General features: G+C 32.8%; 43 protein-coding genes (1 of these 43 only partly in view). 29 read left to right on the top strand and 14 right to left on the bottom strand.

All coding sequences use genetic code 11. The features are described from left to right. Positions 1 to 2,767 carry the 5' portion of a VPS10 domain-containing protein gene (locus ACFWV9_RS11730; RefSeq protein ID WP_411895409.1) on the bottom strand. Its footprint begins 227 nt before the window's first position, so the window shows 2,767 of its 2,994 coding nt (coding positions 1–2,767); the start codon lies at positions 2,765 to 2,767; the stop codon falls past the left edge of the window. A gap of 74 nt (positions 2,768 to 2,841) precedes the next feature. On the opposite strand from ACFWV9_RS11730, the gene ACFWV9_RS11735 reads away from it, so the two are divergent. Together ACFWV9_RS11735 and ACFWV9_RS11740 are read left to right on the top strand one after the other, a co-directional pair. Further along, positions 2,842 to 4,308, top strand: coding sequence for a sodium:solute symporter (locus ACFWV9_RS11735; RefSeq protein ID WP_411895410.1), 1,467 nt, complete (start codon positions 2,842 to 2,844; stop codon positions 4,306 to 4,308). Between the two features lie 78 nt (positions 4,309 to 4,386). Continuing rightward, complete coding sequence (locus ACFWV9_RS11740) at positions 4,387 to 7,635, top strand: VCBS repeat-containing protein (protein ID WP_411895411.1); 3,249 nt, start codon at positions 4,387 to 4,389, stop codon at positions 7,633 to 7,635. 4 nt (positions 7,636 to 7,639) lie between these two features. On the opposite strand, the gene ACFWV9_RS11745 is transcribed toward ACFWV9_RS11740, so the two are convergent. Next, entirely contained in the window at positions 7,640 to 8,002 is a 363-nt protein-coding gene (locus tag ACFWV9_RS11745) for a CoA-binding protein (protein ID WP_411895412.1), read from the bottom strand. Positions 8,003 to 8,104: 102 nt separating this feature from the next. Here ACFWV9_RS11745 and ACFWV9_RS11750 point away from each other — a divergent pair, with 102 nt between their 5' ends. Next, positions 8,105 to 10,579 (top strand): TonB-dependent receptor domain-containing protein, encoded by a 2,475-nt coding sequence (locus ACFWV9_RS11750; protein ID WP_411895413.1) that lies wholly within the window; start codon positions 8,105 to 8,107, stop codon positions 10,577 to 10,579. 336 nt (positions 10,580 to 10,915) lie between these two features. On the opposite strand, the gene ACFWV9_RS11755 is transcribed toward ACFWV9_RS11750, so the two are convergent. Next, on the bottom strand, positions 10,916 to 11,920 hold the full coding sequence (locus ACFWV9_RS11755) for a 3-oxoacyl-ACP synthase III family protein (RefSeq protein ID WP_411895414.1): 1,005 nt from the start codon (positions 11,918 to 11,920) through the stop codon (positions 10,916 to 10,918). A gap of 182 nt (positions 11,921 to 12,102) precedes the next feature. Between ACFWV9_RS11755 and ACFWV9_RS11760 the strand changes: the two genes are divergently transcribed. From ACFWV9_RS11760 to ACFWV9_RS11810, 11 genes are all read left to right on the top strand, one after another. Continuing rightward, the gene (locus ACFWV9_RS11760; protein WP_411895415.1) at positions 12,103 to 14,547 is read left to right on the top strand and encodes an alpha/beta hydrolase family protein; all 2,445 of its coding nucleotides are present in this window, start codon (positions 12,103 to 12,105) and stop codon (positions 14,545 to 14,547) included. 158 nt (positions 14,548 to 14,705) lie between these two features. Then, the gene (htpG, locus tag ACFWV9_RS11765; RefSeq protein WP_411895416.1) at positions 14,706 to 16,616 is read left to right on the top strand and encodes a molecular chaperone HtpG; all 1,911 of its coding nucleotides are present in this window, start codon (positions 14,706 to 14,708) and stop codon (positions 16,614 to 16,616) included. 329 nt (positions 16,617 to 16,945) lie between these two features. Beyond that, positions 16,946 to 17,470 (top strand): hypothetical protein, encoded by a 525-nt coding sequence (locus ACFWV9_RS11770; RefSeq protein ID WP_411895417.1) that lies wholly within the window; start codon positions 16,946 to 16,948, stop codon positions 17,468 to 17,470. Positions 17,471 to 17,708: 238 nt separating this feature from the next. Continuing rightward, positions 17,709 to 18,293, top strand: a complete 585-nt coding sequence (locus tag ACFWV9_RS11775) for a Crp/Fnr family transcriptional regulator (RefSeq protein ID WP_411895418.1) — start codon at positions 17,709 to 17,711, stop codon at positions 18,291 to 18,293. 158 nt (positions 18,294 to 18,451) lie between these two features. Then, on the top strand, positions 18,452 to 19,621 hold the full coding sequence (locus tag ACFWV9_RS11780; protein ID WP_411895419.1) for an NAD-dependent epimerase/dehydratase family protein: 1,170 nt from the start codon (positions 18,452 to 18,454) through the stop codon (positions 19,619 to 19,621). A gap of 21 nt (positions 19,622 to 19,642) precedes the next feature. Further along, positions 19,643 to 20,287: an MOSC domain-containing protein gene (locus ACFWV9_RS11785; protein WP_411895420.1), complete on the top strand. Its 645-nt coding sequence runs from the start codon at positions 19,643 to 19,645 to the stop codon at positions 20,285 to 20,287. Positions 20,288 to 20,470: 183 nt separating this feature from the next. Next, positions 20,471 to 21,427, top strand: coding sequence for a 23S rRNA (adenine(1618)-N(6))-methyltransferase RlmF (rlmF, locus tag ACFWV9_RS11790; protein ID WP_411895421.1), 957 nt, complete (start codon positions 20,471 to 20,473; stop codon positions 21,425 to 21,427). A gap of 34 nt (positions 21,428 to 21,461) precedes the next feature. Further along, positions 21,462 to 22,697, top strand: a complete 1,236-nt coding sequence (locus ACFWV9_RS11795; protein ID WP_411895422.1) for a DEAD/DEAH box helicase — start codon at positions 21,462 to 21,464, stop codon at positions 22,695 to 22,697. A gap of 226 nt (positions 22,698 to 22,923) precedes the next feature. Further along, positions 22,924 to 23,811 carry an ABC transporter ATP-binding protein gene (locus ACFWV9_RS11800; protein WP_411895423.1) on the top strand — a complete coding sequence of 296 codons (888 nt, stop codon included), beginning with the start codon at positions 22,924 to 22,926 and terminating at the stop codon, positions 23,809 to 23,811. Between the two features lie 32 nt (positions 23,812 to 23,843). Then, on the top strand, positions 23,844 to 27,488 hold the full coding sequence (locus tag ACFWV9_RS11805; RefSeq protein WP_411895424.1) for an ABC transporter permease/M1 family aminopeptidase: 3,645 nt from the start codon (positions 23,844 to 23,846) through the stop codon (positions 27,486 to 27,488). 89 nt (positions 27,489 to 27,577) lie between these two features. After that, positions 27,578 to 27,970 (top strand): hypothetical protein, encoded by a 393-nt coding sequence (locus ACFWV9_RS11810; protein ID WP_411895425.1) that lies wholly within the window; start codon positions 27,578 to 27,580, stop codon positions 27,968 to 27,970. Here ACFWV9_RS11810 and ACFWV9_RS11815 read toward each other — a convergent pair. Next, a complete protein-coding gene (locus tag ACFWV9_RS11815; protein WP_411895426.1) occupies positions 27,967 to 29,025 on the bottom strand; it encodes a hypothetical protein in 1,059 nt (352 codons plus the stop codon). The two genes, ACFWV9_RS11810 and ACFWV9_RS11815, sit on opposite strands and share 4 nt — an antisense overlap. 265 nt (positions 29,026 to 29,290) lie before the next feature. Here ACFWV9_RS11815 and ACFWV9_RS11820 point away from each other — a divergent pair, with 265 nt between their 5' ends. After that, positions 29,291 to 30,607, top strand: a complete 1,317-nt coding sequence (locus ACFWV9_RS11820) for a hypothetical protein (protein ID WP_411895427.1) — start codon at positions 29,291 to 29,293, stop codon at positions 30,605 to 30,607. Here ACFWV9_RS11820 and ACFWV9_RS11825 read toward each other — a convergent pair. Together ACFWV9_RS11825 and ACFWV9_RS11830 are read right to left on the bottom strand one after the other, a co-directional pair. Beyond that, positions 30,604 to 31,008, bottom strand: a complete 405-nt coding sequence (locus ACFWV9_RS11825; protein WP_411895428.1) for a hypothetical protein — start codon at positions 31,006 to 31,008, stop codon at positions 30,604 to 30,606. The two genes, ACFWV9_RS11820 and ACFWV9_RS11825, sit on opposite strands and share 4 nt — an antisense overlap. Beyond that, positions 30,992 to 31,579: an RNA polymerase sigma factor gene (locus ACFWV9_RS11830; protein WP_411895429.1), complete on the bottom strand. Its 588-nt coding sequence runs from the start codon at positions 31,577 to 31,579 to the stop codon at positions 30,992 to 30,994. The genes ACFWV9_RS11825 and ACFWV9_RS11830 overlap by 17 nt, the downstream gene beginning before the upstream one ends. A gap of 140 nt (positions 31,580 to 31,719) precedes the next feature. Here ACFWV9_RS11830 and ACFWV9_RS11835 point away from each other — a divergent pair, with 140 nt between their 5' ends. The 5 genes from ACFWV9_RS11835 to ACFWV9_RS11855 all read left to right on the top strand — a co-directional run bounded on the left by ACFWV9_RS11835 (position 31,720) and on the right by ACFWV9_RS11855 (position 35,223). Next, the gene (locus ACFWV9_RS11835; protein WP_411895430.1) at positions 31,720 to 32,067 is read left to right on the top strand and encodes a DUF6249 domain-containing protein; all 348 of its coding nucleotides are present in this window, start codon (positions 31,720 to 31,722) and stop codon (positions 32,065 to 32,067) included. A 94-nt stretch (positions 32,068 to 32,161) separates the two neighbouring features. Next, positions 32,162 to 33,133, top strand: coding sequence for a hypothetical protein (locus ACFWV9_RS11840; protein ID WP_411895431.1), 972 nt, complete (start codon positions 32,162 to 32,164; stop codon positions 33,131 to 33,133). 72 nt (positions 33,134 to 33,205) lie between these two features. Further along, positions 33,206 to 34,573, top strand: a complete 1,368-nt coding sequence (locus ACFWV9_RS11845; protein ID WP_411895432.1) for a CotH kinase family protein — start codon at positions 33,206 to 33,208, stop codon at positions 34,571 to 34,573. Positions 34,574 to 34,691: 118 nt separating this feature from the next. Continuing rightward, positions 34,692 to 35,048, top strand: a complete 357-nt coding sequence (locus ACFWV9_RS11850; RefSeq protein ID WP_411895433.1) for a hypothetical protein — start codon at positions 34,692 to 34,694, stop codon at positions 35,046 to 35,048. 4 nt (positions 35,049 to 35,052) lie between these two features. After that, the gene (locus ACFWV9_RS11855) at positions 35,053 to 35,223 is read left to right on the top strand and encodes a hypothetical protein (protein WP_411895434.1); all 171 of its coding nucleotides are present in this window, start codon (positions 35,053 to 35,055) and stop codon (positions 35,221 to 35,223) included. Here ACFWV9_RS11855 and ACFWV9_RS11860 read toward each other — a convergent pair whose 3' ends face one another. Beyond that, a complete protein-coding gene (locus ACFWV9_RS11860) occupies positions 35,224 to 35,904 on the bottom strand; it encodes a M15 family metallopeptidase (protein ID WP_411895435.1) in 681 nt (226 codons plus the stop codon). Positions 35,905 to 35,936: 32 nt separating this feature from the next. Between ACFWV9_RS11860 and ACFWV9_RS11865 the strand changes: the two genes are divergently transcribed. The 9 genes from ACFWV9_RS11865 (at position 35,937) to ACFWV9_RS11905 (ending at position 42,160) form a co-directional block, all read left to right on the top strand. Next, positions 35,937 to 36,542: an alpha-ketoglutarate-dependent dioxygenase AlkB family protein gene (locus ACFWV9_RS11865; protein WP_411895436.1), complete on the top strand. Its 606-nt coding sequence runs from the start codon at positions 35,937 to 35,939 to the stop codon at positions 36,540 to 36,542. Between the two features lie 369 nt (positions 36,543 to 36,911). Then, the gene (locus ACFWV9_RS11870) at positions 36,912 to 37,844 is read left to right on the top strand and encodes an alpha/beta hydrolase (protein ID WP_411895437.1); all 933 of its coding nucleotides are present in this window, start codon (positions 36,912 to 36,914) and stop codon (positions 37,842 to 37,844) included. 295 nt (positions 37,845 to 38,139) lie between these two features. Further along, entirely contained in the window at positions 38,140 to 39,000 is an 861-nt protein-coding gene (locus ACFWV9_RS11875) for an SPFH domain-containing protein (protein WP_411895438.1), read from the top strand. Between the two features lie 2 nt (positions 39,001 to 39,002). After that, positions 39,003 to 39,185: a hypothetical protein gene (locus ACFWV9_RS11880; protein WP_411895439.1), complete on the top strand. Its 183-nt coding sequence runs from the start codon at positions 39,003 to 39,005 to the stop codon at positions 39,183 to 39,185. A 2-nt stretch (positions 39,186 to 39,187) separates the two neighbouring features. After that, a complete protein-coding gene (locus ACFWV9_RS11885) occupies positions 39,188 to 39,346 on the top strand; it encodes a DUF4177 domain-containing protein (RefSeq protein ID WP_411895440.1) in 159 nt (52 codons plus the stop codon). Continuing rightward, entirely contained in the window at positions 39,346 to 39,861 is a 516-nt protein-coding gene (locus ACFWV9_RS11890; RefSeq protein WP_411895441.1) for a hypothetical protein, read from the top strand. Before ACFWV9_RS11885 ends, ACFWV9_RS11890 begins: the two co-directional genes overlap by 1 nt. Beyond that, a complete protein-coding gene (locus ACFWV9_RS11895; protein WP_411895442.1) occupies positions 39,854 to 40,033 on the top strand; it encodes an Arc family DNA binding domain-containing protein in 180 nt (59 codons plus the stop codon). Before ACFWV9_RS11890 ends, ACFWV9_RS11895 begins: the two co-directional genes overlap by 8 nt. Positions 40,034 to 40,096: 63 nt before the next feature. Then, positions 40,097 to 41,407, top strand: a complete 1,311-nt coding sequence (locus ACFWV9_RS11900) for a DUF819 domain-containing protein (RefSeq protein WP_411895443.1) — start codon at positions 40,097 to 40,099, stop codon at positions 41,405 to 41,407. 51 nt (positions 41,408 to 41,458) lie between these two features. After that, a complete protein-coding gene (locus ACFWV9_RS11905; protein ID WP_411895444.1) occupies positions 41,459 to 42,160 on the top strand; it encodes a DUF4369 domain-containing protein in 702 nt (233 codons plus the stop codon). 155 nt (positions 42,161 to 42,315) lie between these two features. Here ACFWV9_RS11905 and ACFWV9_RS11910 read toward each other — a convergent pair whose 3' ends face one another. From ACFWV9_RS11910 to ACFWV9_RS11940, 7 genes are all read right to left on the bottom strand, one after another. Beyond that, on the bottom strand, positions 42,316 to 42,585 hold the full coding sequence (locus ACFWV9_RS11910) for a hypothetical protein (protein WP_411895445.1): 270 nt from the start codon (positions 42,583 to 42,585) through the stop codon (positions 42,316 to 42,318). A gap of 69 nt (positions 42,586 to 42,654) precedes the next feature. Continuing rightward, entirely contained in the window at positions 42,655 to 43,626 is a 972-nt protein-coding gene (locus ACFWV9_RS11915) for a type I phosphomannose isomerase catalytic subunit (RefSeq protein ID WP_411895446.1), read from the bottom strand. Positions 43,627 to 43,629: 3 nt separating this feature from the next. After that, positions 43,630 to 44,040 (bottom strand): 6-pyruvoyl trahydropterin synthase family protein, encoded by a 411-nt coding sequence (locus ACFWV9_RS11920; RefSeq protein WP_411895447.1) that lies wholly within the window; start codon positions 44,038 to 44,040, stop codon positions 43,630 to 43,632. Continuing rightward, complete coding sequence (idi, locus tag ACFWV9_RS11925; protein WP_411895448.1) at positions 44,037 to 44,564, bottom strand: isopentenyl-diphosphate Delta-isomerase; 528 nt, start codon at positions 44,562 to 44,564, stop codon at positions 44,037 to 44,039. The genes ACFWV9_RS11920 and idi overlap by 4 nt, the downstream gene beginning before the upstream one ends. A gap of 104 nt (positions 44,565 to 44,668) precedes the next feature. Next, the gene (locus ACFWV9_RS11930; protein WP_411895449.1) at positions 44,669 to 46,645 is read right to left on the bottom strand and encodes an OmpA family protein; all 1,977 of its coding nucleotides are present in this window, start codon (positions 46,643 to 46,645) and stop codon (positions 44,669 to 44,671) included. A 10-nt stretch (positions 46,646 to 46,655) separates the two neighbouring features. Further along, positions 46,656 to 47,582, bottom strand: coding sequence for a type IX secretion system membrane protein PorP/SprF (locus ACFWV9_RS11935; RefSeq protein ID WP_411895450.1), 927 nt, complete (start codon positions 47,580 to 47,582; stop codon positions 46,656 to 46,658). 34 nt (positions 47,583 to 47,616) lie between these two features. Then, the coding region (locus ACFWV9_RS11940; protein WP_411895451.1) for a gliding motility-associated C-terminal domain-containing protein at positions 47,617 to 49,959 on the bottom strand (2,343 nt) is incomplete at its 5' end.

Below are 49,959 nucleotides of genomic sequence, written 5' to 3' on the forward strand. Positions count from 1 at the left end.
TAAAATCTTCTGTACTAAATTCATTAATACTTAATGATGCATCATACACATTAGAACGCCACAAACCTCTACCATAGGTTGCAGCATAAATTTTATTATCCGAAGCGTTAATTTCTAGTTCATTAATTCTCACATTTGGAAGACCATTATTAAATGGTATCCAAGTATTACCTAAAACATTATCCGTGTAATAAATACCATAGTTCATACCAACATAGAGCCCATCTTCACTATTATCTTGCCAGGCAACAGCTTGTGACGAAAAATTTGGCAAATCCCATGGTATTGGAGTAAATGTAAGACCACCATTTGTGCTAATGTAAACTTTATTACTATTAGTTGTTGCAGCGGCAATTTTGTCTGGATCTGAAGGATGAACCGCAATACTGTTAATTCGACCACTTGAAAGATTTAATCCGGAAGGTGACCATGTTAAACCACCATTTGTTGTATACCACAGAGCTCCATCAATTGCTAGGTACATTTTATTGTTATCTGTTGGTGCAATCTTAAGTTCATCAATATCATCACCGAAATTTTGTGAGATTGACGTCCAATTAGATCCACCGTCAACGGATTTATAAACTTGGTCAAAAGCACAATAAATGGTGTTTTGGGTGATTGGGTCTTGTTCAAAAGGTACAACCCAATTCCAATTGTTTTGTCCACCTTTTCCGTCTGGTTGCCCTACACTTATTACACTATTTCCACCGTTAGTTGATTTTACAAAAGAACCAAACTGTGATGTCCCATAAATAATTTGATTGTTATTTTTATCAATAAAGCCTTCCATACCATCTGCACCCCACCAATCGTACCAGTTTCCATCTGCTCTAAGTACAGAAGATCCATTATCTTGTGAACCTCCTGTTACAATAACGGGATCAGTTTGGCTAATTCCAATTCTATAAAATTGTCTAATTCCTAATCCTGGTGTAAGATCAGTATAAAAAGTAGAGTTTACAGTCGTTGGATCATCAGCTTTAAAAATTCCACCATCCGATCCAACAAAGAGTTTAGCATTAGCTCCTGAACCTGCAAATAACATAATATCAACATCTGCATGACAGTAGCCTATATTTTCATTGGATGCACCTCCTGGTGTCCATTGAGAACTAATACTAAATGACACACCACCGTTTGTAGAACGCCATGTATTAATACCAGCTATATGCACATCGTTAACATCATTCGGGTTAACCGTAATGGCCATATCTCTCGGTGCCTGCCCTAGATTATCAAAACCATTTGAATCGTAACCAAAATAATTTTGAAATGGATGACTCAATTGAGTGAAGGTGGCACCGTTATCCATAGATTTGTGTATACCTCCAAAGGTTCCACCATCGGCCTCCACAACATATACGACAGACGGATCATCTGCAGAAACACCTATCATCTTAACTCCTGAAGAGAAATCATTCGATGCGGATTCAAAACCATCTGAAAACACTATGCCTAAATTTGTAGCTTCAACAGACACGTCATCTAAAGTAAGTCCACGACTCCAATTAGCAATTCCTTCAAATGCTATAAAATAATCTGAAGTAACATTAGGCAAATTAAGTGTAATATCTGTCCATTGAGCCGCCTCTGCAGTATAATGCGCTAGTTGTACCCAATTACTTGATACTGAAGTTTTATAATATACTTTTAATTGATCAATATTCCCTACCCAGTTGACTTGAGAATAAGAAAAATTTAACGTTGGATTTGACGCACCTGATAAATCCAAAGCAGGTGAAATTAACCTCGTAGTAGGAAAAGTGTAATTATTAATATTTAAAAATGCCATTGAATCACCAGTTCTTGGAGTTATAGAACCATTTTGATTTGAATCCGACGTCGTCCAACTATTGGTTCCACTGACATATTCTTGCATCCATGCATCCAAACCATCACTTGTATCGAAAGTTGCTCCTCCATCTGTAGAAACATAGAATCTTGTACCTGAGGCATAAACCGTCGCAGGGTCTCCTGGTTTGAATTGAAAATCATATCCAGTGGTCGCACTAGAATTAATTGAAGTCCACGTTGATCCTCCATCTATCGACTTAAACAGACCACCACTTTGTGCACTAGCATACATTTTTGATGAATTAGTTGGATCAATTAAAATTTTATTGACAAAACCTCCTGCAACATTACCATGTAAAGCCCAAGTCGCACCTCCATCAGTTGATTTAAATATTGAACCACCGTTTGAACCCCAATAATATGTGCTACTGTTAAGAGAATCTATTGCCAATGCATATACATCTATGTTTGATAAATTATCCGTAAGGACAGTCCATGTTGTTCCTCCATCAAGGCTTTTCCACACACCACCTGTTGGACTCCCAACTAAAATATGGTCTAAATTAGAATCGTCTATCGCAATTGAGGTAATTCGTCCTACTCCTGGGTTATAACCTGAAGTCGCATTCCAATATGTCGGTCCCAATTGTTCCCATGTTCCAACTGTGGTTCTAGAAAAAGAACCTTCATTGTTTTGAAGTGCGTTATAATTTTGAAGCTCATTGTAATAAAACTCAGGTGATTTTAACATCCCATTTTCATCCATGGCTCGCTCAGCAAAATACTGCCATCTTCTAAATGGTTTATATCCTGTACCTCTATCTCTACCAACCTCATCGAAATGCACCTCTGCTCGTTCAGATATATGTTGTACTGTGTGAGTACCTTCTGCAATTAAATCTAAATATTCTTGTGCTGATAAGTAGGTTGTCAAAAATAAAAATGTAGATAAAAGGGCTATATTTTTCATAATTATTAAAATTTTAAATAGCTTTTTTTTTCAAAAATAGTACTTTTCAAGAATATAATCTTAATTACACCAACATGTCACCAACCTCCATACTGGTTTTAATAATTAGTTATTTTAGTGTTCTTATTATCATTTCCTACTTCACAGGTAAAGACGATAGTAACGCTGTTTTTTTTAAGGCTAACAAACAATCTCCTTGGTATATAGTTGCCTTTGGGATGGTTGGTGCATCGCTTTCTGGTGTTACTTTTATTTCAGTGCCAGGATGGATTGAAGGTTCTCAATTCAGTTATTTTCAAGTTGTACTAGGTTATATGTTTGGGTATTTTGTAGTTGCTTTTGTGCTATTACCACTCTACTATAAACATAACGTAACTTCTATTTATGAGTATTTAATGGTGCGTTTTGGTGTTGTGAGTCATAAAACTGGTGCATTTTTCTTTTTCATTTCACGAGTTATCGGTGCTGCATTTAGATTATTCTTGGTTGCTATTGTATTACAACAATTTGTATTTGATGCTTGGGATATTCCTTTTGAAATCACAGTTATAATTTCAATATTACTCATCTGGGTCTACACAAATAAAGGTGGCATTAAAACAATTATATGGACGGACACACTGCAAACACTTTTTATGTTAACGGCAGTTGTATTATCAATATATTTTATCAATGATAATTTAGGTTGGTCATTTAGTGAATTTTTGGCCTCAGAAGAACTTAAAAATTATGACAAAATATTTGTTACAGATAGTTTCTTAGAACGTAGTCATTTTGTAAAGTCCTTTTTAGGCGGCATGTTTATCACCATATGTATGACAGGTCTTGATCAAGATATGATGCAAAAGAATTTGACTTGTAAGTCTCTAAAGGATGCCCAAAAAAATATGATTTCATTTAGTATCGTTTTAGTCATTGCAACATTTCTATTTATGCTTTTGGGAGCACTGTTATACATCTATGCTAATAAAAATAATATTGCAATACCATTAATGGATGGTAAACCAAGAACCGATTTATTATTTCCGGAAATTGCCTTGAACAGTGGTTTGGGTCTTACACTAGCGGTTACTTTTATGTTAGGCTTAATTGCAGCTGCTTACAGTAGTGCAGATAGTGCTTTAACGTCACTGACAACATCATTTTGTGTGGATTTTCTAGACATAGAAAAAAAATCAGAAAACGTTCAAAAAAGCCTCAGGAAAAAGATTCATATTGCAATGAGCATATTATTGGTTGTTGTAATTATCATTTTTAAATATGTATTGACAAGCAACGTCATTGACAGTTTATTAACCGTAGCAGGATATACCTACGGACCTCTTTTAGGGTTATTTGCGTTTGGTATTTTTACCAAATACCAAATAAAGGACAGATATGTTTGGATTGTCGCATTAAGTTCTGCCATTATCATCTCAATTATTGGTTCAATACCACCAGAAAATCTTGGCGGTTACACCTTAGGATATGAATTATTACCTATCAATGGTCTCATAACATTTTTAGGGCTATTGCTACTTAGAAAAAAGACTGTAGAATAATACAGTTGTTGGTTATCTGAAAATATAAGTGGCCTAAAATATTAGTATATTTGCTTAATTGATTTTGCTACAATTCCGATGAAAAAATTTTCTATTCTATTATTAGTATTTGTTTTGATTTTCTCTTGTTCTGAAGAAGAAGGAAAAACCTCTGAAACTTCGTCTTATCTGCTCACGGAAGTTGAACCAGAGACATCAGGTGTTGATTTCTCAAACCTAGTAACTGAAGACCCTGGTCATAGTATTATTAACTACATTTATTATTACAACGGAAGTGGTGTAGCTGCTGGTGATATTAATAATGACGGACTCTCAGATTTGTTTTTTGTTTCTAACATGGGAGACAATAAATTATATCTAAACAAGGGTAATTTTAAATTTGAAGATGCTTCAGAAAAAGCAAATATAAATGGTAATTCTAATTGGCAAACTGGAGTTACAATGATAGATATTAATAATGACGGATTATTAGATATTTACGTATGTGCAGTTTCTGGTTTATTAGATTTTAAAGGTCATAATGAACTTTTCATAAATAATGGTGATGGCACCTTTACCGAAAAGGCCAAAGAATACGGACTTGATTTTGAAGGATATTCAACACAAGCTTACTTTTTTGATTATGACAAAGATGATGATCTAGATGTTTACATAGTAAACCATGCCGTTCACACCACACTTTCGCATGGCAATGCTGATCTAAGGAATAAACGTGAACCACTTGTAGGTGACGTTCTGCTTAACAATGACAATGGAAAGTTTAAAGATGTTAGTGACTATGCTAACATTTATGGTGGTGTTAATGGTTATGGGTTAAGCGCTACAGTAGCAGATTTTAATAATGATGGTTGGGATGACATATATGTTTGTAATGATTTTCATGAGGACGATTATTATTACCTCAACAACCATGATGGTACATTTACCGAAAGCCTTGATGAATCTTTTACAACGATTAGTAGATTTTCTATGGGTAGTGATGCTGCAGATATTAATGGTGATGGTTTTCAAGATTTAATGACTTTGGATATGTTACCAAAAGACGAACGTATTTTAAAGGAAACTGAAGGTGACGATGCCATGTTTAATATGCAAGAGCATTTAGAAAATTTGGGATACAAAGATCAATACTCGCGCAACATGCTTCAAATCAATAATGACGGTAAATATTTTCATGAAACCGCCTTATTTAACAAGGTTGCCGACACAGATTGGAGCTGGGCACCGCTTTTTGCAGATTTCAATAATGATGGTCATCAAGACTTGTTTGTTTCTAATGGAATTCTGAGACGTCCTAATGGTTTAGATTTTAAAAAGTATGTCTCTAATGCTTTCAAAGGGCGATCAGAAATTGAAGGACTCCAATGGTTATTTAACTCTATTGGTGAAATGACTTCAGGTGAGGTTACTAATGAAATATTTGAGGGTAATTCTGTTAAACTCACAAGCCAAACGGGGAATTGGATAGAAAATAAACCGAGTCTTTCTAATGGTGCCATATATGTTGATCTAGACTTAGATGGCGACTTAGATATTGTTACAAATAACTTCAATTCGGTAGCAAGTATATACAGAAATACAACGGACAGCAGTAGTAATTTCATCTCTTTAGATGTAATTTATAAAGGAGCCAATAAAGAAGGTGTTGGCACAAAAGCGATAGTACATTCAAATGGTAAGAGCCAAATGAAACAATTGTTTAAATCTAGAGGGTTTTTATCTTCTCTTGAGAGTAAACTTCATTTTGGATTGGGTAATGCTCAGAAAGTAGATTCAATAGAAATTATTTGGCCTAACAATGAATACCAAACTTTTAAGTCTCCTGAAATAAATAAAGCTATATCAGTTGAATATACTGCCGTGAATAGCAACTATGTTTATGATAACTCAAAAAACAAAAGTTCATATTTTAAAGATAGTAATAGTATTTCATACGAGCATTCTGAAGATAATTACACTGATTTTTTGGAGGAAAAGTTAATACCATATAAAGTTTCTACTTTTGGCCCTGCGTTTGCCAAAGGTGATATAGATGGAAACGGATTTGAAGATGTATATATCGGAAGTGCTTCTGGTAAAGTCAGTGAATTATACCTCAATTCTGGTTCTGGATTTAATCTATCAAAACAAAAAGCATTTGAAAACGACATAGGTTTTGAAGACAACGATGCTTCATTCTTTGACGCAGATAATGATGGAGATCTAGATCTTTACGTAGCTTCCGGTCTTACCCAGTTTAAGGTTGAAAACTTAGTTAAGGATAGGCTTTACATAAATGACGATGGTAATTTTATTAATGCATCAGACCGTATTCCATCAAATACCAATATCTCATCTGCTGTAGAAGCTTATGATTACGATAATGATGGAGACACAGATCTATTTATTGGTAATCATTCTGTTCCGAACGATTATGGAAAAAAGGTGAATTCTTACCTATTGAAAAATGACGGCAAAGGTAATTTTACAAAAAGTGAATCCTTAGATGTTACCAAGGTAACATCTGCGAAATGGACAGATATTAATGATGATAATTTAAAGGACCTATTAGTATCATCAGAATGGGATACACCTAAAATTTATATTAATAATAATGGAAGTTTAGAATTGCAGGACATACCTGAAAATATAAATGGCTTGTGGCAAACTATCAGTACATATGATATTGATGGTGATGATGACGAAGATATTCTACTTGGTAATTGGGGACTAAACACAAAGTTCAATCTTTATTTTGATGGCCCATTACTCATGTACTATTCAGACTTTGATAAAAATGGAATTAATGAAACCTTAATAGCCTATAATAGAGATGGTAAATATTACCCATTGAATTCAAAAGATGAAATGGCCAGTCAAATGAATATTATTAATAAAATTTATCTAGATCACAAAAGTGTTGCAGGTAAAACCATTGAGGAGGTAATTAAAAAAGGTAGCATTAATAAGGCTGAAAAATCTGAAGCGCATACACTTGCTTCGGGTTACTTAAGAAATGACAACGGAAAATATTCTGAATTTGTTCATTTTGAAGATGCTTTGCAACTTGCACCTATTACATCATTTTCAGAAATAGAAGCAGGTAATAAGACTAAATTATTAGTTGGTGGAAACTCCTACAAAGTCAATACTTATCATGGCTCCTACTCCTCTTTAAAAGGGTTATTATTAGATAACGAGTCTAATTATGAACCAGTTTCAAAATTGGGTATGGCTCCATTTAATGATCAAATAAAGCAGATTGAAACTGTAAAGATGAAGGATAAAGACATCATTTTTGTCTTATCTAACAATGCCAAATTGAAATTATACACATATTCAGAATAGATATTTAGTATTGGTTTGTAGTAAGTAATACGAGAGTACAAGCAACTTCAGTTTCAATAGCGTTTTCCTCTAACAACTTATAGAATTCAGGGTTTTCTGTACCAGGATTAAATATTACTCGTTTAGGATTTAGGCTAATTATATAATCATAGTAAGATTTTTGACGATTCGGGTTTAGATATAATGTAACTGTATCTATGTCTTTGTAAGATATCAACTCTGTATCAATTGTTACATCACCAACACTTCCTCGTTTTAAACCAAAGGCCTTAACCTGGTAGCCCTTATCTCTTAATCTGTTGATTGCAATATTAGAATAACGTTCTGGTTTTATTGAGGCGCCCAACACTAAAGTGGTTTCTTTCATATGTTAAAAAGTTGTTAAGTAGTGTTAAATGTGGTAACACGGTGTAAAAATAGTCGTCTTAACACTAAGAAACTATCAAATCAATCAAAAAACAATCAAAAAATGAAGCATTTCTTCTTAATGCTTTTAATGGTCTCATCAGCCATTTTAAGCGCCCAACCCAATTCTAATTCAGATATTAAAAGCGGTTCAATCTCAGGTCGTGTTATAGACGCCGACCTCAACGAACCACTCCCTTATGTCAATGTTATTATAAAAGATCTTAACGATAAAATTATTACGGGAAGCATTACCCAAGCCGATGGTACTTTTAAAGTCGATAAAATTCCTGCAGGTCTTATAAAAATTGAGATCAAGTTTATTGGCTATAAATCCATTAAAAAAGAGGTGAACATTGGTAAAAACGGCTTTAAAATTAATGTTGGAGACATCTTTTTAAGTGAAGATGCCGAAAATCTTGAAGAGGTTACAGTAATTGCAGAAACCTCTACTATACAACAAAAAATAGACCGCAAGGTTGTAAATGTTGGCAAAGATCTTACCACATCTGGACCAACAGCATCAGACATTATGAATAATATTCCTTCTGTTAATGTAGACCAACAAACTGGTGCTATTGCTTTACGTGGCAATCAAAATGTACAGGTAATGGTAGACGGAAAATTATCAAATATTCCTACAGCTCAACTACTAAGGCAAATACCTTCAACTTCTATTAAACAAATAGAGTTAATCACAAATCCATCAGCTAAATACAATCCTGATGGTATGAGTGGCATCATTAATATCATATTACATAAAAATGTAAATGTGGGATTTAATGGAAATGTACATTTAGGACTTGGATATCAGCTGGCCCCTAAGTTTAATAGTTCTTTAGACATGAACTATAGAAATGGTAAATTAAACTTTTACGGAAGCTATGGGAATAACTTTTCAGATAACATCAATACAGGTGTTTTAACCCAAACCGATTCTGATCTTACTCAGCTTTTTGACATAACAGACGAAAGAAATTCACATCTATTTAAAGTAGGGGTTGACTATTATATAAACGATAAGAATACTGTTTCTTTTTTTACAAATCAAAACATTTTTGATGGTGGAGCTATAGGTGAAACAGAATTACTATTTGGTGATATGACCAATGAAAATCAATTACAGATTTTTGATAATAACAATGAGAATAACAGTCAGCAATACAATGCCAATTACAAATTAGATTTTGATGATAAAGGCCATAATATTGAGCTTGAAATTGATCATAATATTTTTGAAAATGACATTTTCACTGATAATAATTTTAGTGGCTTGGGTAGTAGACCAAACTTCGACGAATTTACAAATACAGATAGAGTTAGAACCGAAATTAATTTAGATTATGTGAATCCCTTATCTGAAACTTCTAAATTAGAAGTCGGTTTACAAGCAAGGTTATTTGAGAATACAATTGATTATTCTTCTGATGGTCGTGTAATCAATGAAATGGGTAATTACATACCAACATCAACTAATTTTGACTACGAACGAAATATCTATTCTGCCTATGCGAGTTATAATTTTCAAAAAGATAAATGGTCATATCAATTAGGATTAAGAGCAGAAACAGTTAATGTTGATGCCTTAGCCATTGATACGGATTTGACCACAGATACAACAACAGATTTTCCATTTGAAAACGATTATGTACAAGTATATCCATCTGCTTTCGTTACCTATGAAGCTTCAGAAAAAAATTCTTATCAATTTAGCTTTAGCAGACGTGTAGATAGACCTGGTGTAGGGCAAGTTAATCCTATTCCAGAATTTAATACACCTTTAATTTCACAATTTGGAAATCCTGAATTAGAGCCACAATTTACTAACTCATTAGAGGTAAACTATTCAAGAAACTTTGAAAAAGGGAGTCTCACAGCAGGTGTTTTTTACAGGCTTATTGAAGATGAAATTAATCAAGGTTTATTTGTTGACCGTTCTACATTAGGTTCAGGGCGTGTAATTTTAAGAATTGACAACTTTGACAATACATCTGCATTTGGATTTGAGGTATCAAGCAATTACAGACCAACAAAATGGTGGAGTTTCAATGCTAGTTTCGATTTATATGGCCGTACTCAACGCGGCTTTGCAGAAACACTTGATCCAACTATACCTAATCCCACAGAAAGTGACATAGAGTTTAATGAAGTAGAAGTTGACAACCTTATTTACAACTTTAGAATGTTCAACAATTTTAAAGTGACCAAAAAATTATCATTATCTGCGTTTGCAATGTACAGAGGAAAGGATACTGGTTTAAATTTTGAAATGGAACCAATGTACTTTGTAAATCTTGGTTTACGATACAATTTCCTTGAAGAAAATAGAGCAACTTTTAGTTTAAACTTTAATAATGTTTTTGATACTCAAGAGATAAACATTACTAGTGAACGACCATTTAGACAAGAAGTAAGTTTTGTTCCAGAATTCAAAACCATTTTTGCAGGTTTGTCTTATCGTTTTGGTGGCGGTAAATACAGAGCAAAATCTCGTAAGCGAAGAGATAACGACGAAAAATCAGGAGGAGGATTCCTGTAACATAAAGTGTCACATTATTGACTTTTACTAGACTTTAATGTATGTAAGACAAAATATATTTAATAGTTTACATAAATAGTTGATGGTTAGTGTTAGTGTATGGCTATTAAATAAGAAAACCCGGAACAACTTGTTTCGGGTTTTTGTTAAAATTCGCTTAAATATGTTAAAGTTTGAAATAAAACCGAATCGTTTACGTCTATATTATTGGAGATAAGTTTTAAGTAATAACAATTATAAAATTTATGTTTTATAATGTAGTGTTAGTTAAAGTTGGTTAATAGCTGAAAAAGCCCAGACAAATTATCTGGGCTTTTTTTTGTCATTTACATTAATTTACCACTTTATAATAGCACTTCCCCAAGTAAAGCCACTACCAAATGCGGCTAAAACCACATTATCTCCATCTTTTATTTTTCCTTCTTCCCAGGCTTCGGTTAAAGCAATAACTACGGATGCTGCAGTTGTATTTCCGTATTTCATTATGTTGTTATAAACCTGATCATCACGCAAACTAAACTTCTTTTGAATAAATTGAGCAATTCTTAAATTGGCTTGATGCGGAATTAACATGTCTATATCTTCGCGCTGTAAACCATTTTTATCTAAGCCCTCCATAATGACTTCACTAAAACGTACAACAGCATTTTTAAATACAAAGGTGCCATCCATATAAGGAAAGTATGATAAATCTTCTTCTCCAGCTTCTATAATTTCTGGTACCCAATGTGCAATGCTTGGTGAAGCTACAATAAGCTTATCCGCATATTTACCTTCACTATGTAAATGGGTTGATAGTATCCCTTTTGTTGTATCTTCTTCTCTGCTTAAAACCGCTGCTCCTGCTCCATCTCCAAAAATAACAGTTACACCACGACCTCTGGTACTTTTATCTAATCCGTTACTATGATATTCTGCTCCTATAACTAAAACATTTTTATACATTCCAGTTTTTATAAATTGGTCGGCTACAGAAATAGCATAAATAAATCCAGAACATTGATTTCGCACATCTAAGGCACCTACGGTAGGCATATCTAACATATCTTGAATCTGAACGCCACAACCTGGGAAATAATAATCCGGACTTAACGTCGCAAACACAATAAAATCTATATCATCTTTGGTTAAACCAGCACGTTCAATTGCTATTCTTGCAGCTTTTGCTCCCATTACAGCAGATGTATCTTCAGTACCTTCTTTTATCCAACGTCTTTCTTTTATTCCTGTTCGTTCTTGTATCCACTCATCACTAGTATCCATCCATTCTTTAAGATCATTGTTTGTCACCACATTATCCGGAAGATACTTTCCTAAACCTGTTATTCTTGAATTGTACATTAGTTGTTATCTATAGTTAGAACAACAAATTTAACCCATTTGAGCCTAATCTTAAATCTATTCGTTATGCATGCATAATAAATTTAAAGCATTTAAATTTTGACCTAATTTTAACATGCTAGTCACGTATTACAGATATATTTTTCAGTAAATTCATGCCACTAATCCATAATCAAAAAACAATGAAACAAATACTAAGAATCTTCGCTTTTTTTATTCTTTTAAACGGTTATGCCCAACAAAATTTAACCTATCAACAACCATCTGAAGAGATCCTAGAACTTGCTGATGTAGAATTGGCTCCAGGAGTTCAAATTGACAGTAAAGGTGAGCAGATGGTTTTACTCTTCCGCAATCAGTATAAATCAATAGCAGAATTATCAGAGACCGAATTAAGATTAGCAGGTCTAAGAATAAATCCTGTTACCAATATTGGAAGTAGAACTAATTATTATACCAATATTAAAGTAAAAGGTGTAAAAGATAAAGACGCTAAACAAGTTTCTGGCTTACCCGAAAATGCAAGACTTTCAGGTTTTAGATGGTCACCAGATGAAAGTATGATCGCTTGCTTAAATACAACGTCAACAGGGGTTGAAGTTTGGGTATTAGATATTGGCAACGCTAAGGTCTCAAAACTAACAGATGCCAAAGTTAATGCCAATATGGGAAGCACTCTAAATTGGTTTAAAGACAACCAAAATCTTTTGGTTAAAATGTTACCTAACGACAGACAACCTTTAATAAACACCGCAGTTGCCGTGCCAACAGGACCGACTGTTTCGGTTAGCGATGGTGCCAAGGCACAAAACAGAACTTACCAAGATTTATTAAAAACACCTAATGATGAGTTTAATTTTGAACAACTCGCACGTTCTGAAATTAAAAAAGTGTCTGTTAATGGTAATGTAGAAGATTTCCTAGGAGCAGACATGTACCGAGGTATTAGCTTTTCACCTGATGGTAACTATATAATGATTACAAAAATTAAAAGACCATTTTCTTACCTAGTTACTTATGGAAGATTTCCTAGTGAAAGCATAATGTATAGTATAAACGGAAACAAAGTTACCGAAGTGAATGAAGTACCATTAGATGAAGTAAGACCTAAAGGGTTTATGTCTACTAGACTTGGTAAACGCAATATGACATGGCGAGGAGACAAACCTTCAACCTTGGTATGGGCAGAAGCACTAGATAATGGAGATCCAGCTGTGGAAGTAGACTATAGAGATGCTGTTTATGAACAAAATGCACCTTTCAATGGCACTCCAAAATTGATTCTAAAAACAAAGCAACGTTTTTCAGGTATTTCTTGGGGAAGTGACAATACAGCAATAGCATATGATTATTGGTGGAATACCCGAAATACAAAAACATATATGTTTAGTCCTTCTACTGCAGAAGCCAAAGTTATTTCGGATAGAAATTATCAAGATGTGTATAGTGATCCCGGTAATTTTGTGAGTTCCAAAAATGAATTTGGACGATATACCCTAAATATGAACGGTGAGAAACTTTACCTCATGGGAGATGGTTATTCAAAAGATGGTCAGTTTCCATTCATTGATGAATACAATATAAAAACTGGTAAAACAAAACGACTATACCAATCTGAGTATACAGACAAATTAGAAAGTCTGAACAGTGCATTAGATATGAAGAAAGGTAAAATTCTTGTTCGTATTGAGTCAAAAACAGAATATCCAAATTATTATATAAGAAATATTAATAGAAAAAATGATCTTACAGCTATAACGGCATTTGAAAATCCGTTTAAAAGTTTAGAAAGTGTAAACAAACGTGTCATTAGCTATAAGAGAGATGATGGCCTAGACTTGGAGGGTACACTTTATCTACCATTAGATTATAAAGAAGATGAAAAATATCCAATGATTTTATGGGCTTACCCTCGTGAATATAAAGATAAAGCTAGTGCATCTCAAAGTACAGCAAACCCGAACGAATTTGTTTATCCATATTGGGGCTCACCAATTTATTGGGTCACAAAAGGCTATGTTGTATTAGACGATGCTGCATTTCCAATAGTTGGCGAAGGTGATGAAGAACCAAATGATTCATTCAGAACACAATTAGTGGCAAATGGCAAAGCAGCCATTGATGCTGTTGACAATTTAGGCTTTATAGACAGGGATAAAGTTGCCGTTGGTGGACATAGTTATGGAGCATTTATGACAGCTAATTTATTATCACATTCAAATCTTTTTGCTGCAGGTATTGCAAGAAGCGGTGCTTATAATAGAACATTGACACCTTTTGGGTTTCAAAGTGAAGAACGTAGTTATTGGGAAGCACCAGAAATATATTACAACATGTCACCATTTATGCACGCAGATAAAATGAAGACTCCTCTCCTACTGATTCATGGTGTGGCAGATAACAATTCTGGGACATATCCATTACAAAGTGAACGCTATTTTAATGCCTTAAAGGGATTAGGTGCTCCTGTAAGATTAGTAATGTTACCTAAAGAAAGTCACGGTTACAGAGCAAAAGAATCTATAATGCATATGCTTTGGGAACAAGATCAGTGGTTAGATAAACATGTTAAGAATAAGAAGGAAATAGAAGAAAAAATTGAAAATAAAGAAACTATAAAAAATTAAGTTTCATACACTTCGCAAAAGGCCACTCTAACTAGAGTGGCTTTTTTTATGTCATCTTGTCACAGTTTGCGTCTTGGTACTTTATTTGAATAACAGTTTATCGAAATAATTAATAAATATAAAACCTGTTCATAACAGGAATAAAAAAACAACATATCATGGCAAAAGGAAATATTAATGTATCGGTAGAAAACATTTTCCCGTTAATTAAAAAATTCTTGTACAGTGATCACGAAATATTTTTACGTGAGTTAATTAGTAATGCGACAGATGCAACACTTAAATTAAAACATCTTACCAGTATTGGCGAATCTAAATCTGAGTATGGTGAACCTAAGATTGAAATTAAAATCGATAAGGAAGGTAAAAAGCTTCATATCATAGACCGAGGTATTGGTATGACAGCAGATGAAGTAGAGAAATACATCAACCAGATTGCATTTTCAGGTGCAGAAGAATTTCTAGACAAATACAAAGATGCAGGTAAAGATGCTGGGATTATTGGGCACTTCGGTTTAGGGTTCTACTCTTCATTTATGGTGGCGGATAAAGTAGAGATTATAACAAAATCTCATACTGATGCTCCTGCGGCACATTGGACATGTGATGGCTCACCTGAATTTACTTTAGAAGAAGCAGATAAAAATGATAGAGGCACAGAAATTATTCTTCATATTTCAGAAGACGAGCAAGAGTTTCTTGAAGAAGCAAGAATAAGAGAATTATTGGTTAAGTATAATAAGTTTATGCCTATTCCTATCAAATTTGGAACTAAGGAAATTAACGATCCAGATTTTACCCCAAAAACCACAAAAGATAAAGAGGGTAAAGAAACAACTGAGCCTCACAAGCAAATCACTGTAGACAATATCATCAACAACCCTAATCCAGCTTGGACAAAACAACCTGCAGACTTAAAGGAAGACGATTATAAGAGCTTCTATAGAGAGTTATATCCAATGCAGTTTGAGGAACCATTATTCAACATTCATTTAAATGTTGATTATCCATTTAACCTTACGGGAATCTTGTATTTCCCAAAAATGACAAACGACCTAAACATTCAAAAAGATAGAATTCAATTATATCAAAACCAGGTTTTTGTAACAGATAATGTAGAAGGTATAGTTCCTGAGTTTTTAACCATGTTGCGTGGTGTAATTGATTCTCCAGATATTCCTTTGAATGTATCTCGTAGTTACTTGCAGGCAGATGGAAATGTGAAGAAAATTTCATCTTACATCACTAGAAAAGTAGCAGATAAATTAAAATCATTATTCAATAATAATCGTGAAGATTTCGAGAAAAAATGGGATGACATCAAAATTGTTATCGAATATGGTATGCTATCTGAAGAAAAATTCTTTGAAAAGGCAGATGCCTTTGCATTATACCCATCAGTAGATGGTAAATTTTACACTTTTGAAGAATTGACAAATGCTATAAAAGCAAAGCAGACTGATAAGGATGATAAAATGGTAATTCTTTATGCTTCAAATAAAGATGAGCAACATGCGTACATTGAGGCTGCAAAAGACAAGGACTATGAGGTGTTGTTACTAGACTCTCCAATAGTTAGTCATTTAATGCAAAAGCTTGAGACGTCTAAAGAAAATATCTCATTTGCACGAGTAGATGCAGACCACATTGATAACTTAATTAAGAAAGATGATACAACAATTTCTAAGTTAAGTGAAGATGAAAAGACAAAGTTAGATGAGTTATTAAAAGAAGTTGTTCCATCAGAAAAATTCATGGTACAATTGGAAGCTATGGATAGTAGTGCATCACCATTCATTATAACACAACCAGAGTTTATGCGTCGCATGAAAGAGATGCAACAAACAGGTGGAGGTGGCATGTTTGGTATGGGTAATATGCCAGAGATGTACAACTTGGTAGTGAATACTAATCACGATTTGGTAAATGAAATACTCAATACCAAAACACGTAAAAAGCAAGAACGCTTAATAAACCAAAGTTTAGATTTAGCACGTTTATCACAAGGCCTACTAAAAGGTGAAGAATTAACAAACTTCATTAAACGCAGTTATGATATGATTAAATAATTTGGAGCTAAATTATTACGGAATGCCTATTAAACCACCTTTTTCCAAAGGTGGTTTTTTCTGCTTATAAACGAATAAAAATGCTTTCAATCTATTAATTACTTTGAAGAGTTCAATAATTAAAAAATATTCTTAGATTTACGCTCTAATCTCCTAATCATTAATTATATAGCATGACTCAGTTTAATTTAATTTGACAGTTATTAATGAAATTAATTAATCGATTTATTCAAAGCTTCTCAAAAAAAATATTTTCAATAATCGTAATAGGATTAACTCTCTTTCTATTCTGGTTTATATACTACATTTCAGAAAGTTATAATATAAGATTGAAGTTATTTACAGGTGATCCACTTTCAACTTTTGATGCCAATCCATTAACCGGTGTTATTTCAAATCTTGGGATTTTATTATGGTGTACCACAGGATCAATTCTTTTATTTACCTTTTTTTTGGTTATTGGAAAAGTTGAGAATAAAAAGACCTCATTCTTGCTTTATAGTGGACTTTTAACGCTAGTCTTACTTTTTGATGACTTATTTATGTTTCATGAGCATATTTTAAAATCAATTGGAATTGAGGAAATTGTAATGTATGGAATATATGTCATTCTATTTGGCATTCTATTCTTAGCATATTATCGTATTCTTTTATCGGCTCAATTCAGATATTTTCTAATTATCACTTTCATATCTTTTGGAAGTTCAGTGATTATAGACCTTCTATTTGAACATGAAAAATTCAGAATTCTTTTTGAGGATGGTTTTAAATTTCTAGGAATAGTTTGCTGGTTTATGTTTTTCACATTTTATTGTCTAGATATTACTAAAAATATCAATTTAAAAAATCAATAATCCAGTTTCATTAATAAATAGCTCTCCACTAGCCTTAGCATCGATTAGCATAAACGGTTTAGTTTTGTCTGAATATCTGAAGAATCTACTAATTACATTTAGAACATGACCTTGACTGAATTAAAAAATCATCTTAAGTTTAAAACACTGCTTTATACTTAAAATCGTTAATTAACAATTGTAATTTGCTCATTTAAAACATTTTATATATTATAAATAGGGCATAATTTGAACTAAAATGCGTTCCGATAATTCTAAAATAAAGGAAATTTTTAAAGACCTTATTTTCACCTCTAGTGAGATAGAGATTATCACGTCAGTTTTTCATAAAATCGAAGTAAAAAAAGGAAGTATACTGCTAAAACCTGGTGATTACGTAACTGAACATTACTATATATTAGATGGCTGTTTGCGAGCATTTCATGTTGATGCTCAAGGCAAAGAACATACTGTTCAGTTTAGAATTAAAGATTGGTGGATAAGTAATTACACCGCATTTTTTACTGGTACTAAATCAATAATGACCATTGAAGTTATTCAAAATGCAATTCTGTATAGTATAAATGAAAAGGACAAAGAGTATTTATATTCAGCAATCCCAAAAATTGAACATTTCTTTAGGGTTAAGCTTGAAAGAGCTTTTGCTGCTTTTCAGAGTAGAATACTTCGCAATTTGTCTCAAAACGCAAAGGAGCGTTATCTAAGTTTTATTCAAAATTATCCGAATATAGAAAAGAGCGTGAAAAATTACCATATTGCATCCTACCTTGGTATTACTACAGAGAGTTTAAGCAGGATTCGTAGAGAATTAACCAATATATAATTTATTAACATAAGTCAATTTATAATTTAAAGATTTACTCTAATTTTGCTTAACTAAATAGACTAACTCAAGTAATTCTCTGAGAATTAATAGCTGAAAAAGCACAAGTGTTTTACTTGTGCTTTTTTTATACCTTTAAAGAAATAAGCTAATTAAAAATGTCTAAATCAAACTCAAGAAGAACATTCATTAAAAAAAGTGCTATTGCCGGAATTGGCATACCATTAATGGGCAGCATACTTTTAAATTGCAACTCCGGTTCTAAAAAAGAAGTTACAACCTCTACTAATAAAAAACTTAAAATTCTAATACTTGGTGGTACAAGTTTTCTAGGACCTCATCAAATTGCGTATGCTTTATCAAGAGGGCATTCTGTATCTACCTTCACAAGAGGTAAAACTATTCCAAAAATACATACGGAATTATTTAAGGATGTTGAGCAACTTATTGGTGATAGAGAAGAAAATCTTAAGGCCCTAGAAAATAGAAAATGGGACGTTGTCATTGATAATTCTGGACGAAAAGTTGAATGGACAAAAGCCACTGCCAATCTACTAAAGGATAACGTTGGTATGTACATGTATACTTCTTCAACCGGTGTGTACTACCCTTATCTAACTGATAATATTAAGACAGACACTAAGTTAATTTTAGAAATGCCAGAAGGACTTACTGAAGATGAGAAATACGAAATGGAATACGGTGTTATGAAAGCCAATTCTGAGCTAGAAGCCATTAAGGCATTTGGCGAAGACAGAACAGTTGTAATTAGGCCAACATATATGTTGGGACCAGGAGATAGAACAGATCGATTTATACACTGGCCAATGAGACTAGCGGAAGGTGGAGAAATTGCTATTCCAGGTAAAATAGAAGACCTTGTGCAATATATAGATGTTAGAGATATGGCAAATTGGTTTATAAGATTAGCTGAAACCAAAACTGCCGGTATCTTTAATGGGGCCGGACCAAAAGAAAAACAAACAATGCCTCAATTTATTAAAGAGGCATCAAAAACGTTTAATGTTAAGCATAGCTTTGTACAAATTGATGATTATAATTTTTTAAAAGAAAATGGAGTCTATTATTCCATACCTTGGATTATGGCTGATAAAGCACATTTTGGTTCTGCCAAAACAAATAATACTAAATCTATTGAAGCAGGATTAACATTTAGACCTTTGCAAACAACGATATTGGACACCTATAACTGGTGGAATTCTGATAAAGTAGATCCTGATCGTAAAACTAAATTCAATGCAAATTTAGAAACTATGCTTATAAAAGAAAAAGATATGCTTTTAGTATGGAAAGAACATAAATCGTAAATATTCTAGGATTTGTTGTACATGAAAGTCATATCCACCAATATAGCACAACCCACAACAATTGTTTGGAAAGGTAAAAAAGTCACAACTGGTATTTATAAAAAACCTACCGACGCACCAATCTTTTTAGATAAAGAAAACGTTAGAGGCGATGAAGTATCTGATAGACGTGTTCATGGAGGTGAGTATAAAGCCTGCTATTTATTTTCGGCCAATCATTATCCCTATTGGAGAAGTATGTACCCAAATTTAGATTGGACATATGGAATGTTGGGCGAAAACTTGACTGTAGAAGGTTTGGATGAAAAACAGTTAAATATTGGTGACATTTATAAACTTGGAAAAGCTTTGGTGCAAATTACCATACCAAGAGAACCATGTTTTAAGTTTGCTCATAAATTTGGAACTGATGCCGTTTTACAACAATTCATAGATTATGGCTATTCTGGCACATATGTTAGAGTTCTAGAGCGAGGTGAAGTTAAAACTGGTGATAGTTTTGAATTAATTGAGCAAAAAAAAGACACAATAAGTATTTTTCATTTATTTGAATTACTTTTTATTAAAAATAAAAGTAAAGAGCATTTAAGCTTAATTATAGATAATGACGCTCTACCAAAAAGGTTAAAAAAACGTTTGAAGTTTTTTCTAAAATCTAAGAGTTAATCAATGTCGTTCATATCAAATCAATTTGGTCTCAACTATAATCTAACGCGCAAAGAGTATCCGTTTTTTATGACAAAACAGTTATTAAAACATCATTGGTAACTATCTAAATATTATTGCTGGGAAACAGAAGCTTAATCCTATATGTTTAAACTACCTTTACCACGCCAATAACTTATAAATTTGCAAAAGAAAAAAGAACATCCAAAAGTTAAGTCACAACTTCATCCTAGAAGCCAACATAGACAACGTTATAATTTTGATGCACTAATAAAAAGTGCACCTGAACTTGCAACTTTTGTTGCACCAAATAAATATGGCGATGAGTCTATAGACTTTTTTAACCCTAAAGCTGTATTGGCTTTAAATAAGGCGCTATTAAAACATCACTATGGTGTTGAGTTTTGGGAGATACCAGAACACTATTTATGCCCACCAATTCCTGGACGTGCAGATTACATTCACAATATTGCGGATTTACTTAAAGGAAATGGATCTGAAATTCCTAAAGGCAATCATATTAAGGGCTTAGATATTGGTGTTGGTGCTAGTTGTATTTATCCCATTATTGGCAATTATGAATATGGTTGGTCATTTATTGGAAGTGATACCAATGAAACTGCAATTGCATCAGCAAAAGCTATTGAACAGGGCAACTCAAAACTAAAATCGAGTATTGAGATTAGACGTCAAGAGCAATCCAATGCGTTTTTTAAAGGTATCTTAAAACCTGAAGAAAAAATTGATTTCACTATGTGTAATCCTCCGTTTCATGGTTCTTTAGAGGATGCTCAAAAAGCAAGTCTTAAGAAAATAAAAAACCTTAAGGGAAGACGACCGAGTAAAGCAGTTCTCAATTTTGGAGGACAACAAAACGAACTATGGACAAAAGGTGGTGAAGTACGCTTTGTAAAGGACATGATTTATGAAAGTCGACATTTTAGTGAACAATGTTTCTGGTTTACAAGTTTAATTTCAAAAGAAACAACCTTAAAACCAACTTATAAGATTTTAGAGAAAGTAAAAGCAAAGGAGGTAAAAACAATTACAATGGGACAAGGACAAAAAATTAGTCGGTTTATAGCTTGGACATTTTTGTCCGAACAAGAACAAAAAGCCTGGATATCTCAGCGTTGGTAAATTATTATTCTACCTTTATTTCAAATTCATTTAGATGTCATTTAAAGATTTAAAACTTATAAAGCCATTACTTAAAGCCGTTGAAACTTCAGGTTATACTGAACCTACTTTAGTACAGCAAAAGTCTATTCCATTAATTTTAGATCAAAAAGATGTCATTGTTTCAGCACAAACAGGTACTGGCAAAACAGCAGCATTTGCTTTACCAATTCTCCAAAAGTTATTTGATAAACAAGATGTACCTAAACGCGGTAAAAAAATTAGAGCTTTAGTTGTTAGTCCTACACGTGAGTTAGCGGTTCAGATTCAGCAGGATTTTAAAGATTATGCCAAATATTCTAATATAAGATCTTTAGTAATTTTTGGCGGTACATCTATTGAGCCACAGATTGACGTTTTAAAGAAGGGTATTGATATACTAGTTGCTACTCCTGGTCGCCTACTCGATTTACACAAACAAGATTATATCAATTTAGATTTTATTGAGACTTTAGTCTTAGATGAAGCAGATTTAATGCTAGCAATGGGTTTTATTGATGATGTAAAAAAAATAAATCACCTGTGTCCAGAAAATAAACAGACACTTCTGTTTTCTGCTACTATCCCTTATAAAATTGAACAATTAGCTAATAGTATTCTAAAAGAGCCTGAACGTGTAGATGTTACTCCGACGCACTCTATTGCAAAAGATGTGAGTCAGGTGTTGTATTATGTACCTAAACGCAATAAAATTGAGCTATGTTTACACTTACTTAGAAACACTATAAAAGGCAATGTTCTCATTTTTAGACGCACCAAATTTGGTGTGAATAAATTAGAGCAAACACTGATTAATAATGGCTATGAGGTTGACAGTATTCATGGAGATAAAAACCAAAGCGATAGACAAACAGCCCTTAATAAATTTAAAAACGGCTATGTAAAAATTCTTATTGCTACAGACGTTGCAGCACGTGGTATTGATATCAATGCACTCGATAACGTCTTTAATTTTGATATGCCTAATCAAGCCGAAACCTATGTTCATAGAATAGGAAGAACTGGTAGAGCTGGTAATATAGGAAAAGCTTATGCCATGTGTTCTGCTGATGAAAAAAGCTATATAAAAACTATTGAGCAATATATTAATGTTCAAATACCAATTGAAACCGAACACCCTTATCCTTTAGATCCAAAAGCAAAGCCAGTAGTCCACAAAAAAAAAGGAAGTAAGTATAAAAAAGGACGTAAAAGTACTGCCTCTAAGAAAAAGAAAAAACGCTGGTATTAATATAAGTGACAAAAAAATAATGAGACAATATTTGGTTTAGGTTAACTACTTATCTAATTAAATATGCTTGTAAATTACTATAAGAATTGAGTCTACAATAAATTAATTTACAATGTTGATAATTAACTACATGGACACTTTATTCCCTTAGACTAACTATCTATCAAAACATTTCAATTTTTTATTACCTTTAAAGAATACCAAACAAAAAAATCAATACTAAATCATGGAATTAAAAATCAAGAATTTAAGCAAGACCTATTCTAATGGTGTTCAAGCTTTAAAAAATGTTTCTCTAGACATACCTCAAGGAATGTTTGGGCTTCTAGGACCAAATGGTGCTGGGAAATCATCTTTAATGAGAACCCTAGCCACGTTACAGCAGGCAGATTCCGGTTCTGCAATATTAGATGATATTGATATTTTAAATGAAAAATCAAAAGTTCGTAAAATTCTTGGTTACCTACCACAGGAGTTTGGGGTTTACCCAAAAATCAGTTCTTATAATATGCTTAATCACATTGCTTCATTAAAGGGTGTTTCAAACAACGGTGAACGCAAAGATCTAGTGGAATCTTTATTAACTAAAACCAATCTTTGGCATGTAAGAAATAAGAGTCTAGGCACCTATTCTGGCGGTATGAAACAACGTTTTGGAATTGCTCAGGCATTAATTGGTGATCCAAGACTTATCATTGTAGATGAACCAACAGCAGGTTTAGACCCAGCAGAGCGTGTTAGATTTCATAACCTATTAAGTGAAATTGGCGAAAATACAATTGTTATACTTTCAACGCATATCGTAGATGATATCTCAAATCTATGCAACAATATGGCAATAATATGTTTAGGAGAAGTTGTTGCCAAAGGAAATCCTAATGACTTAACTGATGGTGTTAAAGGTCGTATTTGGAAAAAAACCATTCCAAAAGTAGAATTAGAAAACTACAAAGATGAAATGCAAGTGATCTCTACGCATTTAAAAGCTGGACAAACCATAATCCATGTATTAAGCGATAATCAGCCAGATGCTACATTTGAAGCTAGTGCCGCGGATTTAGAAGATGTATATTTTGCTGAAATCACCTCTCGAATGGAGACGGTTTCTGCATAATTGATTATTAATTAACTCAAAATCATTCAATTATGTTTAAAGAAATCTTTCTTTTCGAAATTAAATATAGATTTAAAAGACCAGCCACTTGGGCGTATTTTGGTATTCTTTTATTATTTGGACTTATTGTTTCTATTGGTGGTAATGGACCAGCTTCAGAAAAAGTATTTGTTAATTCTCCTGTTGCCATAGCAACCATGCTTACAACCATAAGCATATTTGGAATAATGCTATCTAGTGCTATTATGGGAGTACCTGTGTATAGAGATATTGAACACAAAACAGAGAATTATTATTTTTCATATCCTGTCACTGAGAAAGGATATTTACTTGGCAGATTTGCAGGCTCAATGTTTGTACTTTTCTTGGTAAGTTTAGGTTTGCACTTAGGATTAATTATTGGTTTTGCCATTGGTCCTTTTGCGGGTTACGTAGAACCTGATAGATTTACCGATTTTAATTTTTGGCATTATTTACAGCCTACTTTAGTTCTTTATTGGACCAATTTTTTCTTTGCAGGCTGTATATTTTTTGCACTTGTAAGCTTAACTAAAAAAGTGATGCTTGCTTATGCTGGTGGTGCTATTTTATTTATTACGTATCTCATTACACTTACTTTAACTCAAGATATTGAAAACAAAAATTTAGTAAGTCTACTAGATCCATTTGGACTCGGACCATATAATAACATAATAAGATATTGGACGCCTGAGGAACAGAACACCTTAACAGTTCCATTTAGTGGCGTGCTCGTATGGAATAGACTTATTTGGGTTGGGTTGGGATTATTGGCCTTTCTTTATACTTTATTTAGGTTTGATTTTATAAAATTCCTAAACAAGAATTATAACATTAAAAAGAAAGATGAAAGTCCTGATCAAAAAAGCACAGTTGCTGCACTTACACAAATACCAAGTGTTTCTAAGGTTTTTACAAAAGGATTGAATCTAAAACTACTTTTTAGATTGGCCTTTATGGAGTTTAAAAACATCATAAAAGATAACTTCTTTAGAGCCATTCTAATAGCTGCGGTATTATTCTTATTCTTTGATGCATGGTTTGGATTCCCTATTTATGGAACGCCATCCTTGCCTCTTACCTATTATATGTTAGAGGTGAAAGATTTTACGTATATCATATTGATATTTATACTCATAGTGTTTATGACCGGAGAAGTACTTCATAGGGAACGTAGTGTTAATTACGATCAAATATTTGGTTCACTTCCAATACCAAATCGTATTGTTTATGGATCTAAGTTTTTAGCGCTTGTAATGGTGAGCTTTATATTAGTAAATATGATATTAGTTAGTGGTTTGTTAAATCAAATAACTAAAGGCTATTTTAATTTTGAATTCGATAAGTATTTCACGGATTTATACCTTATAGAATTTCCGAAATACATCATTTTTATAATGCTAGCTTTCTTTGTTCACTCATTGGTGACCAAAAAATTTATGGGTCATGTAATTGCTATTGCAATTTGGGTTCTGCTATTTGGACTAAACAGTTTAGCTGATGTAAACAACAATCTCTATCTGTATGGTTATGCACCAGGTTATACAGTATCAGATATGAATGGTTTTGGACACTTTGGTGAATCCTTATTCTGGTTCAGAACCTATTGGTTAGCCTGTGGTGGTGTACTTGCAGTTATAGGCTATTTATTCTGGAAACGAGGTACTGACTCTGGACGCAAGGCACGATGGACTTTAGCCAAAGAACGATTGAATATTAGAACCATTTCGACAATAGCGATTCTGCTTGTAATTTTTGTCGGAACCGGAGCATTTATTAATTACAATACCAAATCAATAAATAACTATCAGACCGTTGAAGCTGGGACAGTAGGGTCTGCTGATTATGAAAAGCAATTAAGCAAATATGATAAAATTGCGCAACCAAAAGTAATTGATGTTAAAGTGAATGCAGATTTAGTTCCTGAAGAGCGTTCTGCAACCATTAAAGCAGATTATATAATGGTAAATAAATCTGACGAAGTTATTGATTCACTGCATCTAAATTGGGGGCCAGAAGGCTTACTCAAAAAGAAAGTCAAATTATTTAATCTCAATGGTAAAGAACCAAAACTAGGAAAAAAGTATGAGGATTATGGATATGAAATTTATGCTTTTAACCCACCTTTACAACCTGGTGATACTATTTCCTTAACTTTAAATGTTGAGGCCAATTACAAGGGCTTTCCTAATGAAGGATCAGGTTCAACAATAGTATATAATGGTACCTTTTTAAATAATAATTTCTTTCCATCATTTGGATATAGCTCACAAGGTGAACTTACAAGTGATCAAGACCGTAAAAAATATGAGTTACCAATAAAGGACTATCAGTTACCTGTACAAACCGATCCTTGGGGCACAAGTAATTTGTTATTTAATGATGATGCTGATTATGTAACATTTGAAGGAATTGTTAGTACTGCACCAGGCCAAATTGCTGTGATGCCAGGGTATTTGCAAAAGGAATGGGAAGAAAATGGACGCAAATATTACCAATATAAAATGGAAGGCGAACTCGATTTCTTCTATAATATTTCCTCAGCTGAATATGCTGTACATAAAGATGTTTGGACAGGTAAAAATGGAGACAAGGTTAATATTGAAATTTTCCATCATCCTTCACATACCTATAATCTCGATCGTTTTGTTAAAGGGGTTAAACATTCTATTGATTATTTCTCTGAAAATTATGGTCCTTACCAATATCGCCAAATGCGAATTTTAGAATTCCCGAGGTATTCAACATTTGCACAATCTTTTCCTAATACAGTGCCATTTGCAGAAAGTTTTGGTTGGGTTGGAGATTTTAGTGATCCTAATGATTTAGACTACGTTTATACCGTTACAGCACATGAGGTTGCCCACCAATGGTGGGGACACCAAATAACACCTTCTGCAACTAGAGGTGCAAATCAAATTTCAGAATCTATGGCAGAATATTCTTCGCTGATGGTTATGAAAAAAGAATATGGCGTAGATGCAATGCAACGTTTTCTAAAGGAAGAATTAGATCGCTATTTAAGAAGTAGAGCTAATGAAAGTAAATTTGAAAAAACGCTTTTAGATAACGATAATCAAGCTTATGTTTGGTATCGTAAGGGTGGTTTAATTCTATATGCGCTTCAGGATTTAATCGGTGAGGATAATCTTAACCGAGGATTTAAGGCTTATACGGAAGCTGCTAAATTTAGACCAAAAGCACCTTTTACTACAACAACTGAATGGTACGATTATATGAAATCAGTTACACCAGATTCCTTAAAATACTATTTAGAAGATAGTTTTGAAAAAATAACTTTGTACTCTAATAAAGTGAATGAAGCTTCATATAAGAAAATAGCTGATGATAAATATGAAGTGACATTAGACATACAGAGTTCTAAAAATTATTTTGATGGAAATGGCAAATTATTAGGTGAAGGTGACAATCCTAATTTATTAGAAATAGGAATTTTTGATAATGATACAATTAATGATCAAGGAATTACAACTAAGGCACCATTAATTCTGGAGCGTTTATGGGTAAAACCAGGGCAGACTAAATATACATTTATCACGGATAAATTACCTGTAAGGGCAGGTGTTGATCCTTATAACAAAATGATAGATCGTATACCAGATGATAATCTTGTCTCAGTAGAAGAAGATTCAGAATAAATTGAATTTTCACAAATAAGTCAAAAACCACCTCACGAAATTGAGGTGGTTTTATTATCTTTATAGAAGGAACTTTAAATTCTATGAGTATGCAAACTTATAACAACCTCAATACCTTTAGAGTTCTTTTTTTGATAAAAGGAATTCTCACACTTTGTTTCTCTTTATTCTTTATGTTCTATGCTGGATTAGGGTTTTTTGTAACTAGTGCAATTGAATTAGATCAATCAAATGATGTTCCTTTTAATCCTGGTATTATCATTATTATCATTGGTGTTATTGGTATTATTATATCAGTAGCAATAGGTATTCTTACAATCCTAGCATCAAATTATTTAAAGGCAGTAAAAAATTATAATTTTATTTTTGCCATGGCAATTGTGAGTTGTTTAACCGGAATTCTAGGAATATTATTAGGTGTATTTACATTAATTGAACTTAGCAAACCAGAAGTAAAACAATTGTTTGAAAACAACAATTAATCCATTTTAAGTGCTATATCATAAGTACGCCTTTTAAAAGTAGATTTGTCTTCTAATATTCTAAAGAAGCTGTGAATATAAGATTTAGCAGTATCATAACTTTTTTGGCTATCAAAATAGCTTTTGTGATTATCAATTACAGCTAATATTTCTTTTTTGCTATTGAGAAACTCTAATCTTGTTTTTTCAAATAATTGAATGTCACGCCTGTATCCCATATAGTATCTTTCAGTAACATTTTCTATAGGTAATTCTGTTCTTCTAGTTTGTGACACTAAAGAATAGCTTGTGTTTACAAAACCAGACATGTCAAAATCGTAAGAAATAGGCACAAACTTTTTGTCTACATAAACTACCTTTGAGTTATGACTATAAGTTGCTGAAAAGTCCGTGTTACCTACCATAAATTGGAACATTGCATTTCTTACTGCAAACAAGTCGTCATAACCTTGAGGGTAAAAAGTACGTTTTACCGCTCTTCCATTTAATCGTTTAGCAACTTTGTCATAATCCTCAATTAAGAATCCCCTTAACTGATAAGTTCTTACTTTTTTATTTTTTACATCATCAAATTCAACATCTATTAATCGAGTTTTAAAATGATAAGGCATTACAACTTCATACATCTTATAAACGATATATTCTTTAAGAACAAAATCATGTTTAGCATACTCATTTAAACACGGGAATACTACTTTGAGTTTTCGGTTATCCTCAAATAATGTTCCTTTTGCATTAGCCTTGCTCACCTTTAATTTAATAGGTGTAAAAAAACATGTTTTACGTCTAAAATTACCTCTTGCCCTTATTTTAACCTCCAATGAATCCCATACACCACCTTTAGCTTCATACGCGAATATAGATTTCATATAAGTAGAATCATTTGTCTCTTTCTTTAACTGCTTTTTAGAATATTTGAACTTTAAGGGTAAAAAATCATTTTCGTCAAATAAACTAACTTGTTCTTTGGCTACAAGCTCTTCAGATTGGCCAACTAAAATGAATGGTAGGCAAAGAAATAATAAGGTTAGAAATCTAAATTGTTGATTGGTCATAATAATTAATAGCTGACTCAAATATAACTAATAATTTGAATGTCATTAGGGTGAGATGTGACACATTGATTAACATATGCTAATTTTTTATTGCCTTTATCTTACTAAGTTTATAGTCTAAATAGTTTAGTAAACTTGTCCTAGTGTAGTTAATAGTTAATGGACAGTGTATAAAAGACATGGCCAAGGCGATGTCTTTTGTCTTTTTAAAAGGGTAATTTAATCTATTATTATTAATTTTAGTGTGAACCAATTTAATTTATAAATGAGTCAAGATTACAATAATCCTGCATTTAAAAAGCTACTCAAAAAGTTGCAAGAAGAAAGTTGGCAATTAGAATTGTTAATTTCTGGTTTTGCCATTTTTGGCTTGTTCTCTGCTTATACCCCTTTAAAGTTATTATATATAGAAGCAAATGCAGATGGTAACAGACTTATTGCATTTATTTACGTTATTGCGCTAATATCCTGCGTTATCCTAACATTTAATTTACTCCTTCATGTTGTTTTAAGAGGCTTATGGATTGGTGCACTTGGATTGCGATATGTTTCTGGCGAAATTGATTATGAAAGTCTAAATTACAGTGAGAAGTTCACAAATTATTTAAGAAAAAGGGTTGGCTCCTTTGATAGATATATTGCTCGACTAGAAAACTATTGCAGTGTGATTTTCGCAATTTCATTTTTACTCATATTCTATGTTTTTGCATTCGTTTTCACAATTGGTGCAATAAGCCTGATAGCAAACTTTCTTATTGGCAACGATGAACTTGATCCATATGGGAAAATTATTGGTATTCCACTTGTGATTTTTATGGTGATTGGCATGTTACTAGCATTTATAGACTTTGCAACACAAGGTTGGTTAAAAAAGAAAAAATGGCTTAGTAAAATTTATTTTCCATTCTATTGGATTTTTAGTTTTATCACACTATCATTTTTGTATAGACCTTTAGTTTATAATTTTTTAGACAACAAATTTGGGAGACGGTTAAGTTTTCTACTTTTGCCAATATATATTATCCTTATCGTAGGATCCTCCTACCAAAACAAAACTTCGAATTATTTTAATAGAAGTCTAAATTCTAGTGAGATTATTGGAGATGCCAGTAATTATGAAGACCTGCTCACTGATGATACTGATTTTATTGAAAAAGTAACAATCCCTTCGAAGGTAATTTCCACCAATTACTTGAAGGTATTTATGCTTTTTAATGATATCGTTGAAGATGATGTTTTTGATTACAATCCTAGCTTAAAACCAGAAGAAGATATAAGAGGTTTTAGTTCTGATATGATTATTATCAACGAATTGTCTTGGAAAGAAAGAGATAGTATTAGAAAGGTCTATATGCAAACATTAAATGATGTCTATAAAGTAAAAATTGACTCAATTGAACATAACAGTGAATTTATTCTTACACAAAGTCAAAAAAAACAAAAAGGATTTGAAACTTATGTAGATTTATCGAACTTAAAAAAAGGCAAACATTTAATGAATCTTACCCGTAAACGTATCCATAAAAAAGATACTCAGACGATATATGTCGCCAGAATCCCTTTTTGGTATTTCCCTAATTAAAATGCCATACGATTATTAAAATACTGCTTTAACAAAGGAATTTGCACACTTACCATAATTGCTAGTAAAACCATAGCATACAATAATGTATTTGAAAAATCAAATGACACGTCTTTTAAAAGATTAAATGAAACTTCAGGTATATTATAACGATCGGAGAGACTTGTAGTGCTTTTAGGTTGATTAAATATTATATAACCTACCAAAGCTATAAAACCACTACCAATCAACCACCAAACATATTTAGGAATTAAAGGTTTATAAACAGTCACAGTTGATTTCTGAAGTGCTTCAACTTTAGCCATAACGTTATCTGTAAACTCTAAAGGAGCTTTTTCTAAACTATCAGCCGCCATTAATTTATTTACCAATTCTTCTATTCTCTTATCGCCCTGTTCCATAATTCATTCTAATTTGTGGTTGCAAATACTGTTCTAAAATAACCGCTAATTTTTTACGTGCTCTAAATAGTTTCACTTTTACAGTATTAGCTTCAACATTAATAATTTTAGAAATTTCTTCTAATGATAATTCTTCAAAATAAAACAACGTCAATAAAGCACTGCTGTCTTCTGGTAATTTGTTTATGCAATTTTTAATTAAAACACTCTTTTCTTCCTTTATAATATTATCTAATGCATTATCGATAGTATCTAGTTTATTAAAGGTATACTCATCTATGGCTACATTATTTATGTATTTCTTGTTCTTTTTTATATTATCTAAGCAAGTATTATAAGCCACTCTATATATCCAGGTAGAAAATTTAGAATCGCCCTTAAACTTATCCAATGACTTAAAAACCTTAACAAACGTGTCTTGTGCTACCTCTTCAGCCTCTTCTTTATGTTTTAACATACGTAATGCTAAAGTATAGACCAAGTCCTTATAACGATCAACTAGAAGTGCATAAGCTCTAGTATCGCCATTATTAATAGCTTCTATTAATATGATTTCGTCGTTGGTGGTCATTTTTATTTAAGACGACATTATAAGGTATATGGTTACACAAACTGTCAAAATATTTTTTTTGAAGAAATTTGTAACCTAAATCAAAAACCAATCGTCATAAGCTGAAACAAATAAAATTAATCAATTAAAAACAAACAATTATGGGAGTAGCAGAAGTTATAATACCAATTACATTTTTCGGAGTAGTCTTCGGCATATTTTATTTATATATTTCAACTCGAAACAAGGAGCGTTTAGCTCTTATTGATAAAGGTGCTGATGCCAGTATATTTAATTTAGGTAAGCGATCCGGCTCTTCTTGGAAGATTACAGTATTAAATTTGGCATTTCTTTTAATGGGTATTGGATTAGGAGTTTTATTCGCAAACATCCTAGATACTTATACAGGTTTAGATGAAGATGCTATTTATCCTTCAATGATTTTCTTAATGGCTGGTGTTGGATTGTATGTAGGTTATACACAAACTAAAAAAGCATTAGATAGCTAAAGTATAAAGCCAATCAATAAAAAAACGTCTCCAAATGCGAGGCGTTTTTTTTTGTACATAAATGAATGTATCTTTAAATCCATACAGCGTCCTTATGTACAAAATCTTATTACTTTTTTTTGTTTCAATTCAAATTGTAAATGCTCAAATTACGCTATTAGATAGTATTACCAAATATCCTGTAAGTTATGCGGCTGTTTCCTTTGGAAATGGCAATGGTTTATTTGCCGATGATGAAGGCACATTTGTTTTTACAGAAAAACTCTATCCAGACATAGATTCATTATTTATATCGGCATTAGGTTATAAAGACCTAAATATGGCATCAAATCAATTAATTGACACTTTGTATATGGTTTCTCAAGCAGATGAACTAGACGAAGTAACAATTGGCTTTAAGCGAAATAGAAAGTTTAAGAAAGAAAAATTAAAACCACATCTTGATGATGACTATTATAATTGCTGGTTACCAACTATTGAATCTGAAATTGCAGTTTACTTTCCAAAAACAACAAAAAAAGATCAAGAAATTGCATCGGTTATATTCCCAATTGCTTTGGAATCTAGAGACTGGAAAAAAAGAAAACGTGCTAATAGTGACAAAAAGAAGTTTTCTACCCTATTTAAAGTGAACTTTTATGAAAATGACAATGGTATTCCTGGTAAGGCATTGAGCTATGAAACCATAGTTTTTAGAGCAACAGAAAAAAATGGAGATTCCTTTACTCTAAATGTTGAAGAATTAAATATTTATATACCAACTCATGGTTTTTTTGTTTCAATTCAAGTTTTGGGCTACACAGACAAAAATGGCAAACTACTACCAAATAAAAAGTATAAAGAGGTACAAGCTAAAAATGGTATCGTTAAAATACCGACAAATTTTAGACCACTACTCCCCTTTACTGGTGAAATAAGTGAAAAACGAACATTTATAAAACGCGTTTTTATTAATGGAAATAATTGGATTAATTTTGATAAAGGCAATAGCTTTAAATCAAGTTTATTGAATAAAGGATTATTCAATTATGGTATAGGCATTACATATAAGACTTATAAAGATTAGTTCATTGGCCTGGTTTTAATAATTTAAAACAAAATACTTCTATCTTAGTGAAACAAAATATTTAATTCTAAAATGAAAACCTTATTTCGTTATATCACCTTTTGTTTCGTTATCATGGCCACTTATTCTTGCGAAACAAATGATAATGTAGAACAGGAAGAAGAAGTGGTAATTTTACCAGAAAACCGATTGCCTCAGGTAACAATTAACACAAATGGAGCGACCATTGTTGATGAACCTAAGATAAATGCACAAATGACCATCACAATTAACGATGAAGTAGATTATGTTGGTAACATTGGTATTGAAATTAGAGGTTCATCTTCTCAATCTTTCCCAAAAAAACAATTTGGCTTTGAAACTCGAGATGATGCTAATGAAGACCTGGATGTCTCTCTGTTAGGTTTCCCTGAAGAAGAAGATTGGATTTTATATGCTCCGTACAGTGACAAGTCATTGATTCGAAATATACTTATCTATGACTTATCAAGAGAAGTTGGTCGTTATGCCAGCAGAGCAAAATTTGTAGATGTAATAATAAATGAATCATACAATGGAGTTTATGTACTAATGGAAAAATTAAAACGAGATGATAATCGTATTAATATCAATAAATTAAGAGAAAATGAAAATAGCGGAGAAGATTTAACAGGTGGTTACATTCTTAAAATAGATAAAGCAGATGGTCCTAATAACACACTATATACCAATATAAATTCAATTACGTCTTCATACGTACCAAATGATGCAAGTTCCGGACAAGAAATTCATTTTTTATATGACACGCCAGACGAAGAAGATATTACACAAGAACAAAGAATATATATTAGCAATTATATGTTAGCTTTTGAAAATGCATTATCAAGTAATGAATTTACAGATCCCGTTACTGGTTATAAGGCTTACATAGAAACACAGAGTTTTATCGACTTCTTTTTATTAACTGAATTATCCAACAACGTAGACGGTTATCGGCTAAGTACTTGGCTCGTTAAAGATAAAAATGGGAAACTACAGATGGGTCCGATATGGGATTTCAATTTAGCTTTTGGCAATGCTGATTACTGTGATGGTGGCTCAACCGATGTTTGGGCGTATAAATTTAATGAGAGATGCTCAAATGATTTCTGGCAAATTCCTTTTTGGTGGGATCGTTTACTTGAAGATCCAGAATTTGTATCTCAATTAAAACTTCGTTGGTTAGAATTGCGTGGTAGTTCACTCTCAAATAGCGCAATACTTCAAAAAATAGATTCTTATACAGAAACACTTAGCTTATCTGGTGGAATTCAAGAGAATTTTGAAAAATGGCCAGTCTTAGGTCAGTATGTTTGGCCAAACAATTTTGTCGGAAATTCTTATGAAGAAGAAAAAGATTACCTCATTGATTGGATTGAGGAAAGATTAAGTTGGTTAGATACTGAAATCACTCAACTTTGATAATATTATAATAGGCATTAGATGTTTAACTTTGACAAATTAATTGGCTTTAAATCTTGCCTATTGGACAATGGATTAGTCAATTACATGATAGGCATTGTATTTTAAACATATACAGATGAGTGAATCTATAGGCATTTATATTATGTCAGCAATTTATATAATTGCAGGAATATTGCATTTTGTGAAAACCAAAATGTATATGATTATAATGCCAGAATATTTAAGCAACCATAAGAGTTTGGTGATTTTAAGTGGTATAGCAGAAATAATTCTGGGAATTGGGTTATGTATTCCATCCCTTAAGTCTATTTCCCTATACTGTATTATTGCTATGCTTATCGTATTTTTAACCGTACATTTTTATATGCTCAATAACAAAAAGGCATCATTAGGAATCCCAAAATGGATTTTAATTCTTAGGATTCCCTTACAATTTGCTTTAATGTATTGGGCATGGTTATATATAGATTAATTATATGAAAGACAAAACAGGACTAATAATCGCATTTATTGGTATTGCGATACTTGCAGGAGTTATTGGTTATCAAGCTAAAACTGAGGAATCTGCTCCAGTATTTATAGTTATAGGTCTAGCTGTAAATATTGTTGGTGTTATTATACACCTTAAGCGTAACATGAAAAAGTAGTTACTCAACAAAAAAGTCAAAGTAGGTTTTCGGAAAAGGTTCCCAACGCAAGGTAAAATGCCACCACTCTTTAGGATAATTTCTAAACCCGTGTTTTAGCATTACAGTTTGTAGAAGTTGTCTATTATGTTTCTGTTCCTTCGAGATGTCTTTATAATCCACCCAAGATTCTACACCAAAGAAATCATATGGACTTCCCATATCTAGTGGTTCACCAGTATTCCCATTAATTATGGTCAAATCCAAGGTACTTCCCCTACTATGACCAGATCTCGATGCAATATATTCTTCTTTAAACAAGTTGCGTTTTTCCACATCTGGATAGAATTGTGCTTTATTAATGGTATCATTAAAATTCCTTGCCCATCTAATAAAATGATTAACTGCACGTTGTGGCCTATAACCATCATAAACCCTTAAGCATAGATTTTGCGATTGTAGTTCCTCCTGTACCAATTTTAGTTTATCAACAGTCTCTTCAGTAATTATAAGCTTATTGGCTTTATAACCTTCTATAGTATCTCCAACAAAATTATTGGTAGTATAATATCGTAATTCTACATCAAGATCTTTAATGATATCCTTAGCATAAACAAATCCATCAGGTAATTGAGCTCTACTAGTAGTTCCCACAAGAAGAAAACCTAGAACTAGAATTAAAGAATGCGTTTTAAAATTCATAACTAAGTACTAATTTAGACAAAAATTGTGCTATGAACTTGTTTTCAAATGAGAAACAACATTTTAGTTTACCCAACGCGGAATTAATATATATACCAGACTTTTTCTCCAAGCAAGAGGCAGACTATTTCTTAAAGGGCATTTTTGAAAATACCAATTGGCAACACGACAATATCACAGTTTTTGGTAAAACCTATAAGCAACCTCGGTTAACAGCATTATTTGGTGAATCAAACCAACCTTATGGATATTCTAATATTACCATGTATCCTAAACCATTCACAGAAGATTTGCTGACCATTAAACGTAAAGTAGAAACATTATCTAAAACTACATTTAATACTGTACTAATTAATTTATATAGAGATGGCAATGATAGCAACGGTTGGCATGCGGACAATGAAAAAGAGCTGGGTCGTAATCCAATAATAGCTTCAATTAGCTTGGGAGAAGAACGTCCATTTCATTTTAAACATAGAACAATTAAGGAAGAACGGCATAAAATTATGTTAGATCATGGAAGCCTACTAATTATGAAAGGTGAAATGCAACATTATTGGTTGCATCAAATTGCCAAAACAAAACGAAATATTTCACCCAGAATAAATCTTACTTTTAGAAAACTAATTAATGTATAAAAACAAAAAACCGGGTTCCCTCAAACCCGGTTTTTCTAATTTGCTTTTTTTATTATGTAAGTAGATTTAGGGTCTCTAAGTCAACATAACATAATGCAAATATTAATTAATTAATCCATTGAACTAAAAACTAAATTTTAGTACACTTCAAATATAGAATTAGGTTTTAATTTTGACGCCTAAAAACATATTTAATCGATGTAATACATGTAATTTTAACATTTTAAGATAAAATAGTGCATTTCATCGATGAAATACATTTTAAAATTATATAACAATAACCGAATTACATACTAAATCGCACAAAACTTTGTTTTAAGTTTAGACTTGAAAGTCTTTAATATTTAACTTTGAGTTTTAAAAATCAATATGAAAACACATTTTTATATACTTCTAATTTTAATATCAAACTTGTGCTTTTCACAAAATGAAGAAACTCATTTTGAATCAAAAGAAATATCGGTATCGAAATGGATAGACGGTACCCTATTAATTCCCTCAGAAACTGAGAATACTAAATTAGCAATCATAATTGCGGGATCGGGACCCACTGATAGAAACGGAAATCAAAATTTCCTAAAAAACAATTCTCTAAAAAAACTTGCCGAAGGATTAACCAAGAATGGTATCGCGACATTTAGGTATGATAAACGAATCGTTAAACAAATTAAACAAGGAAAAGTAGATAAGAATATTGTATTTGATGATTTTATTAACGATGCTTCCGATGTCCTCAACTACTTTAAATCACAAAATCAATTTTCCCAGATATATGTTATTGGCCATAGTCAAGGAAGTTTAGTAGGTATGGTAGCCTCTAAAGATAAAGCCGATGGTTTTATTTCCCTTGCAGGAGCAGGTCAGAATATTGGCGATGTAATTATTGAGCAAGTCAATAAAACAGCACCCGCGTTAAAAGAAGATACAGAGCGTGTAATTAATCTATTTAAGAAAGGTAAAACAACTAATGATTATCCATTAGCATTGGCCTCAATGTTTAATCCAGAGATACAAACCTTTATGATAAACTGGATGTCATACAATCCGAAAGAAATAATAAAAGAACTTAATTTCCCAATTCTAATAGTTAATGGGACTAAAGATCTTCAAGTCTCTGTTAACGAAGCTGAAATATTAAAAGAAGCGAATAACAAAGCAACATTAACCATAATAGAAAACATGAATCACGTGCTTTTTGAAATTGAAGGTGACGATTTAGAAAATTCCAAATCTTATAATGAATCTTTTAGATCAATTTCCCGTAAATTAATTTATAGTATAACAAACTTTATAAAATCTTAATTTTTCTAAAACATTTTAAATTAAAAAAGCATCTCATAACTGAGATGCTTTTTTACTAACTAACCAACCAAATTGTAATGTAACGATTTTGAAGTAATGCTACCATATAGTAACTATCGTTTGAAACATTACAATTTATATATAACAAACCTCGTGCCAAACTTTATTTTTGAATTTTTTTAAAATTAAGTGTAACAAAATATTTCATTTGCATACTAATGAAATAAATCATATCTTTATGATATCAATTTAATATCAATATAAATTAAATGATTAACCAATTAAACTTTACATTATGAAAGAAGAAAAAATTATTGTTCCAGCAAATGGCTATTTAATGCTTTTTATATTTTTAATATTATTTTTTGGAAGTATTGCGTTATTACCAATAACACAAACTGGATGGCCAGCATTCGGAGTTGTTACGGCTTTAGTATTGGCATTTGGCTTTATTATGGTACAACCAAATGGCTCACGAGTTTTACTCTTATTCGGAAAATATGTAGGTACAGTAAAGAAAAATGGATTTTATTGGGTAAACCCATTTTATACTAAAAAGAAAATCTCATTAAGAGCAAGCAATTTTGATAGTGAACGCCTTAAGGTTAACGATAAGCTTGGTAATCCAATAATGATAAGTACTATTTTAGTTTGGCGAGTTCAAAATACATACAAGGCTGCCTTTGATGTAGACAACTATGAGAACTTTGTACGTGTACAGACCGATGCAGCGGTTCGTAAACTAGCGAGTATGTATCCTTATGATAATTTCGCAGACGAAGGTCATGATGAAGACATTACATTAAGATCTAGTGTTAATGAAGTTAGCAATGCATTAGAAAAAGAAATTGATGAAAGATTATCTATTGCTGGTATTGAAGTTTTAGAAGCACGTATTGGCTACTTAGCCTATGCACAAGAAATTGCAAATGCTATGCTTAAACGTCAGCAAGCAACAGCGATTGTCGCTGCAAGACATAAAATTGTGGAAGGGGCTGTGAGTATGGTAGAAATGGCTATTGAACAACTCAATAAAAATGAAGTTGTAGAATTAGATGAGGAACGCAAAGCGGCTATGGTCAGTAACCTAATGGTTGTATTATGTGGAGATAAGGACGCTTCACCAGTATTAAACACAGGAACTTTAAGTCATTAATAATGAATCAAAAACAAATATATAGCATAGCAATTGGTAGTGCCTTTGGCACAAGTATAGGCACTACAATTGGTGCTGTAATTAATGAAGTAGCCATGGGTGTTGTTTATGGATCTATAATCGGTATAATAATAGGTGTTGCCCTAGCCTTAGTAGTTTTTAAAGAAGACCAAACCAAAGAATAATTATGAAAGAGTATAAAGTTGTACAACCGAAATTAGGATTTAGACAACGATTCCAAAATTTTGAAGATCTTTTGAATCAGCACGCACGTGAAGGATGGACCGTAAATTTTATAGGTCAAGGTTGGACTAGTGTTGTTTTTGAACGTGATAAAAACAGATAATGAGAATTTTTAAGGAAGAACAAAGATTTAATCAATTATGGATCATCATACTACTTATTGTTAGTATGCTGGTCCCTCTTGGTATTATTACAGGAATCTACTTAAAGAATCCTGATACTTTTACTTCTTTAGAATTACTACTTATAATTGGAATAATTATTATAGCGTCAGGTATTATATTTCTATTTAAACTTACAACTAGAATCGATGAATTTGGTATTCATTACAAGTTCTTCCCTTTCCATGTAAGATATAAAACATTAGCTTGGGATCAAATAGATAAAGCTTACGTAAGAAAATATAATGCATTGACAGAGTATGGTGGTTGGGGAATAAAAGGTGGTAAACTTTGGAGCAAATCTAAAGGAACTTCCATTAATGTTTCTGGTGATATTGGAATTCAATTAGAATTAAAAAATGGTAAAAAGATTTTAGTTGGCACACAAAATGAGAATGATGCTAAAAATATACTAGCTACTTACAAGTTAAAGATTAAAAAAGAGCAAGATGTCTAAGAAAAAAGCATTTGCATTACGAATAAATGAGGATATGCTCAAAGCTATTGAGAAATGGGCCTCTGATGAATTTAGAAGTACCAACGGACAAATAGAATGGATGCTTATGCAATATTTAAAAGAGAATAAAAGGCAACCCAAGAAAAAAATAACACCCACAAATAAAAAGTGATCTGAAATGGTCACTTTTTTTAGTATTTAATTTTTGTATTTTGCGTACTCTTAAAACTCAATTATGGATACTTCACCCATTTTTACTGACGACACTATTGTATTCGGACTCCTAATGTTAGCATTAGGTTTTGTTTTTATCACAGAATCTATAAAAACCGGATTTTGGCCTAAATTCTATAAAATAGTTCCAGGTCTTTTTATGGCTTATATGCTCCCTGCCGTATTAACAACTGCAGGCTTAATTTCGCCCGAGTGGACATCTGTTTCTGACGCAGGTGAAGAAATTGAGCATAGCACCAATTTGTATTACGTAGCGAGTCGTTATTTACTGCCTGCAGCATTAGTCTTAATGACCTTAAGTATTGATTTAAAAGCTGTATTTAATTTAGGATGGAGAGCCTTAGTGATGTTTTTTACAGGAACCATAGGCATTATTATCGGTGGTCCAATCGCTATATTATTAATTGCCACTGTAGCTCCAGATGCTGTTGGTGGTGTAGGCCCAGATGCTGTATGGAGAGGCCTTTCTACTCTTGCTGGTAGTTGGATTGGTGGCGGTGCCAACCAAACTGCAATGCTTGAGATTTATGGCTACAACCAAGCTAAATATGGAGGTATGGTATTCGTTGATATTGTTGTAGCCAATATATGGATGGCCATAATATTAATAGGCATTGGTAAAAGAAATGGAATTAACAAATGGCTGAAAGCAGATACTGGCGCCATTGAAAACTTAAAGGAAAAAGTGACTATGTTTTCTGAAAAAGTGAAACGCAACCCAACATTAACAGACCTTATGATTATTTGTACTATTGCGTTTGGTACAGTAAGTTTGGCACACCTTTGTGCAGGTTATTTAGCACCACTTTTTGAAAATATGGTTTCAGGAATAGAATCTGTTACAACCAGAAATATTTTTACATTTTTAGGATCAAAATTCTTTTGGATGATCAGTATTGCAACTTTAATTGCCATATTATTATCCTTCACCAAAGCGAGAAACTACGAAGGTGCTGGAGCTAGTAAATTTGGAAGCGTTTTCATCTATATATTGGTAGCTACAATTGGTATGAAGATGGATCTCACTTTGATCTTTGAAAACGGATGGCTTATTACCATCGGTGTTGTATGGATGACAATACATGCGTTACTTTTAATCCTGGTGGCTAAGTTAATTAAAGCCCCTTATTTCTTTCTTGCGGTTGGTAGCCAGGCAAATGTTGGTGGAGCAGCCTCTGCTCCTATTGTTGCATCTGCGTTTCACCCTTCTTTAGCAACAGTAGGTGTTTTACTTGCTGTATTTGGTTATGCGGTTGGTACGATTGCAGCAATTGGTTGTACAATTTTAATGGAATTAGCTGCTGTTAGTTAGTAATTTAAATACAAATATTAGATATTTGCTTTCCTAAAATAAATTCTAAAAATGATTAAATCCTATAAGGTTTTTACGACTATACTTTTAGCTATACTTTTTATTTCTTGTAGTAAAACGGGCGAATCAAATTTCACCTTAAAAGGCACTGTTAAAGGACTTAAAAAAGGCATGGTCTATTTGCAAAAAGATGGTGATTCTTCTATTGTTAATTTGGATAGTATGCAAATAACAGGAGAACCAGAATTTATTTTACAAACCAATCTTGATGAACCTAAACTCCTTTATTTAAAATTGTTTAAGAATGATGGTGAAGAGCATTTTATTCCATTTTTTGCTGATGAAGGAATTACTGTAATAAATACGTCTTTAAAAAATTTCAACTTTGATGCCAAGATTAAAGGTTCAAAACAACAAGAACTTCTAGAATCATATCTGAATGTTATGGAAGGATATAAAAATCGGAATTTAGATTTGATCGAAACTACCTTTTTAGCTCAGAAAGATGGAGACTCAATAGCTTTTGACTCACTTAACAAACTATCAGAACGATTGATTAAGAGAAAATACTCATACACAATACAATATGCAATGAATAATTCTGATAGTGAAATTGCACCCTACTTGGCGCTATATGAAGTTCCAAGCGCAAATCCCATATATATTGACTCAATTTATAATGGATTGTCGGATAACATTAAAGAATCGTTCTACGGAAGAAAACTCAAAGATTTCATTGATAGCAGACAATAATTAAATAAGCTTCCAATTAAAATAAAACAAATAACTCCAACATTAATTGTTGGAGTTATTTGTTAAAATTATATTGTGAATCGAATTTGGAACCTGATTATTACAAATCAGTTCCACTAATCACCTCTACTATATAGGGTATTTTAAATAATAAATTATTTCAATTTATTAATCTTGTCAATAAGGCTTTTACCCTTAGCTTCAAGATCATTATTTATTGCTTTAAAATGCGCTTTTTGGTCTTCAGCACTTCTATCATTTACTCTTGTTATTAGTTCATCAAAAGTTAGAATAGCCTCATCAATGATAGCTTCACTTTCCTTTGTTGGCTTTTCAGAATTTGCCAATTCCCATATGTAAACCGCCTCTATAATATCCCCTAAAACATAGTTTATGTCCTTTTTTAAATCTCTTTTATTAGCCATAGTAAATTGAATTTTGAGGTACAAAAATAATAAATACTTGAGTTAATTAATCAGAATTACCTCTTTGTTTTAAACATAAACTTCAAGAAGTTTTGCGCCTTTTGTTTTTAATTTAAAGCTTGTAAATGCGGCAGGAATCAATATAGTTTCACCTTTTGAAATTTTATCAATTCTTTTGTCTGTTAAAATTTCTACTTCACCATCGACACAAATGTAAATAACAAATGAGTCTTCGTTATTTATCTTTTCTATTTCGGTGTCTAATTCTAAATAATTTGTTGTAAAAAATGGACAGCTTACCATTTCATTTGAAGCGTTTTTTAACTTTTTATAGTCAACTCTAAAGTCGTCTTTCATATCAAACTTAAAAGCATCTATGGCAATATCGTTGTGCAATTCTCTTTCATTTCCATCATTATCGGTTCTATCCCAATCATAAACACGGTAGGTTACATCACTGGTTTGTTGAATTTCAGCGAGTAATACTCCTGCTCCTATGGCATGCACACGTCCGGCTTCAATAAAATAAGTATCGCCTTCTTTGACTTTATCAAAATTTAAAATCTTAGTCAATGTTTTGTCTTGGAGGTGTTTTTGATACTTTTCTGGATTCATTTCTTGATTAAAACCAACAATAAGATTTGCATCTTTATCAGCGTGCATTACGTACCACATTTCAGTTTTTCCGAATGAATCATGACGCTCTTTAGCCAATTTATCATCTGGATGCAATTGTATACTTAAATCTTCTTTAGCATCTATAAATTTTATTAATAGCGGGAAGTCTTTACCAAAACGTTTAAAGTTTTTGTCTCCGATTAAAAATCTCTGGTAAACTGAAATTAAAGATTTTAAGTTTTCCCCTTTTAATCTTCCATTGGACACTACTGAAATATCACCTGGTACAGCACTTATTTCCCAGCTCTCACCATTTTGCTCAGAACTTGATTCTTTATTGAAAAACTGATTAAGCTTTTGTCCTCCCCAAATTTTTTCCTTTAAAATAGGTTTAAATTTTAATGGGTACAATACATTTTCCATAAACTATTCTCCAGAATACGTTACAAAATTACGAGGTGTTTCGTATAGTGTGATCTCAAGTTTAAAGTTAGGATTTATTTTTGCTTTTACCTTATTATAAATTACAACAGCTATATTCTCTGCTGTAGGATTTAAATTTTGAAATTCTGGAACTTCTACATTCAAATTTTTATGATCAAATGCATCTTCAACTTCAGACTTAATAATATCCTTTAAGATTTTTACATCTATCACGTATCCTGTTTCCTGGTCAATTTCACCTGTTACACTAGCTATTAACTCGTAGTTATGACCATGAAAGTTTGGGTTATTACACTTACCAAAAACTACATCATTCTTATCAAAAGACCAATCTTTTCTATAGAGCCTGTGTGCTGCATTAAAATGCGCTTTTCTGTGTACTGTTACTTTCATGATGGATTTACATTTATATGTTCATAAAACTTTTCAAAAATAATCTTAAACCATTCAGTATACTCATCTGAATTTAATGCTATATCAGCTTTTACAGCTTCTAAAGGCATCCATTTCCAATCTGCTACTTCATCTTCATTGATTACTGGTTCATCATTATAATAACCAATCATTACATGATCGTATTCATGTTCTGTCAAACCATTATCAAATGGCGCTTTATATACAAATGAAGTGGTTTCTTTTATTTCTGTTACAAATCCCATTTCTTCCCTTAAACGTCTCTTACCAGCCTCAATATTAGTTTCTCCGTCACGTTGATGGCTACAACAGGTATTGGTCCATAAACCAGGTGAATGATACTTGTGTAAAGCACGTTGCTGCAACATCAATTCATTATTGTTATTAAATATAAATACTGAAAACGCACGATGCAATATTGCTTTCTCATGCGCTTCCATTTTGGCCATTAAACCAATTTGGTTGTCATTTTCATCAACTAAGATGACTTTTTCTTCTTCCATATTGCAAAATTACCACCAATTGTATTAAATAAAGTAAAGGAATTCATAAAAAAAAGCCGATTAATTAAATTAATCGGCTCATTTCATTATTTATTATATCTATTTTATTTCTCAGGACATGTTTTACCGTTAATACCTGTGATAATAAATTCACTACGTCTATTTAACTGATGTTGCGCTTCAGAACAGCTAGACTCATTAGTAGGCTCACAACCACAATCGTTAACTAATCTGTATTCGCCATACCCTTTAGCAGTAAGTCTTTCAGATGCTATACCATTATCAACTAAGTATTTCCTCGTTGACTGTGCCCTGCGCTCAGATAAACTTTCATTGTAGGTCTCAGTTCCTCTACAATCCGTATGACTTCTAATATCTATTGTCATAGTTGGATATTTATTCAATACTGCTAACACTTTTTGTAATTCAATTTCGGCATCATATCTAATATTAGATTTATCAAAATCAAAATATATAATTGGTATGTCTAATATTTTAGCCAAGTCATCACATGGCTCAATTTCTTGCTCGTCTTTATCTAATAATAATTGCAATTTAAGCTCTTGTTTTCTGTTAGGTGTTGTAAAACGTTTTTCATCAGAAGTGTAAGTTTCTTTTTCTCCTCTAATTAAGTATTCCATTTCACAGCCTAAATTAAATTCAAAAGTCGCGTCGTCACCAACAAAAGCACGTTCTATTTCATTTCCTTCACTATCAAACAAAATTACTGTTGAATTTGGCAATAATTCATCTGTATCTAGATCTTGAACTGTTCCAGTTACAAGTTGCTCGCATTCTGGTATTTCAAACGTATAAATATCATCACTGCCTTTACCTCCTTCTCTATTAGAGCTGAAATAAACACGTTTTGTGACTAAATTTTCATAGTAGCCAAAATCATCAAAAGCACTATTAACTGGTTTACCAACATTCTCTATCGGAAAATTTCTATTAGATCCGGCTCTAACCTTTGCATCTAATTCTTCAGACTTAAAAACATCAAAACCTCCTAGCCCAGGATAACCGTTTGATGAGAAATATAAATCACCATCTGTATTTACAAACGGGAATGATTCTTGTCCTTCAGTATTTATTGATGGGCCTAAATTTTCAGGTTCACCTAAAGTACCATCATCATTTACATCTACAACAAAAATATCAGATTGTCCAAAAGTACCAGGCATGTCAGATACAAAATAAAGTTTATTACCTAACAGATTTAAGGATGGGTGTGCAACGCTATAATCTTTGCTATTAAAGTGTATAGAATGAATCTCATCCCAAGTACCATCTTCACTTAAAGTAGCCCTGTAAAGTTGAAGTCTATTAACTCCAGATTCATCTTCCTTATAATTCAAATTAAAGAAATTATTTCTAGTAAAGAACATATATTTACCGTTAGGCGAAAATATTGCACTCGACTCATGAAACTTAGTGTTAATCTTACCTTGAATTTCTTTAACCTCTCCAAAACCAGATTCAGTTTTTTCGACACTATAAAGATCTAGATAAGGCTGTTCATTCCATCTATACTTGCGTCCACCGCCTCTTGAAGATGCAAAAACAATTCTATTCTCATATTCAGTTACACCAAAATCAGAAAGTTCAGTATTGATTTCAAGGTTTATAGGCTCAATATCTTCTCTGCTTATTTCATCAATGGCTTCTCTATAATCTACCATAGACATAAAGGCTCTACCTCTCATATCATCTGGTTTTAACTCATTGAATTTTTGCATCCACTTATCAGATTCTTCATAATTTTTAATTCCTTTAAGTGCAAGTGCATATCTAAAATAGTATTCGGGATCAATCACTTCATTTAGTGACATAAGTTCTCCATACCACTTGGTAGCATCTTCCATTTCATTTCTGAAATAATAAGAATTTGCTAGTTTTTGAAATAAATCTACTGACTTGTAACCTTTATTAGCAACTTCTAACAAAACTTCACTAGTTTTTACATATGCAAAATCTCTGTAGTCGTTTTCGACACTTTGAATCTTACCTTGTTGAGCATATGAAATTGACGTTATCCCAATTACAATTGCTAATGATATATATCTAAATAATGTTTTCATATTCAATTTTTTAGAAGAAACGTGGTGATAAAATTCTACCTAATCTTTTCACTTCAAATCTCAAAGTTATTTCGTGTGTACCACTATTATAGTTGTTTAACCCAGTTGTATTCAAGTCATACCCATAACCAATAAACATACCTGGTGTTACCTGAAAACCAGCAAGAGCACTTAAGGAATCATCCCATCTCCATGCTAGCCCGACAGTTAACTTTTTCTGAAACCAAAAATTTGCTGATACATCTGCTATTATTGGTGCTCCTGACACTCCTTTTATTAAAAAAGCAGGTTTCAATTCTGTTTTCTCACTTAGATTAAAAACATAACCACCAATTAAATAAAAATGCATTCGCTCTGTAGCAACAGATTCTTGAAAATCATCATAATGTTCCGTCTCAAGAAAATTTGGTATTGCAAATCCCAAATACCACTTCCTAGAATGCATATACAAACCTGCCCCAACCATTGGAGATATAAGGTTCAAATTTTGATTAAAAACTACATCTGGATCTTGAAAACGACCTTTACTCCAATCTGTATCTAACATATGGAAACCAGCCTTTGCTCCAAACGAAAGTTTTAAATCGTTTGCATTCAATGGTATGGTATAGGAAAAATTCGCATCTACAAATGTCTCGCGAGCAGGTCCTAATGCATCACTTACAATATTCAGCCCAAGTCCAATTCTTTCATTTCGCAAAGGAGAATGTATACCTAAGGACTGTGTTTGTGGTGCTCCATCTATTCCTACCCATTGAGATCGGTGTAAACCGACTACACTAAGTGTTTCTCTTTGACCAGCGTAAGCCGGATTTACACTCAACGTATTGTACATATAATGGGTGTACTGAGGATCTTGTTGTGCAAAACTATTAGCACTAATTAGTATAAATACTAAAACTATTAATCCTTTTATTGTTGATGATTTATGTATCATTTTAACGTATTTTATAATTCAGTGTTAATTAGTCTTATCTATTAATGTATAGCCATCCAACTCTTGGATCCGAGCCATCACCGAGATCTAACACATAATAATATGTACCAACTGGTAATTTATCAGACTCATTAATAAGAGCTCTACCGTTTGATGTTCCATCCCAATCATTTAGATATCCATTTTTAGAGTAAACAATATTACCCCATCTGTTGTATACCTCTAGTTTATTATTAGGGAAACGCTCCAAACAGTCTATCACAAATGTCTCATTTACACCATCACCATTTGGTGAGAATTCATTGTAAATTGTTAAACATATTGGATCTACAGAGGCAGAACTTTCATCATTATTTGGATTCACATCAATTCCTCCAACAGAACTTTGAACAAATGCTGTATTTACATAATCTCCAAACCCAAGTACTTCAACTGTAATTTGTAGAATCTCTACTTGATCAGGATCAAGTTGAGCAATGTTCCATTCACCGCCTATCTCAGAATATGTACCATCAGTCGTAATTGCTGATATAAATACATATCCGCTTGGTATTTGTTCGTTAATTACAATATCAGTTGCAGTTACATTACCAATATTAGCAACCTCAATTGTAAAGGTAATTTCATCACCAACTACAACTTGCTGTGCAGAATCTACAACCTTATCAACTTCTAAATCATAAATTGAATTTACTGCTGTTACGGTTGGATCATCTGGATTACCATTACCGTTATTATCATTATTATTCAAATCGTTTGGATCATCACTAATATCAACTACATCATCTGATGGATCTAAAAGATCACCATCTGGTCCTTCACTAGTTACTGTCGCGGAATTTGTTACAAATCCAATATCTAAATCACTTTGAGTTATTTGGTAAGTCGCCGTGAATGTGGTGTTGTCAATCTGACCAGGTATTAAGATAGGAATCGGTCCACCGACTAAGTTTAATCCTGGTAATACATCCTGTACTTCAATATTAGTTAAAGTAACATTTCCTGTATTTTCAACCTCAAATACATACGCAATGATATCATCAATACTACCTTCTATTCCATCTCCATTTGTATCGGTTAATGGCAATGTAGTTTTAATCAAACTAATTGCAGGGTTTTGAATAATATCAGTAACTGTTGGATCATCTTGAGTATTACCGTCTGTATCATCACCATCATCACTCGTATCGTTCACATTGGTGCCCATTGGGCTGTCACCATCGGCTACCACACTATTACTTAAACCTCCTACATCAACATCACTTTGTGTGATAACATATATCGCAGTATAAACTGCTGTTTCACCAACTTGTAACGTCCCTTCCAAGCTTCCAAGGTCGGCAACTACAAAGGTAGGTCCTGTCAAGGTCAGTGGGTTGCCGTTGGCATCCACAAACGTATCGGTCAACATTACATTGCTCAAAGTCACGTTCCCTGTGTTCTCTACAGTGATCGTGTACGTCAATTCGTCTCCCAGACTCGCGCCTGCCGGTAACACATCGTTACTAATCGCTACGGTCTTGACAGTTAATATACTAGGATCTTCTAATATAGTTGTAGTTGTTGGATCATCTTCAGTATTACCGTCGGTATCATCACCATCATCACTTGTATCGTTGACGTTCGTACCCATTGGACTGTCGCCAGCAGCTACAACGCTGTTTGAGAATACACCTGCATCAACAACATCTTGTTGAATTATATATGTCGCAGTATAAACTGCAATCTCGCCTACCTGTAACGTCCCTTCCAAGCTTCCTAGGTCGGCACCTACAAAGGTAGGACCTGTTACTAACATAAGAGGATTTCCAAATGCATCCAAGAACGTATCGGTAAGGGCCACGTTGCTGAGCGTTACGTTCCCTGTGTTCTCTACAGTGATCGTGTACGTCAATTCGTCTCCCAGACTCGCGCCTGCCGGTAACACATCGTTACTGATCGCTACGGTCTTGACCGCCTCGATGCTAGGCATCTCAGCTATACTCGTTTCCGTTGGGTCGTCAGTGGTGTTGCCATCAAGATCGTCGCCGTCGTCACTCGTATCGTTCACATTGGTGCCCATTGGGCTATCGCCATCGGCTACAACGCTGTTGCTTACGCCTCCTGCATCTACCTCGCTCTGCGTAATCACATAGGTCGCCGTATATGTTGCTATCTCGCCTACCTGTAACGTCCCTTCCAAGCTTCCAAGGTCGGCACCTACAAAGGTAGGGCCTGTCAATACTATAGGGTTGCCGTTGGCATCCAAGAACGTATCGGTAAGGGCCACGTTGCTGAGCGTTACGTTCCCTGTGTTCTCTACAGTGATCGTGTACGTCAATTCGTCTCCCAGACTCGCGCCTGCCGGTAACACATCGTTACTGATCGCTACGGTCTT

Origin of the sequence: Winogradskyella sp. A2, from assembly GCF_046762865.1 — a bacterium.
GTDB lineage: Bacteria > Bacteroidota > Bacteroidia > Flavobacteriales > Flavobacteriaceae > Winogradskyella.

What these genes read in the sequence shown, in the direction of transcription:
- ACFWV9_RS11735 (WP_411895410.1), top strand. Translation starts at nt 2,842, where the DNA reads ATGTCACCAACCTCCATACTGGTTTTAATAATTAGTTATTTTAGTGTT.
- ACFWV9_RS11740 (WP_411895411.1), top strand. Translation starts at nt 4,387, where the DNA reads ATGAAAAAATTTTCTATTCTATTATTAGTATTTGTTTTGATTTTCTCT.
- ACFWV9_RS11745 (WP_411895412.1), bottom strand. Translation starts at nt 8,002, where the DNA reads ATGAAAGAAACCACTTTAGTGTTGGGCGCCTCAATAAAACCAGAACGT.
- ACFWV9_RS11750 (WP_411895413.1), top strand. Translation starts at nt 8,105, where the DNA reads ATGAAGCATTTCTTCTTAATGCTTTTAATGGTCTCATCAGCCATTTTA.
- ACFWV9_RS11755 (WP_411895414.1), bottom strand. Translation starts at nt 11,920, where the DNA reads ATGTACAATTCAAGAATAACAGGTTTAGGAAAGTATCTTCCGGATAAT.
- ACFWV9_RS11760 (WP_411895415.1), top strand. Translation starts at nt 12,103, where the DNA reads ATGAAACAAATACTAAGAATCTTCGCTTTTTTTATTCTTTTAAACGGT.
- htpG (WP_411895416.1), top strand. Translation starts at nt 14,706, where the DNA reads ATGGCAAAAGGAAATATTAATGTATCGGTAGAAAACATTTTCCCGTTA.
- ACFWV9_RS11775 (WP_411895418.1), top strand. Translation starts at nt 17,709, where the DNA reads ATGCGTTCCGATAATTCTAAAATAAAGGAAATTTTTAAAGACCTTATT.
- ACFWV9_RS11780 (WP_411895419.1), top strand. Translation starts at nt 18,452, where the DNA reads ATGTCTAAATCAAACTCAAGAAGAACATTCATTAAAAAAAGTGCTATT.
- ACFWV9_RS11785 (WP_411895420.1), top strand. Translation starts at nt 19,643, where the DNA reads ATGAAAGTCATATCCACCAATATAGCACAACCCACAACAATTGTTTGG.
- ACFWV9_RS11795 (WP_411895422.1), top strand. Translation starts at nt 21,462, where the DNA reads ATGTCATTTAAAGATTTAAAACTTATAAAGCCATTACTTAAAGCCGTT.
- ACFWV9_RS11800 (WP_411895423.1), top strand. Translation starts at nt 22,924, where the DNA reads ATGGAATTAAAAATCAAGAATTTAAGCAAGACCTATTCTAATGGTGTT.
- ACFWV9_RS11805 (WP_411895424.1), top strand. Translation starts at nt 23,844, where the DNA reads ATGTTTAAAGAAATCTTTCTTTTCGAAATTAAATATAGATTTAAAAGA.
- ACFWV9_RS11810 (WP_411895425.1), top strand. Translation starts at nt 27,578, where the DNA reads ATGCAAACTTATAACAACCTCAATACCTTTAGAGTTCTTTTTTTGATA.
- ACFWV9_RS11815 (WP_411895426.1), bottom strand. Translation starts at nt 29,025, where the DNA reads ATGACCAATCAACAATTTAGATTTCTAACCTTATTATTTCTTTGCCTA.
- ACFWV9_RS11820 (WP_411895427.1), top strand. Translation starts at nt 29,291, where the DNA reads ATGAGTCAAGATTACAATAATCCTGCATTTAAAAAGCTACTCAAAAAG.
- ACFWV9_RS11825 (WP_411895428.1), bottom strand. Translation starts at nt 31,008, where the DNA reads ATGGAACAGGGCGATAAGAGAATAGAAGAATTGGTAAATAAATTAATG.
- ACFWV9_RS11830 (WP_411895429.1), bottom strand. Translation starts at nt 31,579, where the DNA reads ATGACCACCAACGACGAAATCATATTAATAGAAGCTATTAATAATGGC.
- ACFWV9_RS11835 (WP_411895430.1), top strand. Translation starts at nt 31,720, where the DNA reads ATGGGAGTAGCAGAAGTTATAATACCAATTACATTTTTCGGAGTAGTC.
- ACFWV9_RS11840 (WP_411895431.1), top strand. Translation starts at nt 32,162, where the DNA reads ATGTACAAAATCTTATTACTTTTTTTTGTTTCAATTCAAATTGTAAAT.
- ACFWV9_RS11845 (WP_411895432.1), top strand. Translation starts at nt 33,206, where the DNA reads ATGAAAACCTTATTTCGTTATATCACCTTTTGTTTCGTTATCATGGCC.
- ACFWV9_RS11850 (WP_411895433.1), top strand. Translation starts at nt 34,692, where the DNA reads ATGAGTGAATCTATAGGCATTTATATTATGTCAGCAATTTATATAATT.
- ACFWV9_RS11855 (WP_411895434.1), top strand. Translation starts at nt 35,053, where the DNA reads ATGAAAGACAAAACAGGACTAATAATCGCATTTATTGGTATTGCGATA.
- ACFWV9_RS11860 (WP_411895435.1), bottom strand. Translation starts at nt 35,904, where the DNA reads ATGAATTTTAAAACGCATTCTTTAATTCTAGTTCTAGGTTTTCTTCTT.
- ACFWV9_RS11865 (WP_411895436.1), top strand. Translation starts at nt 35,937, where the DNA reads ATGAACTTGTTTTCAAATGAGAAACAACATTTTAGTTTACCCAACGCG.
- ACFWV9_RS11870 (WP_411895437.1), top strand. Translation starts at nt 36,912, where the DNA reads ATGAAAACACATTTTTATATACTTCTAATTTTAATATCAAACTTGTGC.
- ACFWV9_RS11875 (WP_411895438.1), top strand. Translation starts at nt 38,140, where the DNA reads ATGAAAGAAGAAAAAATTATTGTTCCAGCAAATGGCTATTTAATGCTT.
- ACFWV9_RS11880 (WP_411895439.1), top strand. Translation starts at nt 39,003, where the DNA reads ATGAATCAAAAACAAATATATAGCATAGCAATTGGTAGTGCCTTTGGC.
- ACFWV9_RS11885 (WP_411895440.1), top strand. Translation starts at nt 39,188, where the DNA reads ATGAAAGAGTATAAAGTTGTACAACCGAAATTAGGATTTAGACAACGA.
- ACFWV9_RS11890 (WP_411895441.1), top strand. Translation starts at nt 39,346, where the DNA reads ATGAGAATTTTTAAGGAAGAACAAAGATTTAATCAATTATGGATCATC.
- ACFWV9_RS11895 (WP_411895442.1), top strand. Translation starts at nt 39,854, where the DNA reads ATGTCTAAGAAAAAAGCATTTGCATTACGAATAAATGAGGATATGCTC.
- ACFWV9_RS11900 (WP_411895443.1), top strand. Translation starts at nt 40,097, where the DNA reads ATGGATACTTCACCCATTTTTACTGACGACACTATTGTATTCGGACTC.
- ACFWV9_RS11905 (WP_411895444.1), top strand. Translation starts at nt 41,459, where the DNA reads ATGATTAAATCCTATAAGGTTTTTACGACTATACTTTTAGCTATACTT.
- ACFWV9_RS11910 (WP_411895445.1), bottom strand. Translation starts at nt 42,585, where the DNA reads ATGGCTAATAAAAGAGATTTAAAAAAGGACATAAACTATGTTTTAGGG.
- ACFWV9_RS11915 (WP_411895446.1), bottom strand. Translation starts at nt 43,626, where the DNA reads ATGGAAAATGTATTGTACCCATTAAAATTTAAACCTATTTTAAAGGAA.
- ACFWV9_RS11920 (WP_411895447.1), bottom strand. Translation starts at nt 44,040, where the DNA reads ATGAAAGTAACAGTACACAGAAAAGCGCATTTTAATGCAGCACACAGG.
- idi (WP_411895448.1), bottom strand. Translation starts at nt 44,564, where the DNA reads ATGGAAGAAGAAAAAGTCATCTTAGTTGATGAAAATGACAACCAAATT.
- ACFWV9_RS11930 (WP_411895449.1), bottom strand. Translation starts at nt 46,645, where the DNA reads ATGAAAACATTATTTAGATATATATCATTAGCAATTGTAATTGGGATA.
- ACFWV9_RS11935 (WP_411895450.1), bottom strand. Translation starts at nt 47,582, where the DNA reads ATGATACATAAATCATCAACAATAAAAGGATTAATAGTTTTAGTATTT.